Here is a 57,671-nt window from a genome sequence, read left to right as displayed (position 1 = left end):
CCAGCAGCGGCACCGACGACGACACGAAGCTGCGGGTGATCACCGCCGCGATGCCGACCGCGATGAACCAGTCGAGGAACAGCGCGACGACGCGGCGCCAGGTGGGGGCAAGTGAGCCTGCCCCTTCGCGAGGCAACCCGTACAGCTCACCGGGGTAGCCGGAGATGTCCGGATCGCCGGGTTCGCCCGGGGATCCGGAGAGCCATGTGCCGGTAATACGCGCCATGGCTCCCAGGATAGTGGCGCGCGATCGGTCGCCCACGACCGCATTAATGGAGGTCACGTCAGCGCGTGATCGTGCGGATGGCAGGATTAGCGTGAAGGTCGCGCCCGGATGGCTGACAACACTCAGGCATCCGGTTCGCGTAACACTGGCGAAACACAGCCTTGACTGTTGGGAAACACCGCGTCCTTAGCGTCAGGTCGCGACGAACCCCTTCGTAGCGCCTGCTCGTAGGTCGCTCGAAAGGGCCAGCATCGCGACTGGCTGGGAACCGATTCGTAAGGAGAGCAAGTGACGTTCAGCACGGCCGAAGAGGTCATCCAGTACATCAAGGAAGAGGACATCGAATACGTCGATATCCGCTTCTCCGACCTGCCCGGCGTCCAGCAGCACTTCTCGATCCCGGCCAAGGCGTTCACCGCCGACCTGGCCGAAGAGGGTCTGGCGTTCGACGGTTCCTCGGTGCGTGGCTTCCAGTCGATCGACGAGTCGGACATGCTCCTGCTCCCCGACTTCAGCACCGCCCGGGTCGACCCGTTCCGTGCCGCGAAGACGCTCAACCTGAACTTCTTCGTGCACGACCCGTTCACCCGTGAGGCGTACTCCCGCGACCCGCGCAACATCGCGCGCAAGGCGGAGGAGTACCTGCGTTCGACCGGTATCGCCGACACCGCGTTCTTCGGTGCCGAGGCCGAGTTCTACATCTTCGACGGCGTCCGCTACGGCTCCAGCATGAACGGCGCGTTCTACGAGCTCGAGTCGATTTCCGGCTCGTGGAACACCGGCAAGGAGTTCAACCCGGACGGCAGCCGCAACCTCGGCTACAAGGTCCGCAACAAGGGTGGCTACTTCCCCGTCGCCCCGTACGACCACTACGTCGACCTGCGCGACAAGATCTCGACCAACCTGCAGAACGCGGGCTTCGAGCTCGAGCGCGGCCACCACGAGGTCGGCACCGCCGGTCAGGCCGAGATCAACTACAAGTTCGGCACGCTGCTGTCCGCGGCTGACGACCTGCAGCTGTTCAAGTACATCGTGAAGAACACCGCGTGGCAGGAAGGCAAGTCTGTCACCTTCATGCCCAAGCCCCTCTTCGGCGACAACGGCTCGGGCATGCACGTGCACCAGTCGCTGTGGAAGGACGGCAAGCCGCTGTTCCACGACGAGGCCGGTTACGGTGGCCTCTCGGATCTGGCGCGTCACTACATCGGCGGCATCCTGCACCACGCCCCGTCGCTGCTGGCGTTCACCAACCCGACCGTGAACTCGTACCACCGTCTGGTGCCGGGCTACGAGGCCCCCATCAACCTGGTGTACTCGCAGCGCAACCGCTCGGCTGCCGTGCGTATCCCGGTCACCGGCAACAACCCGAAGGCCAAGCGCATCGAGTTCCGCGCGCCTGACTCCTCGGGTAACCCGTACCTGGCCTTCGCCGCCATGATGATGGCGGGCCTGGACGGCATCAAGAACAAGATCGAGCCGCTGGCCCCCGTCGACAAGGACCTCTACGAGCTCCCGCCGGAGGAGGCCAAGAACATCCCCCAGGCCCCCACCAGCCTGGCCACGGTCATCGATCGCCTCGAGTCGGACCACGACTACCTCACCGAGGGCAACGTCTTCACGCCTGACCTCATCGAGACCTGGATCAGCCTCAAGCGCGAGAACGAGATCGCCCCGGTCAACCTGCGTCCGCACCCGTACGAGTTCGAGCTCTACTACGACGTCTAAGTCGTACATAGGCTCTGACCTGCGGAGTACGCAGTAGCACTACCGAAACGCCCACCCACCAATAGGCGGGTTCACGCGGTCGTCGCAACACTCTCGATGGAGAGGTTGCGGCGACCGTGTCGTTTTCCGAGGATGTGGAGTGTTTCCTGGACGGTGTGTGTCCGAAGCGATCGAATGCCGAGTTCCTGGCGACACGCCGAGGCCGCCGGCTGAGCTGGTCGCTCAGGTCGGCTGTGGCTGCCAACCGGGACCCCGGAACAGGAAGCCGAGCTTGTCCGAGAATTTCGCCGCGTTCTTGACGTCCTGCCAGATCGCGACCATCTCGCGGGCGTTGATCTTGGCGATGTTGTAGGTGTTGACGTTCTTGGTGAGGCCGTAGATCGCCCGCTCGCCCTCCGGCTCGAAGGAGCCGAAGATGCGGTCCCAGATGATGAGCACGCCACCGTAGTTGCGGTCGAGGTATTCGGTGTTGGAGCCGTGGTGCACGCGGTGGTGGCTCGGCGTGTTGAACACGAATTCGATAGGCGCCCAAAGTTTGCCGATGACCTCGGTGTGGATGCCGAACTGGTACAGCAGGTTGATCGCGTAGGCGGCGGCGATGATCTTGCCATCGATTCCCGACAGTGCCAGAGGTGCAAGGAACGGCAGGGACGTGACAACCAGCCAGGGTGTCCGTAGTGCCGTGGTGAGGTTGAAGCTCTCGCTCGAGTGGTGCACGACGTGGACCGACCAGAACATCCGGATTTCGTGGTGCGCGCGGTGAAACCAGTAGTAGGCAAAGTCGACCCCGATCAGTGCGACGGCCCACGCAACCCAACCCTCGAGGTGCCACGGCACCAGCGAAGAAACAGACGCGAAGATCGCGAGTTCCGCCAGCGCCCAGGGAATGTTGAGGAGTTGGTACCCCAGACCGGCGGCGATGGAGGTAGCTGAGTCACGGTAGTCGTACGGCTTGCCGTGACGCTCGAGATACACGACCTCCGCCGCAACGGCGACGATGAAGACCGGAATTGCCAGCCAGATCAGCATGGTCGAAACATCCATGCCGGACATCGCATGCCCAAGTCGGGGAATGACGATGACTACGGCAGCCGTGCCGAGTCCCGCGAGGAGCACTCCGCAAGCCACGATGAACCTGGTCCGGCCGCGGGCCCGGAACTTCTCCCGCCACGCCTCGTCGGTCGATTTCATGCCACGCATAGGTAAACCATCGTCCGGAGCGGCGCTCCACACCAGGAACCCAAGGTGTGGCTAACCGCCACCTTCGCCAGCCGGACCGAATCAGCGGGGTTGGACCGTACGAGCGTTCGGCCGGGAGGGGGCCTTCTGGCGGTCGCGGTCAAGCGACCACCACGATGGCGTCGTAGCTCGATCCCACCGAACCTACGCTGGACTGGATCCCGACCTCGGCGCGCCGGCTCGGTGAAGGCAATCGAGGGGTGTCGGGGCGGGCGTTTCGTTGTGTCTACGAGGCGGCTGGTCGGAGCCTCACGTGGGTCGCGGCATGGTTTCGGTCAACGCTGTGCGGGCGTCGGCCAGATGGTGAGCGAGGTCGCCGCCTTCGTGGAGCCAGACGCGGTAGGCGGAGAAGAAGCACGCCATGCCGATTTTCGCCCACAGGGCTGGGCGCACGTCGCTGTCGACGGCGACGCCGAGCCTGCGGGCCAGGTGGTGTTCGATGAGCTGTTCCACGGCAGCCTGTTTGGCCAGGTCGCGGGCCTGCAATGCCGGCGTGCCGGTGATCAGGGCGTCGCGGGTGCGTGCCTGGGAGAGTTGTTCGCCGCCGAATCTGCTGATCAGGGGGGTGATGACGACGGCGAGGGTGGTTTCGGGGTGTTCGCCCTCGGGGCGTTCGGCGAGGAGGCGGGCCAGGTCGGCGCGCAGTTCGTCGTCTTCGGGGAAGACCAGCTCTTCCTTGCTGCTGAAGTAGCGGTGCAGGGTGCGGGTGCCGACTTCCGCGGCCGCCGCGATCTCGGCGACCGTGACGCCGTCGAAGCCTCGTTCGGCGAACAGGCCGAACGCGGTGTCCACGATGGACTGCCTGGTCCGTTCCCGTTTGAGATCCCGCAGCGACATCGAAACAGTGTCGCATGACGCTCCGATATGGCAGACTGTGCCATATGGCATCAAGTGACAGAATGATGGTGGTCACCGGCGGGACGAGCGGGCTCGGCTACGAATGCGCCAGGAACCTCGCGCGCGACCCGCGCACCAAGGTGGTGATCACCGGTCGCGACGGGACTCGAACTCGGGAACTCGCCGCGACGATCGGCGCTCACGGCATGGCACTCGACCTGTCCTCGCGACAGTCGGTCGGCGCGTTCGTCGCCGAACTCGTCGCCGCCGACCTCCCACCCCTGTCCGGCCTGGTGTGCAACGCGGGCGTGCAGTTCACTCGTCGGACCCTCACCGCGGATGGCGTCGAGGCGACATTCGCCACCAACCACCTCGGTCATCTCGGCCTCATCCTCGACCTGCTCGACCACTTCACCGCACCCGCGCGAATCGTCCTGGTGTCCTCGGGAACTCATGATCCCGACCAGTTCACCGGGATGCCGCACCCGCTGCACGCCACCGCGCACGAACTGGCCTACCCGCCGCCGCCGACCGAATCCGCTCAGCGCGACGCCCGCCGCCGCTACACCACCTCGAAGTTGGCGAACCTGCAGACCGCCTACCACCTCGCCCGCGAGCTGGCCCCACGCGACATCACCGTGAACGCGTTCGACCCCGGCCTGATGCCTGGAACCGGATTGGCCAGGGACGCAAGCACTTTCCAGCAGTTGGCCTGGAAGACGATTGCCCGCGCCCTTGTCGTGTTCCCCGGTGTTCGCACGCCGCGCGGGTCCGGCGCGGATCTCGCTTGGCTGGTCGCAGCACCGGACCGCGAGGGAACCACAGGTCAATATCTCGTGCGCCGCACACCGGTCCGATCCTCTGTGGCGTCGTATGACGAGCCGGTGCAGCAGGCCCTGTACCGAGACAGCGTGGAGTTGCTCGCCGAGTTGGATGCTCGTCGCTGATCGGCGACACGCCCCGGATAATCGGGGCTGGACGGCGAGGCGGGGACCGGCAATAGTCCGGGGGTGCGATTGGGTGTGGTGGTGGCCGGTGTGGCGTTGGTACTCGGGATGGTCGCCCCGGCGACGGCGGAGCCGGTGAATCCGGCGTACACGTGGACGCAGGAGTACCTGACCGCGCCCGACGGGACTCGGCTGCACGCTGATGTCCTTCGGCCGCCGGGTCTCGCGGCCGACGCGCGGACTCCGGTGCTGCTCACGGCCAGTCCGTACCGGGCGCATCTGGCGTACCTGTCCCAGCCTCGGCCCGGTGGTGGACCCTCGACCGACAACTTGCCGGTCGAGTGGGCGCTGCGGGCCGGATACACGTATGTGATCGTCGACCTGCGTGGGTTCGGTGGGTCCAACGGGTGCCCGGATTTCGGTGGCCCGGGGGAGCGGTCGGATGTGGCGGCGGCGGTGGAATGGGCCGCGAGCAGGCCCTGGTCGACGGGGCGGGTCGGGGTGGTCGGGACGTCCTATGAGGGGTGGACCGGGATGATGGCGCTGGCCGCGAAGCCGAAGGGGCTGGCGGCGGTGGCGGCGTTCGAGCCGGTCGTCGATCCGTACTCGTACCTCTACATGCAGGGCACGGCGTGGAAATTCGGTGGAAAACCGTTGACCGAGGACGGGATTCGCCCCGCCGACACCGCGGGTGCGGAACACCTGGCCATCGCCTCGACCCCCGGCCACCCCGGCGATGGCGACGAGTACAAAGCCAACGCGGTCCAGATGACCCAGGACTGCGCCGCCCGCTACCTCGCCCTCACCACCGACCACAACGGCGCCGCCCCGGACTGGCGCGAGCGCGACATGGTCGAGGCCGTCCGTGGCAACACCACCCCGATGTTCCTCGGTCAGAGCTTCCTCGACTCCAACACCCGAGCCGACCGCATCATCGAGGCCTGGGAAGCCAGAGGCCCCGGCGAACATCGCGCCTGGTTCGGCCAATGGGGCCACTCGGACTGCCGCGAAAAGTGCGGCACACCCCACTTCGCCTCGGAGCTGTTCGCATTCCTGGACAAACATGTGGCGGGCGCCGATGTCGAGGTGCCGGGTCCGCCGGTGACCGTCGGCCAGTTCGACGGCGGTTGGCGCGGTGAAACCGTGTGGCCGCCTACGGATTCCCGGCGCGCATCCGTCGCCTTGCGTACCGGTACCTACCACGATCGTGGTCTGTTGCCCGGTGCGGACCGGGAAATCTGGTCGATCTCGGCACCGGTCACCGAGCCCGTGCACCTAGCAGGCCGGAGCACTGCCGCGCTGACCCTGTCCGGCCCGCCCGAAGCGACTGTCGCACTGGAGCTTTATGACATCGCCCCCGACGGGCGCGCGACAGTCATCACCCGTGGTATCGCCCCGGTGCGCCCCGAGTCCGAGATCCGGCTGCTCTGGCAGGACGCCCGTCTGGGCGCCGGCCACCGACTCGGCGTCCGGATCACCAACGCGGTCGACGACGTGTGGTCGCACACGCCGACGAACGCAGCCGTCACCGTCACCTCGGCCCGCCTTGACCTGCCCCTACTCACCACCCCGCGGGCACTCGACCTGCCCGGCGGTGTCCCCATCTGGCATGCCCGGTGGCGAACCGAGGAGACCATCACGCTCCAGCCGGAGATGGTGAACGACCCCGCGATTCGTATCGAACTCGTGGCACCGACCGGGTGAGCGTGGTCGGTCGATCTGCCCGCCGGCGCGGCAAAGTCTGCGCGGGATACGGTCGATCGAGCGCCGGTCAGCTGGGCTAGCGGCTGCTCGTCGGGATGTCCGCTGCGTATTGCGTTGCAGCGGAGATCCCTTCGCCGCGCAGGACACGCGCGACCAGATCGGGATGGGTCAGCTGCGGGTAATGCCCGGTGCCGGAGATGGTGGTGACAGGCCGATCGGTCGGCTCGATCAGCGGATCGTCCGAACCGACGATGATGTCGACCGGAACCGTGACCCTGGCCAGCTCGGCGGCGAGTTCGTCTCGCGAGGCACCGGCGGCCCGCAACGCCGCGAAGGTGCGCTGGGCAACGCCGGGCCGTCGCAGATTCGCCACGGCGGAGGTGACGGTCGGCCCTTCTGGAATGCCGAGTCGCGCAGCCAATGTCGCCGCGGGCATCCGTTTGACGACCTCAGCGGCGAGGTGCGAACCCGTGAGCCGGGAGGCGGGCTGCTGCAGGAACGCGGGTGCGATGAGCACGAGCCGCGACACCCGATCGGGATGGCGCAGCGCGAATTCGATGGCAGGCCAGGCGCCGAACGAATGCCCGACGATGACCGGTCGAGTCCGTACCGGCGCCATCAGTTCCGCCATCCAGTCACCGGTCGACTGTGAAGAGGCCGCCGAACGACCGAGCCCGGGGAGGTCGGCCGCCAGTGTCGGCGCGTCCAATTCCCGCACCACCTCGGCCCACGAATCACTGTCGACCGGAATGCCGTGCAGCAGAACATAGTCCGGATCAACTTGCTCGCCGACCATCCAGGTACCACCCCGGAAACCGGATTTCGGGGTGGGCGCGACAGTCCCGTTGCGACTGGCCACGATCCCGTCGGCGTAGGTGCGCAGCAGTTCGCTGACCGGCGGATGGCCGATGCCGAGCCGCCGCGCGACGATATCGCTGTCGCTGGTGTCGTAACGGTCGCTGCTGATGAAGGACAGCGCTTCGGGATCGGCATGGGTCACCGCGCGGGGAAGTCGACGGACCAGCGCGGTCGGCATCGTGAAGCGCGGCCCGGCGACATGCAGGTGATCGGCGACGAGCCGAATCAGTTCGGGCAGGGCGGGAGTCGAGGCATCCAGCAGCGGATAGGACTTGCCGGCCGTATCGGGTTGGGTGGGCAGCCCGGCGATGAACCGGGCGACGTAGTCGAGATCGACGACCGGAACAAAGGTATCGGCGGAGCCCGGCAGTGCGGGCAATCGACCCTGCCAGAGGTTGTCGATGATGTCGGAGAGACCGAAATACTGGCCGGGTCCGAGCACCCCGGCGGGATTCGCCATGGTCAGCGGGATGCCACGGTCGGCGGCGATGCGCCGCAGCAGAAGATCGGCCTCGATTTTCGACGCCTCGTACGCGCCATTGCCGTAGTCCTGTTCGCCCGCTTCCTCGACGGCGCGATAGCCGCTGATGTGCACGACGCGCCGCAGCTCCGGTTGCCGTGCGGCCCATTCCAGCACGTGCACTGCTCCATCGAGATTGACCCGACGCGCCACCTCCGCGTCCAGCCCGAACTTCATCAACGCGGCCGTGTTGTACACATCACGCACCCCGTCGATGGTGTCGCCCAGGGCGAGATCCGGTTCGCCGATGTCGGTGGTGGTGATGGTCAACCCGGCGGTGTCGACACCCTGGCCGTCGAGCCAGTTCCGCAGTCGATCCTGGCTGCCCGCACGCAGCGCGGCGGTGACGGTATGCCCGGTTCGCAGTAGTTCGGCGACCAGCGAGCGGCCGATGAATCCGGCGGCGCCGAAAACGATGGAGTCGGTGTGTGTCATATGCCCTACTTTCAGTAGACCGATTTACATATTTTCAAGGTATGGGTTGGGGCGGGGATGGGCAGCGGCTCAGACCAGCACGTCGATGGTGTCGGCGAGGTGTCGGAGCGGTTGGCGCGAGCGGTGGGTGCGAGCCAGCACCAGCCCACCTTCGATCAGGGCGAGCGCGACCATGGTGATCCGCTCGGGTTCGGGATGGCCGAAGCCGATCAGACGTTCCCGGATCGCCTCTTCCCAGAGTCGATAGGTCGCCGAACAGGCCTGCTGCACAGCACTATTGGTCGACGCTGTATCCAAGGCGACAGTCGCCACCGGACATCCGATGGTCCAGTCCGACGCTTCCAGCTGATCGCCGAGCAGGTTCACCATCTTTCGCGCGAAATCCCGCGCGTCCGTCGCCTCGATCGTGCGGATGATCGCCGCGATATCGGTACCGCTCTCGGCGAGCGCCGCGGCCACCAATTCGTCCTTGCCGCCGGGGAAGTGGAAGTACAGCGATCCGCGCGGCGCCCCGCTTTCCTGCACGATCTGATTGAGCCCGGCGCCGAAATATCCATGCGACTCGATCAGCGACCGCGTCGCCCTGATCAACTTGCACCGCGTTTCGGCTCCCTTTGTGCCCACCAGCTCAAACTAGACCGGTCTACATAGTTTCGCAACCACCGACCGGGCGAGGTCGCGGATTCGGTTACCGATGATGTGCTGCCAGAAGCTCGGCCGCGTCCCCGCACAGTCGGTCGATCACGGTGGCGGCAGGCTCGATATGGGTCACCAGACCCACGCCCTGGCCCGCATCCACGGGCGCGAGCCTGGGATCGTCGACCGCGATCGCCGCGCGCAGACGTTCGGGGTCGGGTAGGTCGTCGGCATCGGGCCGCGACCACGGGTCAGTGAACTCGTTGCGCAGAACCCGCGCCGGATAAATCGGTGGCCAGGGCAGATCGAGTGCCTCGTCGAAAGCAGTGGTGACGGTGGTGCTGCTGGAATCCGCGGCGAGCATCGCCAGGCGGGCGGATTCGGGCAGCAATGATTCCTCGGCGGCGGCCAGACAGGTCCCGAGCCAAGCTCCCGCCGCGCCCGCCGCGAGTACGGCCGCGAGCGTGCGCCCGGAGCCGATACCGCCGGCGGCCAGGACCGGGACGGTCGCGATGTCGAGGACGGCATCGAGCAGCGGCAGCAAGGCCAGCCGGTCGGCCCCGTGCCCGCCGCCTTCGCTGCCACGCGCGACGAGAACGTCGATACCCGCGTCCTGGGCGCGATGGGCACCGGGCGCGTCGTACACCTGGGTGACGGCGAGGATGCCCGCCGCCTGCACCTGCGGCACCCAGGAGAAATCGGTGCCGAAACTGACCGAGATGATCCGTGGACCCGCGGCGATCGCGGCGTCGAGGAGCCCGGTTTCGCGGGCGCGGACCCAGTCGACGAGCCCGATCCCGTCCGGCGCGCCGGCGACAGCCAGCTCGCGGCGCAAGGCCGCCACCGACCCCGCGCTACCCATCCCGATCATCCCGAGCCCGCCCGCCGCGCTCACCGCCGCGGCGAGCTGTCCACCGGCCGCGCCGCCCATCGGCGCGTTCACCACCGGCACTCGCAGTCCCAGCGATCGTGACCACTGGGTCGACAGTGTCTGCTCCGGCATCGGTACACCCTTTCGCCACGGCTTTGACACTCACCATCATGGCAGCCGACAGGGGGCACGCGAGGCGCGTATCTTCGACGGCATTGCCGAACGACGAGAGGGGGACGCGATGACGATCAGAGATCGCCTCGAACAGATGGTGGGCGAGCCGCCGATGGTGTTCGGCGAGCCGATCGACACGGCAACCGGAACGACCATCATCACCGTCTCTCGCGGCGGTGGCCTCCTGCGGCACCCGTGTCCGGTCGGGCTGTTCGTCATCCACGAGGGACGTGCGCACTGGACGCCCGCGATGGACGCCAATCGCATCGCTCAACTCGGCGAATGGATCGGCCTGCTCACCGCAGTCATCGCGGCGCTGGCGATACTTCGCCGCCCACCGTGGCCGGACCTACGCCGCCGGATCCACTGAGCCCGTACAGCGCGAGCGTTTCGAACCGCTGCCACGCCTGCGTGGGCGGTAGCGGCGCGGTCGGCTCGATCACCGTGCCGAGCACGCCGAGCAACCCATACGACAGAAACGCGATCGTGCCGGCGGGCTGCTCGTCGAGGAGCTCACCGACCAGTTCGGCGACACATCGCTGGTAGGCGCGCACGACGGTGGCGGTCGCTTTCGGCCCGATCAGCGGCCGATACACCTCGGGATACTGCGCGGCGAGATGGAACATCACGCGCAGCGGCGCGAGCGCGGAACCCGGCGTGGTCGTGCGGATGATCTCGCGACGCAGGAATTCGGTGCAGCTCACCAGCAGCAGGTCGTCCTTGTCGCGGTAGTGCGCATAGAAGGTGGACCGTCCGACGTCGGCGCGAGCGATGATGTCGCGCACGGTCACCTTGTCGTAGCCGCGTTCGATCATCAGCTCGATCAACGCCTTGTGCAGCGTGTCCCTGGTCCGTCGAACCCGGCGGTCAGGGTGCTCGGCCATCGCTTCCTCCCGCACGGTTTCCCCGGATCTGTTCGGTAACGGACACCTCGGGCGATTGTGCTCCTGGTGACGGGCGCGGCGGCGCCCGACCATGAACTCATGTCCCGAAATCAGCTTCTCACCCCCATGTTCGTCGACGATGCCGACACGGGCCTTGTCATCGCAGGCCTGCGTCGCTACAACCTGTTCACTGCGATGTTCTTCCTCGGCAGGCATCGTCGGCTGCTCGCCGAATTCGTCACGCTCTCCGGTGTGCGCCGTGGTGCTCGCGCACTCGATATCGGTTGCGGTCCCGGCAAACTCGTCCGAGCGCTCGGCGACGCGGTCGGACCGAACGGTGCCGCCGTCGGCGTCGACCCCTCGGCCACGGCGGTCGCAGGCAACAGCGACCGGGATCGCGCCACGCACCATCGCTACGTGGTCGGCCCGGCGCAGTCGCTGCCCCTGGTCGATGCCGAATTCGAGGTTGTCACCTGTACTTTCGTCATGCACCACATTCCCGAGTCGCAGCGTGCCGCCGCGATCGCGGAGATGTGGCGGGTATTGCGGCCGGGCGGGCGGCTCCTGCTCGCCGACGCCTCACCCGCACCCCGGATGCGGAAAGTGCTCGCACTGTTCCTCGGCCGCGGTGGCGATCCGTTCGCCGACGCCGACATCCGCCACTACACCGGGCAGGTCGAGGCGGTCGGCTTCACCGAGCTCACCTACACCCAGAGCCGTGACCAGACGGGCATCCTGACCGCGCTGAAACCGGTCGCCCACCACTGATCTCGGCAACCTGTCGGTGCCCTCGGCTAGGGTCGATCTCGACACGATCACCAATCGAGCACGGGGGTGCGGCATGGAGTTCGATCAGCGCGAAATCGAAGCGCGGGAGTTCGCCCTCGCGGCGCACGGTGACCAGCGCTACGGCGAACATCCCTACATCACCCACCTGACAGCCGTTCGGGGTGTCCTCGACGACTTCGGCTACGGCGGTGAACTCGGCCTCGCGGCCTGGCTCCACGACGTCGTCGAAGACACCGCGGTCACCGCAGAAGATGTCGAATCCCGTTTCGGCCGTGAGGTTCTCGATCTGGTGTGGGCGGTCACCGGAATCGGCCCCGACCGCAAGGCGCGAAACCAGAACGCCTACACCAAGATCGCCGCCCACCCCAGGGCCGTGATCCTCAAACTCGCCGACCGCACCGCCAATGCCGAGGCCAGCCCGCTCGCCAGCAGCTGGATGGGCATGTACCGCACCGAACACCCCACCTTCAAGGCCCACCTCGGCGGACTACTCGCCGACGACCCCACCGTGGCCCGCATGTGGGAGCGCCTAGACCGCCGCCTCGACCCCTCGGCGGCCCCGCCCACCGATCAGTGGGCCGAGATCGACCAGCTGGTAGCGGCGGGCGAACACGAAAAGGCCGTCGCCGCAGTACGAGCAGCCTTCGATTGTGATCCCGGCGAAGCAGAATTGATCCTCGCCGAGCGCGCCTGAAGCGAGGGCCGACGGCGGTGGGTGGGCGTCTCGGCCGGGCGAGTGTGGCCGGCGCGAACCTGAACTTCTACTGGCCCACAGCGTCTGAAATCCGGTCGTGTGCTGACCGTCGGGCGGTCTGAATCAGGCCGAGGGACGTCCGGAGCTGCTCGGCCGGTCTACCGCGAGCAGCTGGCGGGCAGCAGCGACCGCGAGCTCCTCGTCGAGTTGTTCGTGGCCGGATTTGCCGCCCCCGCCGGGCCCGCCGTCGTCAGCGATCACCCGTCTGGCCGACAGGTGGATCCCGTCGACGCCGATCCGATGTAGAGCGGCGATGTCACCGACGGTGATCCCGCCGCCCGCCATGATCTGGATGCGCCCAGCCGCGTGATCGACCATCGCGGCGAGTTCGCTCAGACCCTGCGCGCAAGTGGCTGCCCCGCCTGAGGTGAGCACCCTGGTGATGCCACCGGCGACCAACGTGTCAAGCGCGGCCTCGCGGTCGCGGATCTGATCTATCCCACGATGAAAGGTCAGCTCTATGTCATCGACAGGAACATCATCGAGAACACGGATCAGCCCTTCGCTGTCGACCTGGTGGTCAGGGGTGAGCGCGCCGATCACGAGGCCGGCAGCACCAGCCGAAACCGCTGCTCGCGCATCAGTATTCATCACCGCCAGCTCGCCGTTATCGGCGTACACGAAGCCTCCGGCCCGGCACCGGATCAGCACGTGGACGGGAATCCCGGTTCCCACCACCGCCTCGATTGTCCCGATGCTGGGCGTCAGCCCACCCGTACTACCCAGCGCCGCACACAATTCCACTCGATCCGCCCCGACGCGGCGAGCGCCGAGCGCACCCGCCACGTCCTGCACGGCGAACTCGAGCGCGGTCACGTCAGAACGACTGCCAGGCAGGCTTGTTCGCCAGCGCGTACTTGTAGTAATCGGCCAACTTCAACTTGCTCGCCGCGGCTTCGTCGATCACCACCGTGACATGGCGATGCCACTGCATGACCGAGGCCGGACAGAACGCCGACAACGGTCCTTCAGCGGCGGCGGCGATCGCATCGGCTTTGCCCGCACCGAGCGCGATCATCACCAGATGCCCGGCCTCGTTGATGGTGCCGAGGCCCTGGGTGAGCACGTGATGCGGCACATTTTCCGGCCCGTCGAAAAAGCGCGCGTTGTCCTTGCGCGTCTGCTCGGTGAGCGTCTTCACCCGCGTGCGCGAGGTCAGCGCCGACCCGGGCTCGTTGAACCCGATGTGCCCGTCGGTGCCGATCCCCAGCAGTTGCACGTCGACCCCACCCGCCGCGGCGATGGCTGCGTCATACCGTCGACCTTCACCCGCGACATCACCCGCCTCCCCGTTCGGGCTCAGCACCCGCGCGGGATCCAGGTTCACATGGTCGACGAACTCCGACCTGATCACCGAGAAGTACGACTGCGGATGCTCTTTCGGCAAACCCACGTACTCGTCGAGCAGGAAGGCGCTCGCGGTGGCGAAATCCAGCTCACCCTCGCGATAGCGGCGCGCCAGCTCCTGATAACTCCCCAGCGGCGACGACCCGGTCGCCAAGCCGAGGATCGCGTTCCCGCCTGTCACGTAGCCGCCGACGATATCGGCGACCGTGCTCGCTACCTCGTTTTCGTCAGCCCGGATCACGATTTCCATCAGATTCCTTCCGTTCCGGCGACGAGCACCCGCCGCGGCCGCAATGACTGGTCGGTGACAAGAATGTCGGCACGTGCGCCGACGGTGAGACTGCCGCGTTCGCCGTCGAGGCCGAGTACGCGAGCGGGAGTACGTGTCGCGGAGATGACCGCGTCGGACAGCGGTATGCCCGCATCGAGGACGGTCCAGCGCAGCACGTCGACGAGCCGAGCCGTGCCGCCCGCGATCGCCCCGGGCGAACCGTCGTCAGTGGCGAGCCGGGCGACACCGTCGTGGACCTGAACATCGAGCGCACCGAGGCGGTAGTCGCCGTCGCTCATGCCCGCTGCCGCCATCGCATCGGACACCAGCGCGATCTGATCCGGCCCGACGGTATCGAACACCATCGCCACCGTCGCGGGTGCCAAATGCACACCGTCAGCGATCAATTCGACCACCATCTCGCCGCGCCCGGCCGCGGCGAGGCAGGCGGCGACGGGTCCGGGGGAGCGGTGATGCAGGGCGGGCATCCCGTTGAACAGATGGGTAGCGGTGATCGGCCCACCACGAGCCTCGGTGATGCGCGCCGCGGTGGTCGCGGCATCGGCATCGGTGTGCCCGAGGCTCGGCAGCACATCGAGTCGGTGCATCGCGGCCAGCAGCTCGTCGAAGTGTGCGGTCTCGGGGGCCAATGTCATCGACCGCACGGTGCCGCGTGCCGCCGCGTAGATCCGCTCGAACAACGCGGGATCGCCGGGAATGATCGCCGCGGGATCCTGTGCCCCACACCGGCTCGCATTGATGAACGGCCCCTCGAGATGCACCCCGAGCAACGCCCCGTCCTCGACCAGACCGGCCAGCATCGCCGCCTGCGCGACCAGCACGTCCGGTTGATCCGACACCAAGCTCCCCATCAATCCGGTGGTGCCGTGCTCTCGATGATGCGCCGCCGCAACCCGAGCACCCCGCGCATCCGCATTGGGAAACCCGAACCCGGCGCCACCGTGGCAGTGCAGGTCGATCAGGCCCGGAAGGACCAGATTATCGCGCGGTGCCGGAAGTCGTTCAGGCGCAGGATAATTTGCGGCCGCACCGACCCAGGTGATCAGGCCCGCGTCGAATTCGACGACACCGTCGGCGATTTCACCCACCGCCGTTCCGGCGAGTCGACCGCGCACGAATCCCATCACCACGAAACCTTCCTCCTACCGGCAACGATCGAGGGCCGCCGCCGGACACCACACCGCGCTCCGGCCGTCGGCCGGACCGCGTCCACAACAACCCTTTTCACGCCCGCCCGATGATCGCCGCGACCGCCTCACGCCCCACCTGCGGATTCTGGGCCGCGCACGCCGCATCCGCGCCATCCTGGCACCGCTGCATATCCACCGCGGCCAATGCCGCCCGCACCGCGGGCAACGCGGGCACCGACATCGACAAGCTCGTGACTCCCAGCCCCACCAGCACTGGCGCCAACGCCGGATCCGACGCCGCCTCGCCACACACCCCGACCGGCTTACCCGCCGCCGCACCGGCCGCACCGACCATCGCGATCAAATCCAGCACCGCGGGCTGCCACGGATCGAGCAGATGCGCGAGCCCGCCCGCCATCCGATCCACCGCGCACGTGTACTGGCTCAGATCGTTGGTGCCGATGCTGACGAAGTCGAGATGCGCGAGCAGATCGGCGGCACGCAACGCGGCCGCCGGGACCTCGATCATCGCCCCGACCTTCGTCAACCCGGATTCGCGTGCGAGCGAGGCGAATCCGGCGGCCTCGTCCGCGGTGGCGACCATCGGCGCCATCACCCACAGATCGGCCCCGGTCACCTCGCCCGCCCGGGCGAGCGCCGTGAGCTGCGTGGCGAGAGTCTCCGGAAACACCGTGCCGATCCGCAACCCGCGCACACCGAGTGCCGGATTCTCCTCGGTACCGAGATCGAGAAACGGCAGCGGCTTGTCCGACCCGGCATCGAGGGTCCGCACCACGACTCGTCGTCCGGCGAACTGTTCGAGAACCGCTGTGTACGAGGCGGTCTGTTCGTCCAGCGATGGCGCGGACGCCTTCCCGAGATACATGAACTCGGTGCGGAACAGTCCCACACCCTCACTGTCGGCCGGCCCCGCTCTCACCGCGTCATCGACGGTGCCGATATTCACCAGCAGATGTACCGGCGTCCCGTCAGCGGTATGCCCGGGCCCGCTGGCCGCCGCGATTCGCGCCTTGTCCGCGGCGGCCTGCTCGACAGCGGCCCGCTGATGCTCAGGATTCGGATCGATCACGACTTCACCGGTCATGCCGTCGAGCAACACCGGCGCGTCATCGACGAGCCGATCGGTATCGGGACAGTTCACCACCGCGGGCAAGGCGAGGGACTTCGCGAGAATCGCGGTGTGGCTGGTCGGCCCGCCCTCCGTGGTGAGCAACCCGACCACATCGCTGTCACCCAGCATCGCCGTATCGGCGGGCGCGAGATCCCGCGCGACCAGCACGAACGGATACCCCGGCTCCGGAATGCCCGGCATCGGCAGCCCGAGCAGCACCGCGACGGTCCGCCCGCCGATATCGCGCAGATCGGTCGCCCGCTCGGCCATGTACCCGCCGAGCGCTTCCAGCTTCGCGCAGAACCCCTCGAACGCGAGGTGCACCGCGTGCGCCGTCGGCATCCCGGCCGCCAGTTCCTGCTCGGTGGCGGCGACGATGCCCGGATCACGGGCCATCGTCGCCGACATCGAAAGGATCTCCGCCGCGACACCACTCACGCGTGCGGCCCTGGCTTGCATCTCCTCGGACACGTCACCGAGCGCATCCTTGACCCGCGCCAGCTCCTCGGCGACCGAGCCGCCGACCGGATCCTGTGCCGAGGTCTCGAGCTGCGATCCGAACCGCAACCAGGGCGCGCACACCACGCCCGGACTCACGCCGAGGCCACGGATCACCTGTTCCGGCATCAGGCGGCGTCCAGATCCGAGGCGATGAGTTCGGCCAGCTGGTCCAGCACCGCGTCGGCACCCTCGGCATGCAGGGTCACCTCGGCTCCGTGGCCCGCGCCCAGTGTCATCACCGCGAGCACGCTGGCCGCGTCGACCGGTTCGCCACCTCCCACCGAAATCCGCACCGGCACCCCCGCGGCCTGCACGGCCCTGGTGAGTTTCGCGGCGGGCCGCGCGTGCAGCCCCACCTCGGATCCGACGATGACGGTGCGGGTTGTCATGGCCTCACTCACCTTCCAGCTTCTTGTCCAGCTTCGTTTCGGCTTCGGCAACCGATGGTGCATCGGTTCGAGTATCTTCCGTGGCGGTGACGGCAGCCTCCGCTTCGGCCACGGCCGCGTCGGGCGCGCCGACCTCGACATCGGTTTCCGCCTCGCGACCCGGCGTCCGCAGGTTCCACTTCTTGATCACGAAGCTGAAGAGCACGTAGTAGATCACCGCGTACCCGAGCCCGATCGGGATCAGCATCCACGCGTCGGTCGCCTTGCCGAAGTTCAGCAGATAGTCGATCGCGCCCGCGGAGAACGTGAATCCGTCATGGATGCCGAGCGCGTTCACCAGCGCCATCGACGTGCCCGTCAAGAGCGCGTGCACCACATACAGCGGCCACGCCACGAACATGAACGAGAACTCCAGCGGCTCGGTGATGCCGGTGACGAACGCGGTCAGCCCGGTGGACAGCATGATGCCGCCGACCAGCTTCTTCTGCGACGGACGCGCATTGCGCCAGATGGCCAGCGCGGCGGCGGGAAGCGCGAACATCATGATCGGGAAGAAGCCCGTCATGAACGTGCCCGCGCTCGAATCACCGGCGAAGAAGCGGTTGAGGTCGCCGCGCACGAGCTGGCCGGAGGCATCGGTGTAATCGCCGACGAGGAACCAGACGGTGGAGTTCAGGATGTGATGCAGACCGGTCGGGATGAGCAGGCGGTTGGCCGCGCCGTAGATACCGCCACCGACGACCGAGTTGTCCGCGACGGTCTCACCCACCCAGGTGAGCGCGGAGTTGAACGCCGGATACAGAAACGCCATGCCGACGCCGACGACCAGGCCGGTGACCGCGGTCAGGATCGGCACCAGCCGCCTGCCGTTGAAGAAGCCGAGAAAATCGGGCAGCTTCGTGCGATAGAACCGCTGCCACAGCATGGCCGACAGCAGACCCATCACGATGCCGCCGAGGACGCCGTAGTTGATCAGCGCCTGCGCGCCTTTCGGGTCGGTCTTTCCTTCGAGCACGATCGGTGACATCGCCTTGAACACGCCGTCGATCACCATGTACCCGACCACCGCCGCCAGCGCGGTCGACCCGTCGGCCTTCTTGGCCCAGCCGATCGCGATGCCGACGGCGAAGATCAGCGGCAGCCAGGTGAATACGGCCTGCCCGGCGGCCGAGATGACCGAAGCGGTGCTCTCCAGCGCGGAGAAGTGGCCGAGGAGATCGTCCTGGCCGACGCGCAGCAGGATGCCCGCCGCGGGGAGTACCGCGATCGGCAGCATGAGGCTGCGACCGAGGCGCTGCAATCCCGCGAACACCTTCGATTCTTGTTTGGCGGTGTCGGTAACGGCAGTCATGTCGACCTTCTTCGTGCCGGCTTCCCGGCGGTCTCGGCGAGGGAGGACCGGCTTGCCCGCCGATCCGGGTTAACTGTTGTGAACCGGTGTCCCCAACGGGTACTGTCCGGTCATAACCAGTTGCCAGTTTGACCAGGTGGAGGTCGGATGTCAACCGCTGAATATGATGTGGCGCACATTCGAGACTCCCATACTGGTACCGGCAACCACCGCCGAAAGGGAGAACATATGTCCAAAGCGGAAGCGATCGTCGCCGGCCTCGGCGGCGCGGACAACATCGTCGAGATCGAGGCGTGCATCACCCGGTTGCGCACCGAAGTGAAGGACGGAAGCAAGGTCGACGAGGCCGCGCTCAAGGCCGCGGGCGCGCACGGCGTCCTCAAGTCGGGCTCGGTCGTGCAGGTCGTCGTCGGCCCCGAAGCCGACACCTTGGCCGACGACATCGAGGACATCCTGTGAGCGTCCCGGTCATCGCCCCGCTCCCCGGCAAGGTCGTGGCCCTGTCCGAGGTCCCCGATCAGGTCTTCGCCGAGCAAATCGTCGGCTCCGGCGTAGCGCTAGACCCCGACCGCACCCGCGGCACCCTGATGGTGACGGCCCCCATCGCCGGCAAGATCCTCAAACTCCACCCCCACGCCTTCGTCATCCTCGGCCACGGCGTCGGCGTCCTGGTCCACCTGGGCATCGACACGGTCAAACTCAAGGGCGAAGGTTTCGAACTCCTCGCCACCGAAGGTGACACGGTGGAAGCAGGGGCCCCCATCGTCACCTTCGATCCGACGGAAATCGCCGCCACCGGCTACTCGGTCATCTGCCCCGTCGTGGTGATGGACTCGGCCAAGGACTCGGTCCGCACCGACACCATCGGCACCACCGTGGACTCCGGCGGCCTCCTGTTCGACTCGCCGTAGCTGCCTGACCGGCTGCTGAACCTTTCGGCGCGCCGACCCGTAGTCCGTTTCAGCGGGTCGGCGTCGATTCGTGTCGCATCAGCGCAGGAGGTTGACCGGTGAGTGCGGTGGAGCAGACCAGTGAGCAGTTCGCCGAGCGGTTGTTCGGCGCCGCGCTCGGGGCGATCGACATTCTCGCGGTGCATCTCGGAGATCGGCTCGGCTGGTATCGGGCGTTGGCTGCGGGTGGGCCGGCCGATGCGGGTGAGTTGATCGCGCGGGCGGGTGGGGATCGCCGGTATGCGCAGGAGTGGCTCGAGCAGCAGGCGGCCACCGAGATTCTGACGGTGACGGCGGATGGGCGGTTCGCGCTGCCGGACGGCGCAGCGGAAGTCCTCACCGACCCGAAAAGTCTCAATTATCTTGCGCCACTGGCTCGTATGCTGGTGGGCGCCGCAGCCCAGATGCCCGCGCTGGTACGCGCTTATCGCGACGGCGGTGGAGTCGGCTGGTCCGAATACGGCGCCGATATGCGCGAATCACAGTCGGACATGAACCGCCCCTGGTTCGAACAGCGTCTCGCCACCGATCTCGCCGGAGTCGCCGATGTGCACGCCCTGCTCTCGCGCCCCGATGCCAAGGCCGCCGACATCGGTTCCGGCGGCGGCTGGTCCGCGATCGCGCTGGCCCGCGCCTACCCCGAGCTGACCGTCGACGGCTACGACATCGACCAGCCGTCGGTCCGGATGGCCACCGAGAACGCCGCCGACCTCGGCAACCGAGTCCGCTTCCACCAGGCCGACGCCGCCACCGACCTGCCCGAATCCGCCTACGACGCGCTGTTCGCCTTCGAATGCTTGCACGACATGCCACACCCCGTCGAGGTGCTGACCTCGATGCGCAAAGCCCTGCGTCCGGGCGGTGCGGTGATCATCATGGACGAGGCCGTCGCCCCGGAATTCACCGCACCCGCGAGCGACATCGACCGCCTGATGTACGGGTTCAGCCTGCTGGTCTGCCTGCCAGACGGCATGGCGCACCCCGACTCCGCCGGCACCGGCACCGTCATGCGCACCGCGAAGCTGGGGGAGTACGCCGACAAGGCAGGTTTCACCGCCGTGGACATCCTCCCGATCGAGGACTTCGGATTCTGGCGCTTCTACCGGCTCACGGTCTGATCGGCCAGCTGCTCGGTCTCGACCGTCCAGCGCCTGGCGAGGTCGTCGAAATACCGCTGGCTGCTCCACAATCGGTAGTTGCCGATCACGTAGACCCGCCGCCGCGCCCGCGACACCGCCGCGTTGAGCACATTCGGATTCGTCGCCGCCCACCGTCGCGACCCGCCCGCGGCCGGCGATGTTCCCAAGATCAGCACCACAACCTCGGCCGAATTGCCGTGCATCGCGTGGACAGTCCCCACCTGCCGCTGCGCGAACTCCGCGCCGAGCACCTCACGCGCGACCTCCTGCGCGCCATCGGCGACATCACGGAACGGACTGACCACACGGATTTCGGCCGCGGACACCCCGTCCTCGGTCACCCGCGTGAGCAACGCGGCGAGCGCTTCGCCCTCACCAGGAATCCAATTGCCTTCGGCCCGTGCTGATCTGACGTCGATCCATTGATCGTGCCCGGGGAACTCCGGCCGATCCGGCGTGCCGAACACCAGCAGATCATCGTCATAGGCAATGTGATGGGTGAGCTCGAAAATCGGTCTGTCACTGCGCCGGTGGACTCGCAACGGCGTGCCGACCCACACCGGCGCGACCGAATCCGATGGCATCAGCCACGTCCCGTACCGCACCCCGCGATCAGCCGCCTGGCGTGCCGACGCGTGATCGGGCATCCACTCCGCATCGAGCCCGTACTGCTGCACCAGCGCTTCCTGGGCCGAAGTGGGCAGCGCCCCAACAGGTCCCAGCTGACGATGATCACCGACGATCACCGCCCGCCGAGCCCGCCACAACCCACCGGCCACCGACTGCGGTGCAGCCTGCCCGGCGTCGTCGACGAACAGCCATCCGAGTGCCTCGGACCCCAGCCCGGCGAACAGCCGGGGCAGCGCGGTGAAGGTCGTCGTAATCATCGGCACCGCCAAGAACAGCGTCTGCCACGCCGCCGCGACGGTCTCCGGCCTCGGCGCGGCCGCGAGCTCACCCCGGATCAACGCGATAGCGACGATCAGATTGTCGCGAACCCGTGGCGCCGCGTTGAGCAAGAACGCGCGATGCAACTTCAACGCCGACAGGAACAGCTCACGTCGCGCGCTTGCGTACTGATCGTCGGCCCACGGATTACACAGCTGGAACTGCTCGTCGTCACCTGCCACGTCACCGAACGGGATTGTGCGCGACCAGTTCTCGCGCCCGCGCTCGATAACATCCAGCGCCGCTGCCCGCCGCTGCGTCAACTCGACGTGCTCACGAATCAGCGTGCGTCCGTGCTCGGCCGCCTCGGCCCACTGTTCCCGCGTGTATTCGACCTCGGTCTGGCGCCGTCGCACATCCGCCTCGGCGATATGTCGTTCCCGCAGCAACTCATTGCTGCGCGCACTCCACCGCCGCCCCGCCCGGAACCCCGTCGACAGCGACGCCACGAACCCGGGCTTGCGCGCACCGTGCTCGCTCAGGAACTTGCCTGCCCGGTGATGCGCGGCCTGCGCGGCACGCAGATGTTCGGTCGCCAGCTGATGGCGTTCCCGCCAATGCGCGTGTGCGTCATCGGCATTGGCGATCTCGACTGCGGTCGACTGCAACCCCGCGTTCATGGTGGGCAGGTCGGCGACCGCATCGGCGACATCCTGCCGCTCTTGGGCCAGCCTGCGCACCTCGGCGCGACGAGTGGTGAAGTCCCGCACCGCGGTCGGCCAATCCGGAATCGAATCCGGGTCGGCCTCGGCCTGTTTGAGGATGTCGAGCATCCCGCCGTTCGGTGTCCCGGTCTTGCGCTCGGCGGCGAACCGATCCCCGAACCAGAACTGTTCGGCGAACGTCCGTCGCGTTTCGCCCAGCGCCGCGGCGACCAAGCCCCACGCGGGTGCGCCACCGACGAGTTCGGCCAGGTCGGTGAAGTGATTGAGCTCGCCGTCGATCGCGCCACGATGCTGGATCTCGGCGACCACATCGGCCGCGGTGGCATCGCTGCCCGTCGCCAGCACCACTTCGAACCCGGTCACGCTGTTCGCCAATCGGTGCGCGCCCACCGTGTAGTTCTTCGCCACCTGAACCTGTTCGGTGACCCCAGCGAACACCGCCATCGGGTCATCGAAGGCGGCCAGCTGCGCGGCCCGCTCGACCAGAATCCCGGCCAGCAGGTCTCGCAGCATCGTCGTCGTTCCGGTGCCCGGCGCACCGTGCACCGCGAAAATACCGGCGCTGTCACGCAATTCGGACAGCGCGCGATCTACGGCGAACTGCTGTCCCGACACCAGCGGATCGCCCGGCCAGCGACCGTCCGGAATGAGTTGGGGGAGTAGTCCTTCGACTACCGCGTCCTGTCGCCGTCGAACATCGATCCGGCCGTCGACAGGCAGCGCTTCGGCCGCCATGAGGTAGTCCCGCAGCGCCGCACCGATATCGCCACGTTCCACCGCCTTCGCGAGCTCGGCAAGGTCCGGCCCCAGCCCGCTGTTGAGCCGATCCTCGGCGGCATCGCTGTCCGCATCACGCGCCGCGACCTGGACGCACGCCACCCGCACGCCACCGGCCCGCAGTTCCGATCGAATGCCCAACGCGGCACACAGTTCGCCGGTGAAGGTGTGCAGGTCGCGACCGGTCAACCGGGGCGCATCGACAATGTCCTCGTCATCCGCGATCGCGAACCGTTCGGCGAAGGCCAACGCCGACATTCCGGCAAGCCCCGGCGAGATGACCCCATCCGCACCCGCCGCGATCAACGAAGCCGCCACACCACGGCCGGCCATATCCAGCGCACGCCACCGCGGCGCCGGACCCAGATGTTCGGTGCCGGGCTGCGGCTCTCGCGTGAGCATGTCGAGCGCGGCGGTGAACGCCGCCGAATCATGGTCGAACCCGTCGGCCCAGCCGATATCGCCGGGCCCCGGCGCTCGCAACCGATTCACCGCCCACGCCAACCCCGACAACCTCGCCGAACCACCGACAATCACCCCGCTGTCGGTCAGCGTCACCGCGAAAGCCGCTGTGGTCCCGGCGCGTCGAGCGTCGGCCTCGAGCTGATCCTCACCGAATGTGCGCACCAGCGCTTCCCGTGCGCGCCCCACCTCGAACAACCCGCCGTACACGACGAACTGCCACACCCGCCCGGCCTTCAACGCGGGCAGCGTGGCGAGGTTCTCCCACGGCGCGAGGTCATCCGCCGCGAGATCCACCACCGGTCCGTCGGTCTCGACGTCCGGCACAAGCTGTGGACCGAACAACTCCACGGTCTGCCAGAAACGCACGAGCCGCGCGGCGTGCTCGGAACCGCCCACGATGCACCCCAATCCGGTCGGCCATCATTGCAGACAACCCCGATCACGGTACGCGATCCGGATTCCTCTGGCACGCCACCCCGATGGTCCCGCCTGGCGTGGCGAGACCATCGGCGCTGGTCCTACAGTCGCGGCAAGCACCCCGCCGCCCGCAACCGACCCGCCAGCGAACTCGAAACCAGCGCGCCCGAGCCGCTGCCGCCGCCGAGAGCCACCAGTACATCCCCACCCAACCCGGCTCCGAACGAGCACCCGAGCACATTGATGTCGATGAAGATGTTCTCCTTCGGCTCCGGCTCCGCCACAGCAGAACCCGCTCCGACCACAGCCCCGGCGACCACTGCCAACGTGATCGCAGCTGCCTTGATGATGCCCACTTGTCCTCCTCGATCAGCGCAGTACATACCGACGAACAGGGTTGACCGCCCTGATCGCCCGGAAACCCTCGACCCCCTCGCTCCGGAAATCCCTGTGACCCGTCGACCTTGCGCCGCGCACGCTGGGATCATGGACAACTCGGCCCACGCCGCAGACCAGTTCGTGCCCGCGAGATGGCGCCAGTTCGTCGCCTCGCTGCGGTCCAGGCGCGCGATCAGCGCAGCAGCATCTCCGCCACGGCCTTCGGTGCTGCAAGCCATTCACGAACGTTGTTGCGTACCTCGGTGACCCGCCTGCACTCGCAATAGGCGACCACCCCATCGGCCTCGATACCCGCTGCCCGGCACAGCGCCACCGCACGGGGGAGGTGCTGATACTGGCTTACGATGATCGCCCGGTCGACGCCGAACATCGACCTCGCCCGCTCACAGGTCTCCCGAGTGGACAGCCCAGCACCATCCGACTGAATAATGGCCGGGTCGATGCCGTGGTCGAGTAGATAGCGCGTCATCGACGCGATCTCATCGCCCGACGAGCCGCCGGCATCCCCGGACAGCAGAATCTCCTTGGCCTTGCCCGTTTCGGCCAACTCGATCGCCACATCGAGACGTCCCCGTAGATAGGCCATCGGAGTTCCGTCCGGCGCGACCCTGGCACCCGGGATGATCACGACGGGTGCGCTGGGCGCGGCCGCCACATCACTTCTATGGCCGGACGACAAAATCCACATCGCTATGTTCGCCCCGGCCGTCACCAACACGAGGCCACCCGCAAAGACAAGTCCAGCCCGCGCTATGCGACGCAACCGCCGACGCTTCCCGCTATGTTCGCCCGCCATAGGCCCTTTCATACATGAACACTGCGAAAATATCCCCTGACTAGGGGATTTGACATTGCAAATGTCGACACGTAACTTTATTCCAGTCAGAGCGACACGGACACCGACTCAGCCGCCCAGCGGCCGGGACACGAGGTAGGACGATGAGCGCCTGACTGACTGCGTGTTCAGAGGAACTCGGATCGGATTTGCTTCCGGCCGGTTGTCTGAGCTAAGTTTGAACCCTTGCCTCACCGAAACCCCTACGAGATGTTGCGGGCAGAAGTGTGTGCGTGTGTTCTTTGAGAACTCAATAGTGTGTCGATGAATGTCAGTGCCAATATTTATATTGGTTCCAACTTCTCCGTACCCCCCGGTCGGTAGGAAGTTGGACATTGAAAAACAACAGCGAAATTTTTTGCTGGTGTTTGGCTTTGCTAGGTTTTCGGACTCTAGTTTAGATATTTCTGATTTACTCCTTCGGGAGTGAGTTAAGAGTCTTCAACGGAGAGTTTGATTCTGGCTCAGGACGAACGCTAGCGGCGTGCTTAACACATGCAAGTCGAGCGGTAAGGCCCTTCGGGGTACACGAGCGGCGAACGGGTGAGTAACACGTGGGTGATCTGCCTTGCACTTCGGGATAAGCCTGGGAAACTGGGTCTAATACCGGATATGACCCTGGAATGCATGTTCTGGGGTGGAAAGATTTATCGGTGCGAGATGGGCCCGCGGCCTATCAGCTTGTTGGTGAGGTAACGGCTCACCAAGGCGACGACGGGTAGCCGACCTGAGAGGGTGACCGGCCACACTGGGACTGAGACACGGCCCAGACTCCTACGGGAGGCAGCAGTGGGGAATATTGCACAATGGGCGAAAGCCTGATGCAGCGACGCCGCGTGCGGGATGACGGCCTTCGGGTTGTAAACCGCTTTTGACAGGGACGAAGCGCAAGTGACTGTACCTGTAGAATAAGGACCGGCCAACTACGTGCCAGCAGCCGCGGTAATACGTAGGGTCCGAGCGTTGTCCGGAATTACTGGGCGTAAAGAGCTTGTAGGCGGTTCGTCGCGTCGTTTGTGAAAACTTGGGGCTCAACCTTAAGCTTGCAGGCGATACGGGCGGACTAGAGTACTTCAGGGGAGACTGGAATTCCTGGTGTAGCGGTGAAATGCGCAGATATCAGGAGGAACACCGGTGGCGAAGGCGGGTCTCTGGGAAGTAACTGACGCTGAGAAGCGAAAGCATGGGTAGCAAACAGGATTAGATACCCTGGTAGTCCATGCCGTAAACGGTGGGTACTAGGTGTGGGGCTCCTTCCACGGACTCCGTGCCGTAGCTAACGCATTAAGTACCCCGCCTGGGGAGTACGGCCGCAAGGCTAAAACTCAAAGAAATTGACGGGGGCCCGCACAAGCGGCGGAGCATGTGGATTAATTCGATGCAACGCGAAGAACCTTACCTGGGTTTGACATACACCGGAAACCTGCAGAGATGTAGGCCCCCTTGTGGTCGGTGTACAGGTGGTGCATGGCTGTCGTCAGCTCGTGTCGTGAGATGTTGGGTTAAGTCCCGCAACGAGCGCAACCCTTATCTTATGTTGCCAGCGCGTAATGGCGGGGACTCGTGAGAGACTGCCGGGGTCAACTCGGAGGAAGGTGGGGACGACGTCAAGTCATCATGCCCCTTATGTCCAGGGCTTCACACATGCTACAATGGCCGGTACAGAGGGCTGCGATACCGCGAGGTGGAGCGAATCCCTTAAAGCCGGTCTCAGTTCGGATCGGGGTCTGCAACTCGACCCCGTGAAGTTGGAGTCGCTAGTAATCGCAGATCAGCAACGCTGCGGTGAATACGTTCCCGGGCCTTGTACACACCGCCCGTCACGTCATGAAAGTCGGTAACACCCGAAGCCGGTGGCCTAACCCTTGTGGAGGGAGCCGTCGAAGGTGGGATCGGCGATTGGGACGAAGTCGTAACAAGGTAGCCGTACCGGAAGGTGCGGCTGGATCACCTCCTTTCTAAGGAGCAATTCTCCGGCTCGGTGGTCACATAGGTGACTTACTGGTCGGCAGAGACAGTTTCGGAAGCAATCGTTTTCCGGCTGGAGCTCATGGGTGGAACACTGACAGCTTTCATCGCATACAGCGTCGGCTCAGTCCGATGCTGCGATGGGTATACCGACACACTATTGGGTCCTGAAAGAACACGCGAGTGTCTTTCAAGGCAAAACAAACGATCTGGAGAGATCTTCCTAGATACCGCCGGCCGTAAGGTCGAGTTGGTCCGGGTATGAGGTCACTTCGGGTGTGTTGTTTGAGAACTGCACAGTGGACGCGAGCATCTTTGTTAGTAAGTGTTTAAGAGCGTACGGTGGATGCCTTGGCACCAGGAGCCGATGAAGGACGTAGGAGGCTGCGATAAGCCTCGGGGAGCTGTCAACCGAGCTGAGATCCGAGGATTTCCGAATGGGGAAACCCAGCACGAGTGATGTCGTGTTACCCGCATCTGAATATATAGGGTGTGTGGAGGGAACGTGGGGAAGTGAAACATCTCAGTACCCACAGGAAGAGAAAACAACAGTGATTCCGTGAGTAGTGGCGAGCGAAAGCGGATGAGGCTAAACCAGTTAGATGTGATAGACGGCAGTCGTTGTCTAGCTGGGGTAGTGGGAACATTCTTCTCAACTCTGCCGAGTTGAGCAACAGTCAGAAACCGTTGTGTTAGTTGAAGTGGTCTGGAACGGCCCGCCATAGACGGTGATAGCCCGGTAAATGAAAACTCAACGGCTGTTGTGGATGTCTCCCGAGTAGCAGCGGGCCCGTGAAATCTGCTGTGAATCTGCCGGGACCACCCGGTAAGCCTGAATACTCCCTGGTGACCGATAGCGGACTAGTACCGTGAGGGAAAGGTGAAAAGTACCCCGGGAGGGGAGTGAAATAGTACCTGAAACCGTGCGCTTACAATCCGTCAAAGCCTTCGCAACTTGTTGTGTGGGGTGATGGCGTGCCTTTTGAAGAATGAGCCTGCGAGTCATCGGTGTGTGGCGAGGTTAACCCGTCGAGGGGTAGCCGTAGCGAAAGCGAGTCTGAATAGGGCGAACTCTAGTCGCACATTATGGACCCGAAGCGGAGTGATCTACCCATGGCCAGGGTGAAGCGACGGTAAGACGTCGTGGAGGCCCGAACCCACTTAGGTTGAAAACTGAGGGGATGAGCTGTGGGTAGGGGTGAAAGGCCAATCAAACTCCGTGATAGCTGGTTCTCCCCGAAATGCATTTAGGTGCAGCGTCACGTGTTTCACATCGGAGGTAGAGCTACTGGATGGCCTAGGGGGCCCACAAGCTTACCGAAGTCAGCCAAACTCCGAATGCCGGTGTGTGAGAGCGTGGCAGTGAGACTGCGGGGGATAAGCTTCGTAGTCGAGAGGGAAACAGCCCAGATCGCCGGCTAAGGCCCCTAAGCGTGTACTAAGTGGAAAAGGATGTGGGGTCGCTTAGACAACCAGGAGGTTGGCTTAGAAGCAGCCACCCTTGAAAGAGTGCGTAATAGCTCACTGGTCAAGTGATCCTGCGCCGACAATGTAGCGGGGCTCAAGTACACCGCCGAAGCCGCGGCATTCACACAATAACCCGTCCAATCCTTTGGGGTTGGGCCAGGTGTGTGGATGGGTAGGGGAGCGTCCTGTGGCCGTGGAAGCAGCAGTGTGAACTAGCTGTGGAGGCCACGGGAGTGAGAATGCAGGCATGAGTAGCGAAAGACGAGTGAGAAACTCGTCCGCCGAATGACCAAGGGTTCCTGGGCCAGGTTAATCCGCCCAGGGTGAGTCGGGACCTAAGGCGAGGCCGACAGGCGTAGTCGATGGACAACGGGTTGATATTCCCGTACCCGTGTATCCGCGCCCAATGCTGAATCAGTTGTGCTAACTGTCCAAATGTTGTCTTACTGAGCCTTCGGGCGAGGGGGATGACGGCTGCACAGGACCCCGGCTGTAGTAGGTAAGCGATGGGGTGACGCAGGAAGGTAGCTGGGCCAGGTGATGGAATACCTGGTGTAAGCGTGTAGGGCGTTGTGTAGGCAAATCCGCACAACATGTAGCCTGAGACGTGATGCGTACCCGTTGAGGGGAATTCAGTGATCCTATGCTGCCGAGAAAAGCCTCTAGCGAGCTGGTACACGGCCCGTACCCCAAACCGACACAGGTGGTCAGGTAGAGAATACTAAGGCGATCGAGAGAACTGTGGTTAAGGAACTCGGCAAAATGCCCCCGTAACTTCGGGAGAAGGGGGACCACATCTGGTGACGGAATTTACTTCCTGAGCTGGGTGGGGTCGCAGAGACCAGAGAGAAGCGACTGTTTACTAAAAACACAGGTCCGTGCGAAGTCGTAAGACGATGTATACGGACTGACGCCTGCCCGGTGCCGGAAGGTTAAGAGGACCGGTTAGCCTGTCATGGGCGAAGCTGAGAATTTAAGCCCCGGTAAACGGCGGTGGTAACTATAACCATCCTAAGGTAGCGAAATTCCTTGTCGGGTAAGTTCCGACCTGCACGAATGGCGTAACGACTTCTCTGCTGTCTCAACCACAGACTCGGCGAAATTGCATTACGAGTAAAGATGCTCGTTACGCGCGGCAGGACGAAAAGACCCCGGGACCTTCACTATAGCTTGGTATTGGTGTTCGGTACGGTTTGTGTAGGATAGGTGGGAGACTGTGAAGCTCGGACGCTAGTTCGGGTGGAGTCGTCGTTGAAATACCACTCTGATCGTATTGGACTTCTAACCTCGGACCATGATCTGGTTCAGGGACAGTGCCTGGTGGGTAGTTTAACTGGGGCGGTTGCCTCCCAAAATGTAACGGAGGCGCCCAAAGGTTCCCTCAGCCTGGTTGGCAATCAGGTGTTGAGTGCAAGTGCACAAGGGAGCTTGACTGTGAGACTGACAGGTCGAGCAGGGACGAAAGTCGGGACTAGTGATCCGGCACCGGCAAGTGGAAGCGGTGTCGCTCAACGGATAAAAGGTACCCCGGGGATAACAGGCTGATCTTCCCCAAGAGTCCATATCGACGGGATGGTTTGGCACCTCGATGTCGGCTCGTCGCATCCTGGGGCTGGAGTAGGTCCCAAGGGTTGGGCTGTTCGCCCATTAAAGCGGCACGCGAGCTGGGTTTAGAACGTCGTGAGACAGTTCGGTCTCTATCCGCCGCGCGCGTAAGAAACTTGAGGAAGGCTGTCCCTAGTACGAGAGGACCGGGACGGACGAACCTCTGGTGTGCCAGTTGTTCCGCCAGGAGCACTGCTGGTTGGCTACGTTCGGAAGGGATAACCGCTGAAAGCATCTAAGCGGGAAGCCTGTTCCAAGATGAGGTTTCTCTCCCACTTGATGGGTTAAGGCCCCCTACAGACCATGGGGTTGATAGGCCAGAATTGGAAGCCAGGTAACTGGTGTAGGTGACTGGTACTAATAGGCCGAGGGCTTACTACAAAGGTGTTACGCGTCCACTGTGCGGTTTCTGAAACAGCACACAGATCACTGAGACAACAATGGGTTGTCCGGGCTTTCCCGTGAGGGAGGGTTCGGGTTTCTGGTTGTGGCTCTCTGTGTGACAGTTTCATAGAGTTACGGTAGTTATAGCGGTGGGGAAACGCCCGGTCCCATTCCGAACCCGGAAGCTAAGGCCACCTGCGCCGATGGTACTGCACTCGACAGGGTGTGGGAGAGTAGGACACTGCCGGAACATCATTGCGAAAGGCCCTCCAACTTCGGTTGGAGGGCCTTTTTGCGTTCCGTGACAACTGGTTTCGTGAGTACATGGGTAACTCACCGGGAACGCCCGGCCCGGGACCACCATGATTCCGTCGGCCCGCCGGCAAAGCCCTACCGCGCCCTACAGCCGGCAAAAGTCCCGGAGAGGCGGAACAGTTACGGTGGAGCGATGCGGATGCGCTACGAGATCGAGGAAGACGATGAGTACACCATCGCGAAGGAACTCTTCACGCGGCGGTGTGTGGCTTGGGCTGTCGAGCGGGACTATCCCGTCGATGCGGGCATCATTGCGGTGGCGCTGGATTCGCGGCACACCAGTAGCGATGGTCGGTTGAACTTTTGGACTGAAGCCGCGGTTCGACGGGCTGTACTCGAGCGGATTCCGCGGGCGTTCGACGGTGATCCGCCGAGCAGCGAACGGGTTCGTGGATCTGTTCGCACGCTGATCCGGTATCAGGCCGAACACGGCTTGCTCGACCCTCGTGGCCAGACCTTCGCCGACCTCGATGCGGCCGTCGCGGCGGCTGTCGCGGATTATCCGGCCGCAGCGGCCGCGCATCCTGATGAATCCGACGTTTTGAGCTTGCTCGAGCAGTTGGTCGGGCGCGGTGTGTCCGATGTTGATGAGCGGATGTTCACGCAGCTGCCGATCGTTCTGCCCGCCGAGTCGGCGCTTGCCGCGCAGGCAGCGGAGTGCGAGTTGGCCGGTCGGCTACAGCGACTCGTCGAGTGGGTGGGGCCGAAGGGGCGCAAGCTGACGGCTCGTGGGTTTCTTCGCATCGCCGACGCTCGGGAACTGGTGGCGCTGCTGGATACCGGTGACATCGTGGAGGGCGTCCGCAGTAGCGCCGACCTCCCGCGACTCGGGCTGCTGCTTGCCTGGGCTCGGGAAGCTCGTTTGGTTCGCGTGATCAATGGCGAACTGCGCGCGGTTGCCAAAGCGCGGCCGCTGTTGTCGGATCCGATCGCCTTGTGGCACAGGTTGTTCGATTCGTTCTTCGAGCTCGGCGACGCTGTGCTTCCGGCCGGGGGGCCGTACGGCTGGATGTGCGAGGACGTCACCGCCGACGTGCTGAACACCCTGTACAGCATGCCCTACCCGATGCCGATCATCCGCCTGGAAATTCCGGTGTGGATGACCTGGCAGGAGCGGTTTTCGTTCTTCTTCGACTCGCCGGACGATCTCGAGTTCTATCGAGCCGGGTGTATCGCGGCACTCCACAAGATTCTGCAAGCACTGGCCGAGTTGGGTGCGGTCGAGCTGAGTGTCGGTGTGCCGCATCCGGATTTCAGCGCTGACCTGGCCGAGGGCTTCGCCGAGCCGTTCGGTCCGGACTTCGACGCGACCGATCGTCGCGCCTTGCTCAGTGACCTGCGCGAGGCGAGTCCGCTGGTGCGGCTCACCGATCTGGGCACTAGCGCGATGCGGCGGCGAATGCTCGCTCAGGGACGCGAAGCTGGGCTCGTCGGTGATTTGATCGACGCCGGACCATCGGAGCTGCTCGGCGTAATCGCCGATCATTACACCGCCGAAGCTGCCCAACTCGAGCTCCAGGGCTGGTTGGCCCGGCACAACGACGACATCGAACCGCTGATCGCGGCGGTGCACCAGTGCCCTTTCCGTGCCCGCGCGGCCGCCATGCTGCGCATGTTGGTCATCGGATTGCCGCAGCGGCCGGACCTGCTCACCGAGTTGCGAACCCATCCGCAGCTGGCGCCGTTGGTCGTGATGCTACTGGTCGAAGACGGAAAGTTGACGCACGCGGACCTGGCTCCGGGCGAAGGCGATGTCGCGATGACGGAAAGCTTCTTGATGCTGCTCGAGGTCGGTGGACCTGATCAGATACGTGCTCAGTTGGCGCAGATACCCGCCGCCGACCGTGCGGAATTGGCCGAGGTCATCCGGGCCGCGGGGCATCCAGCATCGGCGGCCGTCGTTGACCTCGATGCGGCCATGGCGGGTTCGACCGGGCGAGACAGACATTTGCGTTCGCTGTGACGGCGGCCTTGGCGAGGGTGCGGGCCGAAGCAGTCGGATTCAGGCTGATCAGCCGCACACCGGTGCTCACCGTGATGCGCTACCCGACGTGGTGGGGGCGAGGTCGGTCAGTAACTGGTCGATGACCAGTTCCTCTTCGATCTGCACCCCTCGCCCCACCATCGCTGCGGCAAGCTCGCCATCCCATGTTGCGTCGACACAATTGCCGCGCAGTGGTGCTTTTTCGCTCGGCAAGGTGGTGGCGGTGTAGTCGATGGCGGTGAATCGCCACGGGTGCCAGGTGTAACGACGGCGGAGGAAGTTGGCTATCGCGATGCCGTACCAGTCGAAATCGCCGTGGTAACGCAGACTGGCGCCCGCGTCGGTGAGGAGGTCGAGTAGGCGGATCACCGCGGCGCTCGGCTGGCCCGCGGTGCAGATCAGCGGGGGGCAGGTGGCGCCGAAGCGGTCGGCGGCCGCGGCGACGACGGCGGGGTTCTCACAGACGTAAATGTCTGTGGCGCCATGGAATCGGGGTGCGCCGGTGCCGAGTTGGCGGAGGGTGAAGACGACCGGCTGGCCGGTGGCGTGCCAGAGGTTGACCGCCTGATCGGGCGCGGTGTCACCGGTGGCGGTGAGTCCGAGGGTCAGGACCGTGGTGGAGATTTCGTCGACGATGATGCCCGCTGAACTCCACGCCGTGCGGCGGTCGGCCTCGTCGGGGAGTTCGGCCATCGCGCGTAGTGCCGACACAACGACGGTGGCGACCGGACGATCGGGATCGAGGGCGTGGGCACCGCTCAACACCCGCGAGGCGAAGACCGCGAGAAGTTCGCGTCGCACAGGAAGTTCGGTCAATACCGCGACGGCGTCGGCGACCAGCTTCGCGGCAGTCTCGGGGTCGCGAGCGAGTCGACGAATCACCCCTCTGCCGCTCATCCGCTCCCACCAGGCGCTCAACTCGGGCACGCGGGCGGCCAGGTCGGCACCGGGGGCGAGTGCCGCGGACCAGGCACGGATGTCGGCGGCAACGGCGTCGGCTCGATTGAGGACCGGACCCGTCAGTTCGAAGACCGCGGATTCGAGTCCGGTGCTGTGGATTCCGGCGTCGCGTAGCACGGCATCGAGCTTGTCGAGCGGCACGCTGATGGTGTCGGAGGTGCCGGATCGACGGCCGAGCAGGCCGTCGACAGCGGACCGCTGAGCCTGGGTCGGATTACGTAGGCGAACCGGTCCGGTCAACGGCAGGCCCGCCGCCATGCGTTCGCGTAGTCGGGTGAGCAGCCATTCGATGTCGCTGCCACCCAACACCTTGCGCAACCGCGCGGTGTCGGTGTCCATGTTCAGAACAGTCCGTCTTCGGCAGCGGTGGCGGCCGGAGTCGGTGCGGTGGCCACCGTGGCATAGGAGGCGGGCCGACGCTTCGTGCCGTCCCATTCCCACGGTGTGACCAGTACCGCGGCAACGTCGTCGGTGCGGGCCAGCTGGGCGATGGCGAGGCCGGGAACCTCTGGGTAGCAACCCCATTCGCGTTCACTGGTCATCACGACGTCGAGATCGAAGGCAGCGAGCAAGCCCAGGTACTTCGCGCGGGCGTTGTCGTCGACCCCGGCGAACGCTTCGTCGAGCATCACCAGGCGCGGGGCGTGCGGGTTGCCCGCGGAGGCGTAGTGGGCGGAGGCGGCGGCGAACAGCGGCACGCTGGCGGCCAGAACGCGCTCACCACCGGAGGCGGGGCCGGTCGCCGAACGCCACTGACCGCGCTGCTGCAGCTCGATGACGAACTTGTTCCAGCTGCGGTAATCGAAGGCGGCCGTGAGGTGTTCGAGCCAGGTGCCCGCGACATTCTCGATGCGAACCCGCTCGATCTCGCGTTGCAGGAATTCCCCCACCGCGGCCCGGTCGGACTCGTTCCACACATCGGCGGTGCGGCGCAGCTGGTGCAGGGCGGCTTTGGCACCGGTCGGCGCGTCGTCGTTGGGAACCCAGGTGAGGCGAAGACGCATGCCGGTGCTGGTCGGCCGCGACTCGAGCTCTGAGTTCATTTGCAGTACTTGATCCTCTGCCGAACGTATGAGTTCCTGCAAGGCTGACGCGACTTCGTCGACGAGGTGGTTCTCCAACACCTCGCGTTCGCGTTCGGAGAGCAGTCGGTCGCGGTCGCTGACCTCGCCGTCGAGAGTGCTTGCGAGTTCGGTGATCGTGACCGGGCGGCCACGGAACACCACCTCGACGACGATGCCTTCTTCGCGCGGTGTCATCGAGGCCGAATTGCCTTGTGCGCTGAGCAGATCGGCGAGGGCCTTGTGTTCTTCGACGACTCTGCGCTGCACGCGCTCGAGGGTTTTGTCATCCTCGGCGACGTCGGTGAGTTCGGTGTCGACCGCGCGGGCGAAAGCGACAGCGGCTGCGGCGGACCATGATTCGGTTGCGGGAATCTCGGTGACGGTGAGGGCGACGTCGAACAGGCCCGTTTCGGCGAAGCGCCGCAGGACGGCGGTCGCTTCGTCGCGGGTGATGCGTTCCTGGTCGACCAGGCTTGTGAGCTCGATTCGCTTGCCGTCGGCTACGCCGCGTGCGTGCTGTGCCTGGTCGTATTCGCCGCCGAGCTGCTCGCGCAGGCGCTTGTTCGCTGCCAGCTCAGCAGCCACCTGGCGCAGCGAGTTCTGCAATTTCGCCACGTCCGCGCCGACATTGGCATCGAGGGTGGCGAAGCGTTCCGCGGCACGCAGGGCGGTGAGCCGAGCGGATTCGGCGGCTTCGGCCCGGTCGACCAGGGTGTCCTGCGCCGTCTCGGCATCGGTGGCGGCCTGCTCGCGGCTCGAGGTCGCCGCTCGCAGCTGCGTCACGCTCGACCACAGGGCGCCGACCGCGACGCGATAGTCGGCCAGCGCTTCGCTGATCTCCTCCAATGCGTCCGCATCAGCGGGCAGCCCGGCATCGTCGGCATCGCGAACGCAGTGTGTCGCAGCGGTATTGGCTTCTTCTTCGGCGCGGACCGCATCGGCCGATGCTCGCGCCCGGTCCTGCGCGAGTGCGCGTTGCTGAGCGGCGAGTGCGGTGACCTTCTGGTGGGCCGCGCGCAGGGCGTCTTCGCCGGGCATACCCGCCGCCTCGGTGCGCAAGGTGTCCTTGCGGTCGGCCAGCGACTGACGTTGAGCGGCCAGCTGATCGAGTCGATCGGTGACCGCGGCGATCTCGGATTCGAGCGCGTTGATCCGCGCGAGTCGGAACCGTTCCCTGGCCACGGCACCGATGTACTGGGCGGTCGGCTTGGACCACATGCCGTCGAGCACTCCGAGCCGGAACCGACCGGAGACATCGACCCAGGTGTGGTGAGTGCTGTCGGTGCCGAGACCGATCGCGGCCAGCACCCCGGCGACCGTCGTGGTGTTCACCGCCGCGGCGCGCGGGTCGGCAGGGTCGATGGCGGGGACCGTCACCGCGGCGAGCGTGCGACCGGCGGCCGCGTGCGCGCCCGCGGCGACGAGCACCTCGCCACTGTCGGTGTGCAGTCGTCCGTCCGGGCTCACCCACGCATCGAGAATTCCGGCGGACTCCAGAGCGGCTTCGAGACCGGCCCGGTCGGCGTCGGGCACCTCGTCGGCGAAGCTGATCAGCTGCCACAGCGCGGCACCATCGCGGTCGGTCCGACCGGTGGCCGCGCGAGTGTGCGGAGTCGGCGGGTACTCGATGCCGCCCTCGCGCAAGCGATGCAGTTCGGCGCGCAGACCCTCGCGGGTTTCGGAGGCAGTCGACTCCGCCAGCTCCATCGCGGCGTCCGCGCGAGTGAGTTCGTCGCCGTGGGTGGTGACGCGGGCCGCCACCGCGATTCTGGCCGGTGACTCGCTTCCGAGCAATAGCGTCCATGCGGTGAGGTCGTCGAGCACGCCGGCGAGGTCGTCGATCACCAGTTCGGTGGTGCCACGCAGATAGGTCGAGGTGGCGGTGGTGAGTGCGGTGGCCTCGGTGCGGATCTGTTGTTCGGCGGCCAGTGCGGTGGCGGCCAGTGCGGTGGCATCGGTGTCGAGTCGGTCGATGCGGTCGCGGGCGTCGACGAGTCGCTGGTTGGCGCGGTCGGTTGCGGCGATCATCGCGCGGATGTGTTTGATCGCGGCGGTTTGCGCGGACACGATCCGGGCAGCCGCGTTGCGCAGCGACGCGATTACCGCCGCCGCCTCGGCCGCGTCCGCTGTGCGGATCCGCTCGAGATGAGTGCCGATCTCAGTGTCGTGAGCGGCGGCGAGCGCGGACCGGACGGCTTCGTGAGCGGTCTGCTGTTTCGCCGTGTCGAGGACGGTGGTGGCGTCGGCTTCCGCGTCCAGCGCGGTGAGTAGGCGGTCGTGGAAGGTGTCGCACTGCCGTTGAGCGGTCTCGCGATCGGCGGCGCGGTCAGCCGACATCGCCCGCGCCTCGTCGGCGGAAGCGCGGGCCTTCTCCAATTCTCTGGCCGCGCCCGCTTCCTCGCTGTCGTGCAGGGCTTGGCGATGTTCGGTGAGCCGCTCGTTCTCGTCCTCGGCGGCGTGCCGCTGCGTGCGCAACCGCTCGACGCACTCGGTGGCGCTCAGCAGCGCGGCCTTGACGTCGCCGAGCTCACGGCCGACTTGCTCGTAGCGTGAATGTGCTTGGCGCAGACGGGTAGTGCGGCGTCGGCAGGCCACGCGCGCGTAGTCGCGGTACTGGTCGAGGAAGCTGCGCGTGCCGACCAGCGCCGACTTCATTTCCAGGAGTTCGTCGCGATCTTCCTGCAGACTGCGGAACGCTTCGGCGACATCGGCGAGGATGGCCTGATCCAGTGGCGGCAATGATTCGGTGAGCGCCTGCGAGAGCACCTTCTCGCTCGGCTTCTTCGACAGCTGTGGTTGCCGCAGCCGGATCAATAGGTCGACGAGGGCGCCGTAGCGGAGTTCGCCGAGACCGAACAGGGCTTCGTCGACGGCGCGGCGATAACTGGTCGCGGTGTCGTATCTTTCGCCATTACCGACGAGCTGCTCGGCGATGCGGTCGCGACCGAGCGGATAGCCCTGGTCATCGAGTAGCCGCAGTTCCTCACCGATCCGGGCCGTCGACACGAAATACCAGTGCGCGGCGATACCGCGACCGGCCACGGCTTTCATCCCGCAGCCGATGGTGCAGAAGTAGGCGATGCCGTCGTCGTCGATGCGGCCGAACTCCATCCAGGAGTAGCCGATTCGCTCCGAATGCGGATGCGCGCCGCCGAGCAGCAGGTTCCATTCCATCCGTTTGCGTGAGTCGGCGTCGGGCTCGACCCGGTGCGCTGCCAGATCACCGTCGAGCAGGAACGGCAACATCAACGCGAGAACCTTCGACTTACCCGCACCGTTGTTGCCGCGCAACAACAGTCGCCCGTCGCGGAACCGGAATTCCTGCTGGTCGTAGTAGAACAGGTCGTTCAGGCCGGCGCGCAGCGGCTTCCACCGGCCCGAAGCTGGTGTGGGCAGCGAGGTTTCGGTGGTCATCGACGCTTCCTGGGTTGGGTGGTTCCTGGTTCGGTGACAGTCGGCTCGGCGACGCCGTAGCGGGCGATGGCGGGCAAGGGTGTCAGCGTCGGTTCGCCGGGAATATGACGTATCAGCCGTAATGCGGTGAGTTTGTGCAGGGCGGTGGCGACGAGGTCGACTTCGGCGCCGGGAGCTGTCGCGGCCGCGCGCCATACTCGTTGGCGGGCGAACTCGTCGGCGAGTCCGCGGACCATCGAATGTAGGTCGGCGACCTCGATGGATTCGCCGATCGAACCGCTCAGCCGTTCCGCGATCAACAGCGTGGCATGGCCGTCGGTGCCGATCTCCGGCATCTTGACATCGGTCAGGTCGTCGAGCGGGTCGACCATCGCGAGGCCTTCGGCACGAGCTTCGGCGACCAACCCGGTGAATTCGGTGATCCGGCGGCATATCGCGGTTCGCTGGCTCGTGAGGTAGGCGAGTTCGTCGTCGGCGAGTTGGTGGTAGTAGAGCACCGGCTCGTCGAGCAGGACGCGGGTGATCCGATGCCGGATCCGGCGGGTGCGCAATTCGTCAGTGGCAGGCGGTGTTTCGTGGGTGATGGCGGCGCAGCGATCGATCGCGTCGGTGAGCATCGATGGACCGCGAGTGCTGGTCAACAGCATCGACATAGTGCGGCGGCGCACATCGTAGAGAACGTCGCCGCTGGTGTTCACGAACGACTGTTCCTCACCGGCGACGCGATCGAGGACGCCGAGTTCGAGTAGGAGGCGGACCACCGCGACCATATCGGAACGTTCGTCGCGACGTTCCATCATGAACGTCACGCCGGTGGCCGACAACTCGGGATCGGCGGCGCCGAGGACGATCTGCTCAGCGAGCCGTCCCAACGTGATCTGTTGGTCGCCGCGTTCGAGCACCGCCAAGGCCAAACAGGTAAGTACATAGCGACGCCGACCGAACGGCAGCCGCGAGCCGCTGACCTCGGCCGCCGGATAGGTCGGATCGGCCACGGGGACGAGCTTGCCCAGGCGAGCGGCCTCACCGGTGGTGGTCAACCGCCAGCCGGTCTCGCGGTCGAACCATTCGCGCAGTTCGTGCTGGTATTTCGTGACCAGGGTGAACAAGTCTCGGTGGCGCCCGGAGGAGCGCAGCAGCGGGTAGCGCAGCAAGGCCCGCGCCGCCTTGCGCTGTTCGGCGACCCGGCTGGCGGAGAGAGCGTCGTTGAGTGCGCTCATTGCGGCATCACGGATGCGGCTCCTCATCGGTGAGGTCGTGGATTTCCAGCACATGATCGGGGCCGCGGAAAACGCCGGTGTCGGTGTGGATTTCGGCTACCTGCGCGTCCGGCAATTCGACCAGTCGGACCGTGATGCTTCCGTCCGACGTCGTGGTGTTCACCTCGGCGCGCCCGGGTGTCTTCGCGCCGAGCGCGTCACCGAGGAGGTTGAGGAACAAACGGAACGCGCCTTCGTCGAGCGCGCCGACCTCCGAAAGGCGCACGGGTGTATCGGCTTTCGCTACCAGCGCCGCCCGTGCGAGGCGGGTCTGGGTGGCTTCCTTGGCGGCCAGCTCAGCCAGGTATTGGCGCTCAGCGCTGCGATCGACCACCTTGTTGGCGCGACCCCGCCGTTCGTAGGAACCGGTTTTGCGCAGACGCGGGCTGATCTCGATCGGTGGTGCTGCCGACCAGGACGTCGCGGCCGGTACCGGATTGTCTTCGCGTGACTCGATAGTGTCGGCGTCGATCGTGAGATGGCGCGATGAGTGTAATCCGAATGCGGCTCGCCACAACTCGTGTCGAGCCGCGTCGTCGGGAGCTTGGGCGAACCACAGTGCCAGCGTGCGGAAGTCGGCGGAACGATCCGAGCGGCCCGCCCGACGGTCGTTGAGCGCTGCGACCACCGCCAGCAGGCGCGGCACCGCCGAACGCGCCTGATTGCGCAACATCGTTGCCTGGCTGGTATGGCCGGCACGGGTGATGAACCAGGCGTGGAACCCGTCCCAGCGGTCCGACCACAGATCGCGTTGCACGATCAGCGCCCGTTCGCGGTAGTCGTCGGTGCCATCGGGTGCGGCATCGGCGGCTTCACGGCCGGCCGCCAGGTCGAGGAGGAGATCGACGCGATGCCCGTCGAGTTCGGTGATCAGACCAGCGATCTCGGCGCCGGTGCCCACCAGATCCTTGATAAACCGTTCCAGATACTCGATCAGCCGGTCCTTGTAGGACAGAAAAGCGTCGATATCGGCGTCCTGCAGATCGATGACGTTCTGCAGCGAACCCATGAACGCCTGAGCGTTGTCGGCCAGATCCGCGAACCGGCCCGCGAGTGCGATCAGCGAAAGGTGTGCGCGCGCTTCGTCGGGCTCCGGATCCGCGACAAGCGCCAGCAGCGCGCGCAGGTGGGTGACGATGTCGGTCAACGCCACCGACTGCAGCGCCCCCCGACGTCCCAACGCCGTGTCGTAAGCGGCGAGCGCTTGCTCGGCGGCCTCCCCCTCTCGGGTGAGCTGATACAGGAACCGGGCCCGGTGGAACTCCTCGACGGTGGTGACCCGGCTGGTATCCGGATCGGCTCGCAGATTGCCCCACTCACACAGCTGGCCGAGCGCGTCGACCAGCGACTGCTGCTCGCACCCGAAATCCGCCGCACGCAAGGCGGTGTGCACGTCCTCGGGTCGAAGGTGCACGGTGAATCGCCGCTTGGCCGCGGCGAACGCCGCCATCACCGCGCGATACAGCGCGGAGTTCGCGGCGTGCACATGGGCAAAAGGCCGCGGTGCAGATCCGTCCGTCACAGTGCACCTCCCCTCGTCTGATCGGCAAGTTTACGGGGTAGGTGTGACAGAAATTCGGGGGTCGTAGAAGACCTGGTCGCATGGTCGAAGGAATCGCGGGATCAGGTTGCTGACCTGCGGTGTGGAGTGACTAACCGCCGGCGACCGATGGAATAATCATGACCTCGGTGCCCGTTCCGATCGGGGTGTCCTGGCCGTCGAGGTTCCGGCATTCTTCGCCCTCGACGTAGAAGTTCACGTACCGGCGCAGTTCCCCACGTTCGTCGCGGAGGCGGCGTTCCAAACTGGGGAACCGTTCACGCAAAACATCGAGTACCTGTCGGAGTGAGGTTCCGTCGATATCGAGTTCCTTGATGCCGTCGACGTAGGTGCGGAGCATGGACGGCAGGCATACGCGGGCCATTATCCGATGACCGCGGCGCGCACGCACAGCACATCGGGCAGCTTGTCGGCCACGAGCTGCCAGCGATCGCCTTCGTCTGGGCTGCAATAGACCTCGCCGTTGCGGGTGCCGAAATAGATTCCGGTCGGGTCTGCGTCGTCAGCGCACATGGCGTCGCGCATCACGGCTGCCCAGAATGGGACTTCGGGGAGGCCGTCGGTCTGCGCGGTCCAGGTCTGGCCGCCGTCCTCGCTGCGATAGATCGCGCAGGTCGCATTGGGCGGAAAGCGAAACCGATCCATGTCCGCTACAAGCGGGAAGGTGTAGATCACTCCGGGTCGGCGGGGGTGCGCGACGATCGGGAAGCCGAAGTTCGACGGCGGTAGCGCGCCGTCGATCGACTGCCAGGTCTGGCCCGCATCGGTGCTGCGGAACACGCCGCCGTGGTTCTGGAGATACAGCGTGTCGGGGGTCTCGGCGTCACGGGCGATTTTGTGCACGCACTGCCCCCACTCCGGCAACTCACCGGGCAGGAAGTCCGCGGTGACCCCCTTGTTCGTCGGTCGCCAGGAGTCGCCGCCATCGGAGGTCTGGTACACGCCGCCTGTCGACATGGCCACCGCCAGTCGCTGTGTATCGGCCGGGTGCGGCAGAACCGTGTGCAAAGCCAACCCGCCACCGCCTGGCTGCCAATCCGGTCGATGTGGGTGATTCCACAAGCCTCTGACCAGTTCAAAAGTATGTCCGCGATCCTCCGACCGGAACAGCGCCGACGGCTCGACGCCCGCATAGACCACATCTGGCTCGGCATCGGTGGCCGGTGCGATCTGCCAAACGCCTCCCAGCGCAGCCCCGGTGTCCTCGGGAAATGCCAGCGGTGCGTCGTCCGGCTCGCTCCACGTTTCCCCGAGATCGTCGCTGACCACCAGCGTCGGCCCGAAATGACTGTTCAACACCCCGGCGAGCACTCGCGGCGTCTCCCGCCGAGTATCGATCGCCAACGCTTTCACATCGGCGACCGGGAACTGTGGCGCCGACACCGTCCAGGTGGCTCGGCCGTCCCGGCTGCGAGCCAGAAACAATCCCTTACGTGTTCCGATTCCGAGCAGCACGTCCATCGCGGACCTCCGGGTGGTTACGGCAACGCTGACATGCGTGAGACTACGCCGCGTTACCGACAAGCCAACGAGATCGTTCCGCGATAGGCGGCTGGCCGAAATCGCGGTGCGACGTCGACGCGTAGTCGTTCGGTATCGACAGCGTAGAGCGTCGCGGCGCCCCACCCTGCTGTGGATGTATCTGCGCCTCGGTCCTGTGGTGCGTCGCGTGGGCGGGATGGTTACTTGCGGGCTGGATCAGCTGGTCGCTCGGTTTTTCGGGCGGGGGTCGGACGTGGAGTCCAGCGGGTGCGTTGCTGGCGGGCTTGTCGGTGTTCGGGGGAGGGCTCTTCGCAACGGCCTACGTGCTCGTCACTGCGATCGATGCCACCAACGGCCGTAACGGGCGTACTCGATCGCGCTCAACAAATTTTGTGCTGAGGTCGAGTTGTCTGGAACCTCGGTGGCCTTACGGGTTGCAGCGTTGAACAGTGTTGCCGCGCAACAGGATCTGATTGGCGCCGCGCCGGGCCCAAGTAGTAGCTTTCAGCTATGACCAAGAAGCCGTCGAACCCGCACGATGCCTACGCTCGTGAGGTCCTCAGTCGTGCGGCCGACGCGGCCAGTGAGATCCGGGTCAACATCGATGCCGACCTCGCCGCTCGCATCGATTTCGACGGCATGGTGTTGGTGCCGGGCAGCTTCATCACCGAGGACCTCCGGTCTCAGTACAGCGATGTCCTCTACCGGACCACGATCGATGACCGTGGCGCATACCTCTACATTCTGATCGAGCACCAGTCGTCCAGTGACCAACTGATGGCATTCCGGATGCTCGGCTACGTACTCAATATCTGGCGGCGACACCTGGACGAGCATCCAACGCCGCAGGTTTTGCCTGTCGTCATCCCGATGGTGGTTCACAGCACCCACACCGGTATGCGGTGGATTGCCCCCACCCAGCTCAGCGACCTGATCGATCTCGACGACTCCGCCCGCGGCCTGCTGTCTCGGTACCTGCCTCGGTTCGAGTTCCTTCTCGATGATGTCGCCCCACTGGATGTGGCGGCGTTGCGGGCGCGCGATGTGACCCCGGCGACGAAGTTGATGCTGATTATGCACAAGATCGGTCCAGGTAATCCGCACCTCGGCTCGGATATCATGGAGGTGGTTGACGAGCTGCGGGCGCTGCTGGATGGTCCTTCGGGCGCCCGTGAGTTCGACATTTTGGTGACGTATCTGTTCATCGTCGGCGATGTGAGCGTCACTGATCTGCAGCCCTTGACCGATCGTCTCGGTCCTCGAGCGAAGGAAGTTGTGATGACCACAGCGGAACGATTGGAAGCGCGTGGAGAGGCCCGCGGAGAGGCGCGTGGAGAGGCGCGTGGGCGCGCAGCGGGCCGTGTAGAGATGCTGGTCGAGCAGTTGACTGTCAAGTTCGGTTCGTTGCCGAGCGGGGTGACTCAGCGGGTTCAGGATGCTGATGCTGATGAACTTCACGTCTGGGCCAGGCGGGTGCTGACCGCGGGTTCGTTGGCGGAAGTGTTCGCGTAGCTCAGGCGGGCGCGCTGCGTTCACACCTGTGTTCCTCGGGTGCGGGCCGTTTACCTTCCCGGCCGCTGACTGATCCCGTTCTCGCAGGTTGTAGCGACTGACCATAAAGTAGTTGATGACCGGCGAGAAGTACGAAATCGGCGGGAAGATCTTCGAGCAGTCGTCTGAGTCGATAGATCCAGACCTCCTCGCAGAAGCCCAGGCCGCGCTCGCCAAGGGCGACGCATTGCGGGCGAAGGCTCGCGCTCGAGGTGAGCTCGCCAGCGAGGGCCTGCCCGAGCGGTTCCACGACGACATGGTCGGCACCGAGTACGAGGGTGGTGCCCACGCGGGGTACGACCGGATGTGCTGGGCGCGCAGCGCGATCGTCAGCCAACGCGCGTAGTCGCCGAGGTCAGGAGGTCCGCCGAGCGGGCTGGATCGGCATAGTGCTGGATTGGGCCACTAGTTGTCACGCTGGATTCGCTCTGCTTGCTGCCGACCGAGACGACGCAGATTTCGCATCGGTCCGGCGGGACTGCCCCGGGTTTGGTTGACTCCTACCCTGAGGAGTCCAGCGAGTCTCCTCCGTGAGAGGATGAACCACCGTGCCCAAGGCTTACCCCGACGAATTCCGTCGTGACGTCATCGCTGTGGCCCGCAAGGGCCAAGCACCGCTGAAGCAAATCGCGAAGGATTTCGGCATCTCGGAAAGCTGCCTCGCGGGCTGGCTCAAGAAGGCCGACGTCGCCGACGGCAACCGGCCAGGATTGACCACAGCCGAGACCGAAGAGCTCCGTGAACTGCGTAAACGAACCAAACTGCTCGAACAAGAAAACGAGATCCTGCGACGAGCGGCCGCGTTCTTCGCCAGGGAGCTGCCCCCAAAATGACCTATCCGCTGGTCCTTGATCTAGCCGCTGACCGCATCCCGGTCGCGGTGACCTGCCGGGTATTGGGATTCTCGAAACAAGCTTTCTACAAATGGGTGAAAGACCCCGTGTCCCAACGCGATTGGGATGACGCCCATTTGATCAACGCCGCGCTCGATATCCACGCCGATGATCCCGAGTTCGGGTACCGGTTCATCGCCGACGAGCTCGCTGACCTCGGTTTCGAAGCCGGCGAAAACCGTGTCCAACGCCTGTGCTCGCTGCAAGGGATCTACAGCGCTTTCGCCCGTCGACGCGCCATGGTCACCCGGCCGGGTCCGCCGGTCCACGACGACCTGGTCCAGCGGGATTTCACCGCCTCTGGCCCAACCAGCTATGGCTAACCGACATCTCCGAACACCGCACCGACCAGGGCAAGCTCTACATTTGTGCAGTCAAGGACGTGTGGTCCAACCGCATCGTCGGCTACAGCATCGACGACCGAATGACCGCCGAACTCGCGTGTTCAGCGCTGCGCAACGCGATCGGGCTACGGTCACCGACCGCCACGATCGTACATTCGGACAGAGGCAGCCAATTTCGTTCCAGAAAGTTCGTGCATCTGTTGTCACACAACGGATTACGCGGCTCGATGGGCAGGGTAGCCGCATGCGCGGACAACTCGGCGATGGAATCATGGTTCGCGCTGCTACAACACAATGTGTTAGACCGAAAACGTTGGGCGACAAAGGAAGAACTCCGCCTGGCGATGGTGTCGTGGATCGAGCGGACCTACCATCGGCGGCGCCGTCAGCGTGGCCTGTCACGACTGACTCCGGTCGAGTATGAGATTCTGAACCAGGCCCCACTCGCGGCCTGAACCACTACAACCCGCGAGTCAACTCATTCCGGGGCAGTCCCGTCTCGGTGGTAAGAAGCCGTTGCATGTGCGGGAGTGGACCTGCGCGTGTGGTGTCACGCATGACCGCGATCTGAACGCGGCCAAGAATATTCTCGCGGCCGGGCAGGCCGAGAGGTTAAACGCCTGCGGAGGGCTGGTAAGCCCTGCCGCTTAGCGGCAGGCACGTCCCGGTGAAACAGGAACCCGCTGAGAGCGGCCGTAGGTCGCTGGTAGGAATCCTTGACCTTCAGGTCGAGGAGGATGTCAAGGACACCCGATTCCGATTCGCGATGGTGTGCGGCCGCGGACAGCCCCAACTGCCGGGTCAGCATTGATTGGGTTCGCCGTACTTCACCACCGAAAGTACGGCCTGTCCCTCGCCGATCGGGACGTCCGGCGCCGGGTTCTGCGCCACCACGACCCAGTTGCGGTCCAGCATCTGGGCACGTCCTTTCCCGGTCGCGTCGGTTGAGCGGGAGAAGAAGACGCCGGCCGCTTGAATCCGGTTCTGCGCCTCCTGCAGATTCATACACACCACTGCGGGCATGAGGACGGTAGGAGCAGCGGCGGTAGTGGGTGGTGCCACCGGAACAACGGTCGTCGTCGGCGCGGCCGCTACTGCGGTCGTAGTCGGCACCACCCGGGTGGGCGTGACCGACGGAGCACCACTTGTCACCCGAACTGACGATGTGGCAGTAGGAGTCGCCGTGTCGGTGCCTTCGCTCACACCGCACCCGGCGACAGCGACCATGACCACGGCGCCGAATCCCAGCCCACGAACGAGTCTTGCCAACAGTTCTATCGAATTCGACTGTGCGGATGGGTAGTTCATCAAGACTTCTGCCTTCTCTTGGATGTGTATGCCGCCCTCTGCGAGGGCGACTGGACGCCGAGAACATGCTCCGGCCAACGGGGTGCTCACGGTCGTTTCATCGCGTCGAGGACGGCGACGATGATCCAAATCGGCAGCCACAGTCCGCACGTGACGAGTGTGAGCACCAGATGCAGACCGTGATTGACCCCGCGCCGGACTACGATCGGGCCCGCGCCGATCCCGTTGTTCTGGGTGACGGAGATGATCGGCATCGGGTAGCCGGGCGGCATCCCGTATACGTGTGGAACAGGTTGTGGCGCAGCGTGATAATCGGGTATCGGTGGAGCGGATTGCGGCGGCACCGGGCGCAGTCGAGCGGGTGGGGTGGCAGGCGGGACCGGTTGACGAGACGGATAGGGGTTTGCCACCGGGGCGGTCGAATGATGGACCGCAGGTGGGTTCCCGGGGAGTCCCTTCGGCGTGTCGATCGGATCGTTCATCGCCGCACTCCACCGAGGTGAGTCAGGCGGGTCCCGTTGAACCGCGCCAGATCCGCGAGATCGCGTACACCGGCCATCCGTGCCAGCGCGATCGCGATGTCGGCAGCGGCGGCCGCGTCGGCGCCGGCCTCGTGGTGGTTGTCGAGCGTGATCCCGAGCGCCGCAGCGACCTGATTGAGCTTGTAGCCACCGAGCAGCAGCTGTCGCTTCGACCATGCGTAAGTGCACCCGTACTGCCATCCCGGCAACATAGCGCCACTGAATTCACAAGCACGGCTGAGGTTTCCCATGTCGAAGACGGCGTTGTGCGCTACCACCGGAAGCTCGCCGATCGTGTCCAGTACTTCAGGCAGCCGCTGCGCGAAGCTGGGCTGCCCGGCCACCGTACTCGGGGTGATCTTGTGGATTCCCATGTTGCGGGGCGCGAACTCGCCGACCGTCACAGGTGGGCGGCACAACCATGAATGTGTCGCTACCCGAACGCCTTTGTGAACGACGGCGACGCCGATAGCGCAGATGCTGCCGTGTTTGGGGTTGGCGGTCTCGACATCGAAGGCCGCGAAGGAGAGGTTGTCGGTCACTCGATTTCCTTTCGGGTGAGCAGGCGGGGTTCGGTCCGCCGAGGGGGAATGGGATGGTTATCGACCGCGCAGTGCCCGCAGCGCCCACCGGACAACGGCGTAGGCCCGGGCACGGCGACGTTCGCCGTGGTCTGAGTAGGACCGGCCCGCCGGATGTGGTGGCAGGACCGCGGTGCTTCGCCGCGCCGCCGATCGCGCGGCCAGTTCGGCAGGGCTCGGCACCTGCCCTGATGCCGGAATACCGGCGAACCGGAGGCTGGCGGGGCGCGGTTCGAGCTGGCTCCTGCGGTATTCGTCCAGGGTCTGACTGGTCAGGTGCCAGCCGTGGCACCCGGGGCACTCGTAGGACCGCTTCTCCTGGCGCTGCGGGCCGAGGTTGGCCAGCACGAGCTCGGCATCGCCGCGATTGAAATACCGACGTTTTCCGCCGGCACACCGAGTGGTGGGGATTGCGGCGTACCGGCGCCGGAGGTCGGCGCCGCTGCGCACCGTGAGTTCACGGGTAGTGCGGTGTGGACGGTGTTGACCGCGATGCTTTCGATGGCTAGCCATGTCTCCCCTTCCCGAGCGGTGCGACGTGGCGGTGCCGGTCGCCGTGCATCCGATGCGTGATAACCCCTGTCGCCCACAGTGACTCGTGGACGGTGCGGCCGATCGGCCTGAGCGGAACACTACGATGGCGTGAAAGCATTGTCAATCCTCAATTGGTAGTTGACTTCCGCTTGCCTCTAGGCAAAGCTATGGGAACGCATAGTGTGTACATGTGGGATGGAGGAGGCTTATGTCGGAGACCGCACCGCTGGTGACCGCCGCGGAGATCTCCCGGTTGGCTGGTGTCACCCGCGCGACCGTGAGCAACTGGCGACGCAGGCATGCGAACTTCCCGGCCGCCTCGGGTGGCAGCGAGTCGCGGCCACTGTTCGACCTCACCGAGGTCCAGCGGTGGCTCGACGCGCACGGGGTCGAGTCGGCGGAAACGCCATCGGCGCGATTGCGGACGATGCTGCGCACGCACGTACTTCCCGGACAGGTGCCGAGATTGATCGTGGCGCTGCCGGAGCTACTCGAAACAGAGAGCGCCGCAGTGGAACTCCCGGGCGTGCCAGCCGCCGTCGGCGCGGCGATCCGGGCGTTGGCCATGGATTCCGGTCCGCGGGCGGTGCTCGACGCGCTGTCCGAGCGTGGACTGGAGGAAGGGCCGACAACCGGGGTGTATTCGACGCCGATACCGATTGCCCGGCTGATGGTCGAGCTCGTTCGGGCGGCTGGAGTGGCACCCGGGTCGATTCTCGACCCCGCCTGCGGTGGCGGGACTCTGCTGGCCGAAGCCGTCGGCACCGGCGCGCACGCGTACTACGGGCAAGACGTGTTGCCGGTACAAGCTGAGCGGACGGCTGTCCTGGTCGGGCTACTGGCCCCCGGCGCCGAGGTGGCGGTGCACACCGGTGACAGCCTGTTCGACGACGGCTTCCCCGGCCTGCACGTCGACGCGGTCCTCACCAATCCACCTTATGGGCAACGTGATTGGGGTTCGGAAGACCTCGCACTCGATCCCCGGTGGGAGTACGGGCCGCCGCCGCGCAGCGAATCCGAGCTCGCCTGGGTGCAGCATGCGCTGGCACATCTGCGGCCCGGTGGCATCGCGGTGCTGCTGCTGCCGCCCGCGATGGCGATGCGGACCTCCGGCCGGCGTATCCGGGCGGCTCTGCTCCGGGCGGGAGCGTTGCGTTCGGTGATCGCCCTGCCGCCCGGCGCAGCCCAGCCTCTGCATATCGGTTTGCAATTGTGGGTGCTGCGGCGTCCCGACCCCGCGCTGCCCGCGCCGGACGAGGTGTGGCTCGCAGACTGTTCCCTACTCGCGGGCGTGGAACGTGGTCGGATCGACTGGGATCTGCTCATCAACGCTGTCGTCGATGCGTGGCGTGGCTTCGAGCAGGGCGTGCCCGGCGCGGCGGTGATCGATGACGCGGCCACGCCGGTGCGGGTGATGGACCTGCTCGACGACGAGGTCGACCTCACGCCCGCCAGGTATGTGCGAGCCGCCCTGGACGCCGCCGGTCTCGCCGACACAGCCCGGACGGCGCAGGTCAATCTGGCCGAGCGCGTCGACGAGTTGGCCTGCGCGACAAGTGAACTCGGCGACTGGCAGCGGATCGACAGCACCACGTGGCGCACTGCCACCCTCGCCGACCTGGCCGCGGGCGGCGCGCTACGCCGACTGCAAGCGCAGCCGCTGTCCGAAGACCGATCCACCGGTGCCGACGCGGGGCGACCGGTCCTGGAGGCGCGTGATGTGGTGACCGGCACCGAGCCGACGGGTGTACTGGGGGAGCAGTCGCGACTGTCCACCCAGCTCATCGAACTCGACGATGTGCTGGTTCCGCGGATCGCCGGAAGCCGATCGGAATCAGTGCGCGCCAGGGTAGCGGGAAAGTCCGATGTGGGCGCTGTCGTCGGCCCCCAGCTCATGGTGTTGCGCACCGATCCGACCCGCCTCGATCCCTGGTTCCTCGCCGGGTTCGTCGGTAGCCCCGAGAACTCGCACGCCACCATGGGCACCACGATCCGCAACGACCCGACCCGCATTCGCATACCGTTGCTCCCACTGGCGCAGCAGCAGCGTTACGGCGCGGCCTTCCGTCTCCTGCACGACCTGCGGGTCACCGCCCGCCGCGCCGCCGACTCCGTCACCGAATTGGCGGGACTGCTCGGCACCGGTCTCACCGCCGGCGCACTGGAACCACCGAACACCCCAGGCTCCGAGGAGCCGAAGCCCCAGAAAGGTAGGAAGTGAATACCAACAAGCACTCCGAACTGGCCAACCACGCGTGGTCGGTCGCAGATCTGCTGCGCGGCGATTACAAGCAATCCGACTACGGCAAGGTGATCCTGCCGTTCACCGTGCTACGCCGGTTGGAGTGTGTGCTAGAACCGACCCGCGAGAAGGTGCATGCCGTCGCCCAGCAGATGAGCGGCGGCGACGTGGACGTCGACCCGTTCCTGCGCCGCGCCGCGGGCACCGCGTTCTACAACGCCACCGACCTGAGCCTGAAGAAGGTGCTCGGCGACCCCAACCACGTCGCCAAGAACCTGCTCACCTATCTCGGCGGGTTCTCTCCGAACGCCGCCGAGGTGCTGGAGAAGTACGAATTCGCCCAGCAGGTCCGCAAACTCGATAGTGCTGACCTGCTGTACAAGGTGATCGGCAAATTCGCCGATCTCGACCTGCGCCCCGAGGTGGTCTCCAACCACAACATGGGCTACATCTTCGAAGAGCTCATCCGCCGCTTCTCCGAACAGTCCAACGAGACCGCCGGTGAACACTTCACCCCGCGCGAAGTGATCGAACTGATGGTGAATCTGCTCATCGCGCCCGACGCGGAACTGATCGGGATGCCTGGCGTCACCCGCCGTGTCCTTGACCCTGCCTGCGGCACCGGCGGCATGCTCAGCTCCGCCGAAGAACACATCACCAAGAACAATCCGCAAGCCCGCGTGGAGGTCTACGGCCAGGAACTCAACCCCGAAGCCTGGGCGATCTGCCGTTCCGACCTGATGATCAAGGGCCAGAACCCCGACAATATTGTCTTCGGCAACTCCTTCAGCGACGACGGGCATCAGCACCTCAAGGCCCACTACCTCCTGGCCAACCCGCCGTTCGGTGTGGAGTGGAAGAAGGTGAAGGAGGCTGTCGAGTGGGAGCACAAGAGCCTCGGCGACGCCGGCCGGTTCGCCGCCGGGCTGCCCCGGATCAACGATGGTTCGCTGCTGTTCCTGCAGCACATGCTCAGCAAGATGAACCCGGCCTCGGCTGGTGGTAGCCGGGTCGCGATCGTCTTCAACGGGTCACCGCTGTTTACCGGGGCCGCCGAATCCGGTGAATCCAATATCCGCCGGTGGATCATCGAGAACGACTGGCTGGAAGCGGTTGTCGCACTGCCGGATCAGCTGTTCTACAACACCGGGATCTCCACGTATTTCTGGATCCTCACCAACCGTAAGGCTCCCGAGAACCGGGGCAAGGTGGTGCTGCTGGATGCGCGGGAGTACTTCGAGAAGATGCGAAAGTCGCTCGGCGACAAGCGCAAGCGGGTGTCGGATTCGCAGATCGAGGACCTCACGGTCCTCTACCGCGACGCCATCGATGCGGCAGCCGATCCGGAGCACCCGCAGTACGGCAAGGTGAAAGTGTTCGCCAACAGCGACTTCGGGTACCGGCGGATCACCGTCGAACGGCCACTGAAGTTGCGCTTCGAGCTCGCCGAGGAGGCGCTCGATAAGCTCGAGAACTTCGGGCCAATCGGGAAGCTCTACAGCGACACCGAGGTCTTCCGGAAACTGTTGCAGCCGTTGGTCGGGACCGGATGGAAGACCAAAACCGAAGCTATCAACACGCTGAAGGATGCGGTAGTCGGTGCTGGCGAGCCTTGGCCGTCTGGTGCGCCGTTCGCCAAGGTGCTTCGCGACGCCGTCGGTATCCGCGATGCCGATGGGGAGGTCCAGCTCATCAAGGGCGAGCCCGAACCTGATGCGGAGCTGCGTGACTACGAGAACGTTCCGCTCGAGGAGGATGTCGAGGAGTACCTCACGCGCGAAGTTCTTCCGCATGTGCCCGATGCGTGGATCGACCACAGCAAGACCAAGATCGGGTACGAGATCCCGTTCACGCGGCACTTTTACGCGTACACGCCGCCCCGCCCGTTGGCAGAGATTGATGCAGAGTTGAAGTCGCTTGAGGTCGAAATTCAGAAGCTGCTGGGAGATGTAACTAAATGAGTTCAAAGGAGAGTGGATACATCAGCTGGCCGTCGGATTGGCGAACCGTGCCGCTCTGGTCGATGTTTGAACGCATGAAGGATGTCGGGCATCCGCAGGAGGATCTTCTCAGCGTCTATCGCGAACACGGGGTGGTTCGGCGTGACGGTCGCGAAGACAATTTCAACAAAGCTGCACTGGATCGCAGTATCTACCAGCTGGTTTATCCGGGATGGTTTGTAGTTAATCGGATGAAGGCATGGCAGGGATCTGTCGGTATATCCCCTCTTAGAGGAATCGTATCGGGTCACTATATCTGTTTCCGGCCAAACCATGGTGAGGACCCTGGATACCTGAACTGGTTACTCCGATCGGGGGTCTATGCAACGGAGTATTATTCACGCTCTCGCGGAGTTCGACCGAGTCAAGTGGAGATCGACAACGACGAACTTCGTGTTCTCCCGATCCACCTGCCTCCATTGGAGGAGCAGCGCCGAATCGCCGACTTCCTCGACGCCGAAACCTCCCGCATCGACCAAATAATTCGCATTCGCCGAGACCAGCTATCACTAGTCGACAGTGCGGAGATAAGCCGTGTTTTTGATGCCATTCGAGGGCGCGAAGTGGGTGGTAGGAGGAAAGATAGCGGGATCCCGTGGCTGGGCTCGGTACCAGAGTCTTGGCGAATTGCTGCGGTCAGTTATTCATTTGACGTCGAACTGGGCAAGATGTTGAACCAGGACAGGGTCGAAGGCGAGCATCTCCGGCCGTACCTCAGGGTCGCGAACGTACAGTGGGATAGTCTCGATCTGGAGACCCTCGCCCATATGGATTTTCCTCCGGAGGAGCAGGAGCGCTATCGGCTTCGGTTCGGGGACTTGCTTGTCTGCGAGGGCGGTAGGCCAGGTCGAGCGGCAATTTGGGATGGATCGACCACCGAGATGTACTACCAAAAGGCGCTACATCGAATTAGGTCCCGTGGAAACGATCTGTCGCGCTGGCTATACTACTGCTTGCTCGTTGCGGAGCGACTCGGAGTATTCGCTGTTCAGGGAAATACAAGCACGATAACGCATTTGACTCGTGAACAGCTGAAACCGCAGCGGTTCCCGTTTCCTGATCCCAGTTTGCAGGAAACGCTCGTTGCTGAGTTAGATATTGCACATCGGCGTGACGAATCGATGAAGGCGCTGTTGGTTCGGCAGACGGATCTCCTCGATGAACGTCGCCAAGCGCTCATTACCGCCGCAGTAACCGGCCAGTTCGACGTTTCCACCGCCAGCGGCAGAAACACCATCCAGGGGGTATAACCACATGAGTCCAGTCCACAGCGAACTCGTCTTCGGCGACGCCATCGTCGCCTCCATGCTCGACAACGGTTGGCGTGCGGGCAATCCGCACGAGTATCGCGCGGACGTGGGTTTGGATATGGGTGAACTGTTCACCTTCATCTCCGCTACCCAGCAGCCGGAGTGGGATGATCTCGTCCTCTACTACGGCGGGGACGCCGATGAAGCCCAGCGTGGTTTCACCCGGATTCTGGATCAGCAGTTGAATTCGAAGGGCCTGATCGAAGTTCTGCGGTCGGGCGTGAAGGATCATGGGGTCCGTATCCAGGTGGCGTATTTCAAGCCGAACCTGGTCACTTCCGACGACGCCCTCGACAGCTACCGAGCGAACCGGCTGACGGTGGTGCGCGAGCTGCCGTATGCCACCAAGCTAGCTGACAAGGGCAACCGCCTCGATCTGGCCTTGCTGCTCAACGGAATCCCGGTCGCCACCGCCGAGTTGAAGAACCCCCTCACAGGCCAAACGGTCGAGGACGCGAAGAAGCAGTACCGCGAGGAACGCGACCCGAGCGAGCTGATCTTCCGGCAGCGGGTGATCGCGAACTTCGCGGTCGACCCGCTGCTGGCCTTCGTCACCACCCAGTTGAAGGGCAAGAACACCCGGTTCCTGCCGTTGAACACCGGATCGGAGGGGCCGGGGCAGCCGGGTGGTGCGGGGAATCCGAGTCCGGTGGACGGCAAGCACGCGACGGCGTATCTGTGGGAACAGATCTGGCATCCGGACAACTGGCTGGACCTGCTGGAACGGTTCGTCCACATCCAGTCTTCGTCGGGCCCGTCGGGGAAATCGACCCGCTCGACGATCTTCCCGCGCTATCACCAGTGGGATGTGGTCAAGAAGCTCACCGCCCATGCCGCGAAACATGGTGCGGGACACAACTATCTGGTGATGGCGTCGGCCGGATCCGGGAAGTCGAACACTATCGGTTGGCTCGCGCACCGCCTTACCGATCTGCACACGCCGACCGACCCTGCCCAGCTCGATCCGGCGGCGCACGCGGCCGGATTGCAGCCGGGCACAACGGTATTCGACAAGGTCATCGTGATCACGGACCGGCGCAACTTGGACAGCCAACTGAGCGAAACCGTCGGCGGGTTCGAACGGGTGCACGGTCTGGTGGTGAAGATCGACGAGAAGCTGGGCGCCAAATCGGGGCAGCTCGCGAAAGCGCTCGCGCAGGAATCCGGGAAGATCATCACGGTCACCTTGCACACCTTCCCCGCGCTGCTGGACTACCTGAAGCGCACGCCGACCGAACTGCTGGGTGGTCGGTTCGCGATCATCGTGGACGAGGCGCACTCCTCACAGTCCGGTGATGCGGCGACGGCGGTGCGGGCCGCGCTGCGCGACCTGGGGCTCGACGCTGACGACGAGGATTCGGGCTCTGTCGAACTGTCGGTGGACGAACGGTTGCGGCGCAAAGCCGAGGACCGCAGCCAGGCGGGCAACCTCTCCTACTTCGCGTTCACCGCGACACCGAAAGCCAAAACGCTCGAGGCGTTCGGCACGTTGGTCGGCGACAAATATCAGCCGTTCCACACCTATTCGATGCGCCAAGCCATCGAGGAAGGCTTCATCCTCGACCCGCTGCGCAACTACACCACCTACAAGACGTTCTACCGTCTGGTCAACGAGAACCCCGACGACCGCGAGGTGCCCGAAGCGAAGGCGAAATCGTTGCTGGCGCGGTTCGCCGTCACCCACCCGTCGACGGTGCATCAGCAGGCGCAGGTGATCGTCGAACATTTCATCGCCCACACCCGCGGTCGGCTCGGCGGTCGCGCGAAAGCCATGGTGGTCACCGACTCTCGCAAGAGCGCGGTCGCGATGACGCGCGCCATCCGCGACCACCTCGACCTCACCGGCTACGGCAAGCAGTACCCGGATCTCGGTGTGCTCGTGGCCTTCTCGGGCGCCCTCGATTACGAGGGGGAGGAGACGAGCGAATCGAAGGAGAACGGCGGGCTGTCCGAAGCCCAGCTGCCCAAGGCCTTCGGTTACACCCGCGCCGACGACATCGCCACCCGCTCCGGCGGCAAAGGCCAGCAGGAATACCGCATCCTGGTGGTCGCCGAGAAGTATCAGACCGGGTTCGATCAGCCGCTGCTCACCACCATGTATGTGAACAAGTCGCTCAAGGGCATCGCGGCGGTGCAGACGCTCTCGCGGCTCAACCGCACCCAGGAACGCAAGACGCAGGACGACCTGGTGGTCCTCGACTTCGTGAACGACGGTGAGGACATCCAGAATTCGTTCCGGCCGTACTACGAACAGGCCGAGTCGATGCCGACCGACCCGAACCTGCTCTACCTCGCGCAGGACAAGGTACTGGTCCCGCCGATCCTGCTGCAGGTTGAGATGCGCGCCTTCGCCGACGCCTATTTGCAGGCCGAACAGAAGGCTGCCGGCTCGCAGGCGAAATGGCAGAAGCTGCACGCCGAGCTGTATGTGCACCTGGCTCCCGCGGTGAACCGCTTCGCCGAACTGCTGCACAGCGACGACGAAGACGATATTGACCAGGCCGAAACCTTCCGGTCCGACCTGAAGGACTACGTCCGCAAGTACGGGTTCCTCGCCCAGATCGTGCCCTACCGCGACATCGACCTCGAACTGCTCCACCTCTACGGCAAGCACCTGCTCAACGTGCTGCCCCGGCGGTCCGACGGTGGTGTGGATGTCGGCGAGGTCGATCTCAGCTACCTGAAACTGCAGAAGACCGGCGAACTCGACCTGAGTCTGAGCGCCGACGGCGCGGTGACACTGCCCGGATTCGGCGATGGCACCGGTGGTGCGCAGGAACCGGAGAAATCGCTGCTCTCGGAACTGATCTCGCAGTTCAACGAGCGATTCGGCACCGAGTTCACCGAGGCCGACGTCGCCGCACCGTTCCAGCAGGCGCTCGACGACCCCGACCTGCAACTCGCGGCCCTGGCCAACAGCAACGAAGAAGACTTCCAAGGCAAGTTCGAGGAAGTCTTCGAGAACAAGATGATCGATAACTACGCCACCCAGGTGGACCTCGGCAACCGCTACTTCAGCAAATCCGACCCGAAATTCAAGGCGACACTGGACCGGCAGCTCGGTCGGGCTGCGTGGCGGATGATCAGAAGGCAACATGGTGACACAGGGGCGGCATGAGCCGCGATAACGCAGCAGGGGATTAGATGCGGGAACTGATCGACAAACGCTACGAGCTGACCGCGATGATCAGCTCGGGCGGCATGGGTGCGGTGTGGCGGGGCTACGACATCGTGCTCGACCGGCCGGTCGCGATCAAACGGATCCGGGTGGACCAGGTGGACACCGGGGAACTCGCCAAGGAGTTCACCGAACGATTCCGCCGCGAAGCGCGGGTCACCGCCCGCATCCGGCACCACGGAGTGCCGCAGGTGTACGACGCGGTGCTCGACGCCTCGTTCGAAAACGTCTATCTGGTCATGGAATTGATCGACGGTGTCACCCTGCGCGACTACCTCGACCCCGATGCCCAGCTGCCACTGTCGTGGGTTGCCGCGGTCTCGGCGCAGATCGCTACCGTGCTCTCGCACGCGCATGCCTTGCCGGTCGTGCACCGAGACCTCAAACCCGACAACGTGCTGCTCACCCGC

General features: G+C 65.0%; 46 protein-coding genes, 3 rRNA genes and 1 pseudogene (2 of these 50 only partly in view). 24 read left to right on the top strand and 26 right to left on the bottom strand.

Features of this window, described 5'->3' with window-relative positions:
- Positions 1–226: the start of an RDD family protein gene (locus tag ACTWPB_RS27355; RefSeq protein WP_446223363.1), read on the bottom strand. 230 nt of this gene lie to the left of the window's left edge; only the first 226 of its 456 coding nucleotides appear in the window; it begins with the start codon at positions 224–226; its stop codon lies off the left edge, out of view.
- A 288-nt stretch (positions 227–514) separates the two neighbouring features.
- Between ACTWPB_RS27355 and glnA the strand changes: the two genes are divergently transcribed.
- A complete protein-coding gene (gene glnA / locus ACTWPB_RS27350; protein ID WP_446223362.1) occupies positions 515–1,951 on the top strand; it encodes a type I glutamate--ammonia ligase in 1,437 nt (478 codons plus the stop codon).
- A 222-nt stretch (positions 1,952–2,173) separates the two neighbouring features.
- Here the strand turns inward: glnA and ACTWPB_RS27345 are convergent, their stop codons facing one another.
- Together ACTWPB_RS27345 and ACTWPB_RS27340 are read right to left on the bottom strand one after the other, a co-directional pair.
- A complete protein-coding gene (locus ACTWPB_RS27345) occupies positions 2,174–3,151 on the bottom strand; it encodes a sterol desaturase family protein (protein WP_446223361.1) in 978 nt (325 codons plus the stop codon).
- 288 nt (positions 3,152–3,439) lie between these two features.
- A complete protein-coding gene (locus ACTWPB_RS27340) occupies positions 3,440–4,027 on the bottom strand; it encodes a TetR family transcriptional regulator (protein ID WP_446223360.1) in 588 nt (195 codons plus the stop codon).
- 44 nt (positions 4,028–4,071) lie between these two features.
- Here ACTWPB_RS27340 and ACTWPB_RS27335 point away from each other — a divergent pair, with 44 nt between their 5' ends.
- Both ACTWPB_RS27335 and ACTWPB_RS27330 read left to right on the top strand, forming a co-directional pair.
- Positions 4,072–4,974: an SDR family NAD(P)-dependent oxidoreductase gene (locus tag ACTWPB_RS27335; protein WP_446223359.1), complete on the top strand. Its 903-nt coding sequence runs from the start codon at positions 4,072–4,074 to the stop codon at positions 4,972–4,974.
- Positions 4,975–5,037: 63 nt separating this feature from the next.
- Positions 5,038–6,678: a CocE/NonD family hydrolase gene (locus ACTWPB_RS27330; protein WP_446223358.1), complete on the top strand. Its 1,641-nt coding sequence runs from the start codon at positions 5,038–5,040 to the stop codon at positions 6,676–6,678.
- A gap of 76 nt (positions 6,679–6,754) precedes the next feature.
- Here the strand turns inward: ACTWPB_RS27330 and ACTWPB_RS27325 are convergent, their stop codons facing one another.
- The 3 genes from ACTWPB_RS27325 to ACTWPB_RS27315 form a co-directional block, all read right to left on the bottom strand.
- Positions 6,755–8,491 (bottom strand): alpha/beta fold hydrolase, encoded by a 1,737-nt coding sequence (locus tag ACTWPB_RS27325; RefSeq protein WP_446223357.1) that lies wholly within the window; start codon positions 8,489–8,491, stop codon positions 6,755–6,757.
- A gap of 69 nt (positions 8,492–8,560) precedes the next feature.
- Positions 8,561–9,115 (bottom strand): TetR/AcrR family transcriptional regulator, encoded by a 555-nt coding sequence (locus ACTWPB_RS27320; RefSeq protein ID WP_446223356.1) that lies wholly within the window; start codon positions 9,113–9,115, stop codon positions 8,561–8,563.
- Positions 9,116–9,179: 64 nt separating this feature from the next.
- Entirely contained in the window at positions 9,180–10,130 is a 951-nt protein-coding gene (locus ACTWPB_RS27315; RefSeq protein WP_446223355.1) for an NAD(P)H-dependent flavin oxidoreductase, read from the bottom strand.
- Positions 10,131–10,239: 109 nt separating this feature from the next.
- Here ACTWPB_RS27315 and ACTWPB_RS27310 point away from each other — a divergent pair, with 109 nt between their 5' ends.
- Complete coding sequence (locus ACTWPB_RS27310) at positions 10,240–10,542, top strand: hypothetical protein (protein ID WP_446223354.1); 303 nt, start codon at positions 10,240–10,242, stop codon at positions 10,540–10,542.
- On the opposite strand, the gene ACTWPB_RS27305 is transcribed toward ACTWPB_RS27310, so the two are convergent.
- The gene (locus tag ACTWPB_RS27305; RefSeq protein ID WP_446223353.1) at positions 10,478–11,056 is read right to left on the bottom strand and encodes a TetR/AcrR family transcriptional regulator; all 579 of its coding nucleotides are present in this window, start codon (positions 11,054–11,056) and stop codon (positions 10,478–10,480) included. The genes ACTWPB_RS27310 and ACTWPB_RS27305 overlap by 65 nt on opposite strands.
- Positions 11,057–11,155: 99 nt before the next feature.
- On the opposite strand from ACTWPB_RS27305, the gene ACTWPB_RS27300 reads away from it, so the two are divergent.
- Together ACTWPB_RS27300 and ACTWPB_RS27295 are read left to right on the top strand one after the other, a co-directional pair.
- Complete coding sequence (locus tag ACTWPB_RS27300) at positions 11,156–11,824, top strand: methyltransferase domain-containing protein (protein ID WP_446223352.1); 669 nt, start codon at positions 11,156–11,158, stop codon at positions 11,822–11,824.
- Positions 11,825–11,897: 73 nt separating this feature from the next.
- Positions 11,898–12,539 (top strand): HD domain-containing protein, encoded by a 642-nt coding sequence (locus ACTWPB_RS27295; RefSeq protein ID WP_446223351.1) that lies wholly within the window; start codon positions 11,898–11,900, stop codon positions 12,537–12,539.
- A 123-nt stretch (positions 12,540–12,662) separates the two neighbouring features.
- On the opposite strand, the gene ACTWPB_RS27290 is transcribed toward ACTWPB_RS27295, so the two are convergent.
- The 6 genes from ACTWPB_RS27290 to ACTWPB_RS27265 form a co-directional block, all read right to left on the bottom strand.
- Positions 12,663–13,415: a copper homeostasis protein CutC gene (locus ACTWPB_RS27290; protein WP_446223350.1), complete on the bottom strand. Its 753-nt coding sequence runs from the start codon at positions 13,413–13,415 to the stop codon at positions 12,663–12,665.
- 1 nt (position 13,416) lies between these two features.
- Complete coding sequence (nagB, locus tag ACTWPB_RS27285; RefSeq protein WP_446223349.1) at positions 13,417–14,196, bottom strand: glucosamine-6-phosphate deaminase; 780 nt, start codon at positions 14,194–14,196, stop codon at positions 13,417–13,419.
- Positions 14,196–15,362 (bottom strand): N-acetylglucosamine-6-phosphate deacetylase, encoded by a 1,167-nt coding sequence (locus ACTWPB_RS27280; protein WP_446226503.1) that lies wholly within the window; start codon positions 15,360–15,362, stop codon positions 14,196–14,198. Before ACTWPB_RS27280 ends, nagB begins: the two co-directional genes overlap by 1 nt.
- Before the next feature lie 100 nt (positions 15,363–15,462).
- Positions 15,463–17,127: a phosphoenolpyruvate--protein phosphotransferase gene (gene ptsP, locus ACTWPB_RS27275; RefSeq protein WP_446223348.1), complete on the bottom strand. Its 1,665-nt coding sequence runs from the start codon at positions 17,125–17,127 to the stop codon at positions 15,463–15,465.
- Positions 17,127–17,390: an HPr family phosphocarrier protein gene (locus ACTWPB_RS27270; RefSeq protein WP_446223347.1), complete on the bottom strand. Its 264-nt coding sequence runs from the start codon at positions 17,388–17,390 to the stop codon at positions 17,127–17,129. The genes ptsP and ACTWPB_RS27270 overlap by 1 nt, the downstream gene beginning before the upstream one ends.
- A gap of 4 nt (positions 17,391–17,394) precedes the next feature.
- Positions 17,395–18,741, bottom strand: a complete 1,347-nt coding sequence (locus ACTWPB_RS27265; protein WP_446223346.1) for a PTS transporter subunit EIIC — start codon at positions 18,739–18,741, stop codon at positions 17,395–17,397.
- 228 nt (positions 18,742–18,969) lie between these two features.
- Here ACTWPB_RS27265 and ACTWPB_RS27260 point away from each other — a divergent pair, with 228 nt between their 5' ends.
- From ACTWPB_RS27260 to ACTWPB_RS27250, 3 genes are all read left to right on the top strand, one after another.
- A complete protein-coding gene (locus ACTWPB_RS27260; protein WP_056821036.1) occupies positions 18,970–19,200 on the top strand; it encodes a glucose PTS transporter subunit EIIB in 231 nt (76 codons plus the stop codon).
- Complete coding sequence (locus ACTWPB_RS27255) at positions 19,197–19,652, top strand: PTS sugar transporter subunit IIA (RefSeq protein ID WP_446223345.1); 456 nt, start codon at positions 19,197–19,199, stop codon at positions 19,650–19,652. The genes ACTWPB_RS27260 and ACTWPB_RS27255 overlap by 4 nt, the downstream gene beginning before the upstream one ends.
- 98 nt (positions 19,653–19,750) lie before the next feature.
- Positions 19,751–20,809, top strand: coding sequence for a class I SAM-dependent methyltransferase (locus ACTWPB_RS27250; RefSeq protein ID WP_446223344.1), 1,059 nt, complete (start codon positions 19,751–19,753; stop codon positions 20,807–20,809).
- Here ACTWPB_RS27250 and ACTWPB_RS27245 read toward each other — a convergent pair.
- The 3 genes from ACTWPB_RS27245 to ACTWPB_RS27235 all read right to left on the bottom strand — a co-directional run bounded on the left by ACTWPB_RS27245 (position 20,791) and on the right by ACTWPB_RS27235 (position 25,219).
- Entirely contained in the window at positions 20,791–24,081 is a 3,291-nt protein-coding gene (locus ACTWPB_RS27245) for a DEAD/DEAH box helicase (RefSeq protein ID WP_446223343.1), read from the bottom strand. The two genes, ACTWPB_RS27250 and ACTWPB_RS27245, sit on opposite strands and share 19 nt — an antisense overlap.
- A gap of 122 nt (positions 24,082–24,203) precedes the next feature.
- Positions 24,204–24,458, bottom strand: coding sequence for a hypothetical protein (locus ACTWPB_RS27240; RefSeq protein ID WP_446223342.1), 255 nt, complete (start codon positions 24,456–24,458; stop codon positions 24,204–24,206).
- Positions 24,459–24,673: 215 nt separating this feature from the next.
- Positions 24,674–25,219: a SanA/YdcF family protein gene (locus tag ACTWPB_RS27235; RefSeq protein ID WP_446223341.1), complete on the bottom strand. Its 546-nt coding sequence runs from the start codon at positions 25,217–25,219 to the stop codon at positions 24,674–24,676.
- A 558-nt stretch (positions 25,220–25,777) separates the two neighbouring features.
- On the opposite strand from ACTWPB_RS27235, the gene ACTWPB_RS27230 reads away from it, so the two are divergent.
- The 4 genes from ACTWPB_RS27230 (at position 25,778) to ACTWPB_RS27215 (ending at position 33,038) form a co-directional block, all read left to right on the top strand.
- A 16S ribosomal RNA gene (locus tag ACTWPB_RS27230) occupies positions 25,778–27,294 on the top strand.
- Positions 27,295–27,623: 329 nt separating this feature from the next.
- Positions 27,624–30,757, top strand: a 23S ribosomal RNA gene (locus ACTWPB_RS27225).
- A 136-nt stretch (positions 30,758–30,893) separates the two neighbouring features.
- Positions 30,894–31,010 (top strand): 5S ribosomal RNA (gene rrf / locus ACTWPB_RS27220).
- Together the 16S, 23S and 5S rRNA genes form the textbook arrangement of a ribosomal RNA operon.
- A gap of 198 nt (positions 31,011–31,208) precedes the next feature.
- The gene (locus ACTWPB_RS27215; protein WP_446223340.1) at positions 31,209–33,038 is read left to right on the top strand and encodes a hypothetical protein; all 1,830 of its coding nucleotides are present in this window, start codon (positions 31,209–31,211) and stop codon (positions 33,036–33,038) included.
- Positions 33,039–33,104: 66 nt separating this feature from the next.
- On the opposite strand, the gene ACTWPB_RS27210 is transcribed toward ACTWPB_RS27215, so the two are convergent.
- The 6 genes from ACTWPB_RS27210 to ACTWPB_RS27185 all read right to left on the bottom strand — a co-directional run bounded on the left by ACTWPB_RS27210 (position 33,105) and on the right by ACTWPB_RS27185 (position 42,628).
- Positions 33,105–34,358: a TIGR02679 family protein gene (locus ACTWPB_RS27210; protein ID WP_446223339.1), complete on the bottom strand. Its 1,254-nt coding sequence runs from the start codon at positions 34,356–34,358 to the stop codon at positions 33,105–33,107.
- Positions 34,359–34,360: 2 nt separating this feature from the next.
- Positions 34,361–38,497 (bottom strand): TIGR02680 family protein, encoded by a 4,137-nt coding sequence (locus tag ACTWPB_RS27205; RefSeq protein ID WP_446223338.1) that lies wholly within the window; start codon positions 38,495–38,497, stop codon positions 34,361–34,363.
- Positions 38,494–39,717 (bottom strand): TIGR02678 family protein, encoded by a 1,224-nt coding sequence (locus tag ACTWPB_RS27200; protein WP_446223337.1) that lies wholly within the window; start codon positions 39,715–39,717, stop codon positions 38,494–38,496. Before ACTWPB_RS27200 ends, ACTWPB_RS27205 begins: the two co-directional genes overlap by 4 nt.
- Positions 39,718–39,724: 7 nt before the next feature.
- Positions 39,725–41,278: a TIGR02677 family protein gene (locus tag ACTWPB_RS27195; protein ID WP_446223336.1), complete on the bottom strand. Its 1,554-nt coding sequence runs from the start codon at positions 41,276–41,278 to the stop codon at positions 39,725–39,727.
- Between the two features lie 130 nt (positions 41,279–41,408).
- A complete protein-coding gene (locus ACTWPB_RS27190) occupies positions 41,409–41,681 on the bottom strand; it encodes a MoaD/ThiS family protein (protein WP_446223335.1) in 273 nt (90 codons plus the stop codon).
- Positions 41,681–42,628, bottom strand: coding sequence for a WD40/YVTN/BNR-like repeat-containing protein (locus ACTWPB_RS27185; protein WP_446223334.1), 948 nt, complete (start codon positions 42,626–42,628; stop codon positions 41,681–41,683). The genes ACTWPB_RS27190 and ACTWPB_RS27185 overlap by 1 nt, the downstream gene beginning before the upstream one ends.
- Before the next feature lie 681 nt (positions 42,629–43,309).
- Here ACTWPB_RS27185 and ACTWPB_RS27180 point away from each other — a divergent pair.
- The 6 genes and pseudogenes from ACTWPB_RS27180 to ACTWPB_RS27155 all read left to right on the top strand — a co-directional run bounded on the left by ACTWPB_RS27180 (position 43,310) and on the right by ACTWPB_RS27155 (position 46,238).
- Complete coding sequence (locus ACTWPB_RS27180) at positions 43,310–44,311, top strand: Rpn family recombination-promoting nuclease/putative transposase (protein ID WP_446223333.1); 1,002 nt, start codon at positions 43,310–43,312, stop codon at positions 44,309–44,311.
- A 115-nt stretch (positions 44,312–44,426) separates the two neighbouring features.
- Entirely contained in the window at positions 44,427–44,696 is a 270-nt protein-coding gene (locus ACTWPB_RS27175; protein WP_446223332.1) for a hypothetical protein, read from the top strand.
- A gap of 202 nt (positions 44,697–44,898) precedes the next feature.
- Positions 44,899–45,183: a transposase gene (locus ACTWPB_RS27170; protein ID WP_446223331.1), complete on the top strand. Its 285-nt coding sequence runs from the start codon at positions 44,899–44,901 to the stop codon at positions 45,181–45,183.
- A pseudogene (locus tag ACTWPB_RS27165) lies at positions 45,180–45,419 on the top strand (IS3 family transposase); the annotation flags it as partial. The gene ACTWPB_RS27170 and the pseudogene ACTWPB_RS27165, both read left to right, overlap by 4 nt.
- A gap of 17 nt (positions 45,420–45,436) precedes the next feature.
- Complete coding sequence (locus ACTWPB_RS27160; RefSeq protein WP_446223330.1) at positions 45,437–46,042, top strand: IS3 family transposase; 606 nt, start codon at positions 45,437–45,439, stop codon at positions 46,040–46,042.
- 61 nt (positions 46,043–46,103) lie between these two features.
- Positions 46,104–46,238 (top strand): zinc ribbon domain-containing protein, encoded by a 135-nt coding sequence (locus tag ACTWPB_RS27155; protein ID WP_446223329.1) that lies wholly within the window; start codon positions 46,104–46,106, stop codon positions 46,236–46,238.
- Positions 46,239–46,388: 150 nt separating this feature from the next.
- On the opposite strand, the gene ACTWPB_RS27150 is transcribed toward ACTWPB_RS27155, so the two are convergent.
- From ACTWPB_RS27150 to ACTWPB_RS27135, 4 genes are all read right to left on the bottom strand, one after another.
- A complete protein-coding gene (locus tag ACTWPB_RS27150; protein ID WP_446223328.1) occupies positions 46,389–46,592 on the bottom strand; it encodes a calcium-binding protein in 204 nt (67 codons plus the stop codon).
- 389 nt (positions 46,593–46,981) lie between these two features.
- Positions 46,982–47,167 (bottom strand): hypothetical protein, encoded by a 186-nt coding sequence (locus tag ACTWPB_RS27145; RefSeq protein ID WP_446223327.1) that lies wholly within the window; start codon positions 47,165–47,167, stop codon positions 46,982–46,984.
- 206 nt (positions 47,168–47,373) lie between these two features.
- Positions 47,374–47,958 carry an exonuclease domain-containing protein gene (locus ACTWPB_RS27140; protein ID WP_446223326.1) on the bottom strand — a complete coding sequence of 195 codons (585 nt, stop codon included), beginning with the start codon at positions 47,956–47,958 and terminating at the stop codon, positions 47,374–47,376.
- A gap of 57 nt (positions 47,959–48,015) precedes the next feature.
- Positions 48,016–48,510 (bottom strand): hypothetical protein, encoded by a 495-nt coding sequence (locus tag ACTWPB_RS27135; protein ID WP_446223325.1) that lies wholly within the window; start codon positions 48,508–48,510, stop codon positions 48,016–48,018.
- A gap of 229 nt (positions 48,511–48,739) precedes the next feature.
- On the opposite strand from ACTWPB_RS27135, the gene ACTWPB_RS27130 reads away from it, so the two are divergent.
- The 5 genes in view from ACTWPB_RS27130 to ACTWPB_RS27110 are tightly spaced (at most 26 nt apart) and all read left to right on the top strand, a layout consistent with a single transcriptional unit that may run on beyond the window.
- Positions 48,740–50,752, top strand: coding sequence for an N-6 DNA methylase (locus ACTWPB_RS27130; protein WP_446223324.1), 2,013 nt, complete (start codon positions 48,740–48,742; stop codon positions 50,750–50,752).
- Positions 50,749–52,734, top strand: coding sequence for a type I restriction-modification system subunit M (locus ACTWPB_RS27125; protein WP_446223323.1), 1,986 nt, complete (start codon positions 50,749–50,751; stop codon positions 52,732–52,734). Before ACTWPB_RS27130 ends, ACTWPB_RS27125 begins: the two co-directional genes overlap by 4 nt.
- The gene (locus ACTWPB_RS27120; RefSeq protein ID WP_446223322.1) at positions 52,731–54,023 is read left to right on the top strand and encodes a restriction endonuclease subunit S; all 1,293 of its coding nucleotides are present in this window, start codon (positions 52,731–52,733) and stop codon (positions 54,021–54,023) included. Before ACTWPB_RS27125 ends, ACTWPB_RS27120 begins: the two co-directional genes overlap by 4 nt.
- 4 nt (positions 54,024–54,027) lie before the next feature.
- The gene (locus ACTWPB_RS27115) at positions 54,028–57,201 is read left to right on the top strand and encodes a type I restriction endonuclease subunit R (protein ID WP_446223321.1); all 3,174 of its coding nucleotides are present in this window, start codon (positions 54,028–54,030) and stop codon (positions 57,199–57,201) included.
- A gap of 26 nt (positions 57,202–57,227) precedes the next feature.
- Positions 57,228–57,671: the beginning of a protein kinase domain-containing protein gene (locus ACTWPB_RS27110; protein ID WP_446223320.1), read on the top strand. It continues 1,104 nt past the right edge of the window; only the first 444 of its 1,548 coding nucleotides appear in the window; its start codon is at positions 57,228–57,230; its stop codon lies beyond the right edge, outside the window.

This window comes from Nocardia sp. IBHARD005, from assembly GCF_052814245.1.
Note: the sequence above shows the minus strand (reverse complement) of the source record. Positions and strands in the feature narration are given on the sequence as shown.

Coding starts and splice junctions, on each gene's coding strand:
- ACTWPB_RS27215 (WP_446223340.1), top strand. CDS start 31,209: ATGCGGATGCGCTACGAGATCGAGGAAGACGATGAGTACACCATCGCG.
- ACTWPB_RS27200 (WP_446223337.1), bottom strand. CDS start 39,717: ATGAGCGCACTCAACGACGCTCTCTCCGCCAGCCGGGTCGCCGAACAG.
- ACTWPB_RS27280 (WP_446226503.1), bottom strand. CDS start 15,362: ATGGGATTCGTGCGCGGTCGACTCGCCGGAACGGCGGTGGGTGAAATC.
- ACTWPB_RS27305 (WP_446223353.1), bottom strand. CDS start 11,056: ATGGCCGAGCACCCTGACCGCCGGGTTCGACGGACCAGGGACACGCTG.
- ACTWPB_RS27335 (WP_446223359.1), top strand. CDS start 4,072: ATGGCATCAAGTGACAGAATGATGGTGGTCACCGGCGGGACGAGCGGG.
- ACTWPB_RS27120 (WP_446223322.1), top strand. CDS start 52,731: ATGAGTTCAAAGGAGAGTGGATACATCAGCTGGCCGTCGGATTGGCGA.
- ACTWPB_RS27340 (WP_446223360.1), bottom strand. CDS start 4,027: ATGTCGCTGCGGGATCTCAAACGGGAACGGACCAGGCAGTCCATCGTG.
- ACTWPB_RS27130 (WP_446223324.1), top strand. CDS start 48,740: ATGTCGGAGACCGCACCGCTGGTGACCGCCGCGGAGATCTCCCGGTTG.
- ACTWPB_RS27315 (WP_446223355.1), bottom strand. CDS start 10,130: ATGCCGGAGCAGACACTGTCGACCCAGTGGTCACGATCGCTGGGACTG.
- ACTWPB_RS27145 (WP_446223327.1), bottom strand. CDS start 47,167: ATGCCGCCCGGCTACCCGATGCCGATCATCTCCGTCACCCAGAACAAC.
- ACTWPB_RS27135 (WP_446223325.1), bottom strand. CDS start 48,510: ATGGCTAGCCATCGAAAGCATCGCGGTCAACACCGTCCACACCGCACT.
- ACTWPB_RS27265 (WP_446223346.1), bottom strand. CDS start 18,741: ATGACTGCCGTTACCGACACCGCCAAACAAGAATCGAAGGTGTTCGCG.
- ACTWPB_RS27205 (WP_446223338.1), bottom strand. CDS start 38,497: ATGACCACCGAAACCTCGCTGCCCACACCAGCTTCGGGCCGGTGGAAG.
- ACTWPB_RS27175 (WP_446223332.1), top strand. CDS start 44,427: ATGACCGGCGAGAAGTACGAAATCGGCGGGAAGATCTTCGAGCAGTCG.
- ptsP (WP_446223348.1), bottom strand. CDS start 17,127: ATGCCGGAACAGGTGATCCGTGGCCTCGGCGTGAGTCCGGGCGTGGTG.
- ACTWPB_RS27345 (WP_446223361.1), bottom strand. CDS start 3,151: ATGCGTGGCATGAAATCGACCGACGAGGCGTGGCGGGAGAAGTTCCGG.
- nagB (WP_446223349.1), bottom strand. CDS start 14,196: ATGGAAATCGTGATCCGGGCTGACGAAAACGAGGTAGCGAGCACGGTC.
- ACTWPB_RS27210 (WP_446223339.1), bottom strand. CDS start 34,358: ATGGACACCGACACCGCGCGGTTGCGCAAGGTGTTGGGTGGCAGCGAC.
- ACTWPB_RS27325 (WP_446223357.1), bottom strand. CDS start 8,491: ATGACACACACCGACTCCATCGTTTTCGGCGCCGCCGGATTCATCGGC.
- ACTWPB_RS27310 (WP_446223354.1), top strand. CDS start 10,240: ATGACGATCAGAGATCGCCTCGAACAGATGGTGGGCGAGCCGCCGATG.
- ACTWPB_RS27190 (WP_446223335.1), bottom strand. CDS start 41,681: ATGGCCCGCGTATGCCTGCCGTCCATGCTCCGCACCTACGTCGACGGC.
- ACTWPB_RS27295 (WP_446223351.1), top strand. CDS start 11,898: ATGGAGTTCGATCAGCGCGAAATCGAAGCGCGGGAGTTCGCCCTCGCG.
- ACTWPB_RS27115 (WP_446223321.1), top strand. CDS start 54,028: ATGAGTCCAGTCCACAGCGAACTCGTCTTCGGCGACGCCATCGTCGCC.
- ACTWPB_RS27180 (WP_446223333.1), top strand. CDS start 43,310: ATGACCAAGAAGCCGTCGAACCCGCACGATGCCTACGCTCGTGAGGTC.
- ACTWPB_RS27300 (WP_446223352.1), top strand. CDS start 11,156: ATGTCCCGAAATCAGCTTCTCACCCCCATGTTCGTCGACGATGCCGAC.
- ACTWPB_RS27270 (WP_446223347.1), bottom strand. CDS start 17,390: ATGACAACCCGCACCGTCATCGTCGGATCCGAGGTGGGGCTGCACGCG.
- ACTWPB_RS27260 (WP_056821036.1), top strand. CDS start 18,970: ATGTCCAAAGCGGAAGCGATCGTCGCCGGCCTCGGCGGCGCGGACAAC.
- ACTWPB_RS27150 (WP_446223328.1), bottom strand. CDS start 46,592: ATGAATCTGCAGGAGGCGCAGAACCGGATTCAAGCGGCCGGCGTCTTC.